Source organism: Marinitoga sp. 1135 (assembly GCF_013363245.1).
GTDB classification, from domain to species: Bacteria; Thermotogota; Thermotogae; order Petrotogales; family Petrotogaceae; genus Marinitoga; species Marinitoga piezophila.
Genome location: NZ_LBEZ01000003.1, coordinates 403,701 through 461,371 on the forward strand (window position 1 = coordinate 403,701; position 57,671 = coordinate 461,371).

48 protein-coding genes (2 of these 48 cut by a window edge) are annotated in these 57,671 nt (G+C 29.1%); 12 read left to right on the forward strand and 36 right to left on the reverse strand.

Going from position 1 to position 57,671, the window contains the following annotated elements; genetic code table 11:
- The 14 genes from XO10_RS03350 to aspS all read right to left on the reverse strand — a co-directional run.
- Nucleotides 1–1,368, reverse strand: the 5' portion of a protein-coding gene (locus XO10_RS03350) for a TrkH family potassium uptake protein (protein WP_014296165.1). 138 nt of this gene lie to the left of the window's left edge; the window shows 1,368 of its 1,506 coding nt (coding positions 1–1,368); the start codon lies at nucleotides 1,366–1,368; the stop codon falls past the left edge of the window.
- A gap of 6 nt (nucleotides 1,369–1,374) precedes the next feature.
- Complete coding sequence (locus XO10_RS03355) at nucleotides 1,375–2,058, reverse strand: TrkA family potassium uptake protein (RefSeq protein WP_014296166.1); 684 nt, start codon at nucleotides 2,056–2,058, stop codon at nucleotides 1,375–1,377.
- The gene (locus tag XO10_RS03360; RefSeq protein WP_014296167.1) at nucleotides 2,055–2,486 is read right to left on the reverse strand and encodes an NAD(P)-binding protein; all 432 of its coding nucleotides are present in this window, start codon (nucleotides 2,484–2,486) and stop codon (nucleotides 2,055–2,057) included. The genes XO10_RS03355 and XO10_RS03360 overlap by 4 nt, the downstream gene beginning before the upstream one ends.
- Nucleotides 2,476–3,162: a response regulator gene (locus XO10_RS03365; protein WP_014296168.1), complete on the reverse strand. Its 687-nt coding sequence runs from the start codon at nucleotides 3,160–3,162 to the stop codon at nucleotides 2,476–2,478. The genes XO10_RS03360 and XO10_RS03365 overlap by 11 nt, the downstream gene beginning before the upstream one ends.
- 26 nt (nucleotides 3,163–3,188) lie before the next feature.
- Nucleotides 3,189–4,583 (reverse strand): ATP-dependent protease ATPase subunit HslU, encoded by a 1,395-nt coding sequence (gene hslU / locus XO10_RS03370; RefSeq protein ID WP_014296169.1) that lies wholly within the window; start codon nucleotides 4,581–4,583, stop codon nucleotides 3,189–3,191.
- A 130-nt stretch (nucleotides 4,584–4,713) separates the two neighbouring features.
- Nucleotides 4,714–7,605 carry a polysaccharide biosynthesis/export family protein gene (locus tag XO10_RS03375; RefSeq protein ID WP_014296170.1) on the reverse strand — a complete coding sequence of 964 codons (2,892 nt, stop codon included), beginning with the start codon at nucleotides 7,603–7,605 and terminating at the stop codon, nucleotides 4,714–4,716.
- 20 nt (nucleotides 7,606–7,625) lie between these two features.
- Nucleotides 7,626–8,084 carry a lipopolysaccharide assembly protein LapB gene (locus tag XO10_RS03380; RefSeq protein WP_041638471.1) on the reverse strand — a complete coding sequence of 153 codons (459 nt, stop codon included), beginning with the start codon at nucleotides 8,082–8,084 and terminating at the stop codon, nucleotides 7,626–7,628.
- Nucleotides 8,074–9,828, reverse strand: coding sequence for a hypothetical protein (locus XO10_RS03385; RefSeq protein WP_014296172.1), 1,755 nt, complete (start codon nucleotides 9,826–9,828; stop codon nucleotides 8,074–8,076). The genes XO10_RS03380 and XO10_RS03385 overlap by 11 nt, the downstream gene beginning before the upstream one ends.
- Complete coding sequence (gene plsY / locus XO10_RS03390; RefSeq protein ID WP_175421119.1) at nucleotides 9,828–10,424, reverse strand: glycerol-3-phosphate 1-O-acyltransferase PlsY; 597 nt, start codon at nucleotides 10,422–10,424, stop codon at nucleotides 9,828–9,830. The genes XO10_RS03385 and plsY overlap by 1 nt, the downstream gene beginning before the upstream one ends.
- A gap of 13 nt (nucleotides 10,425–10,437) precedes the next feature.
- On the reverse strand, nucleotides 10,438–11,769 hold the full coding sequence (der, locus tag XO10_RS03395) for a ribosome biogenesis GTPase Der (protein WP_014296174.1): 1,332 nt from the start codon (nucleotides 11,767–11,769) through the stop codon (nucleotides 10,438–10,440).
- Between the two features lie 15 nt (nucleotides 11,770–11,784).
- On the reverse strand, nucleotides 11,785–13,344 hold the full coding sequence (locus XO10_RS03400) for a S1 RNA-binding domain-containing protein (protein ID WP_014296175.1): 1,560 nt from the start codon (nucleotides 13,342–13,344) through the stop codon (nucleotides 11,785–11,787).
- Nucleotides 13,337–14,188: a 4-hydroxy-3-methylbut-2-enyl diphosphate reductase gene (gene ispH, locus XO10_RS03405; RefSeq protein WP_014296176.1), complete on the reverse strand. Its 852-nt coding sequence runs from the start codon at nucleotides 14,186–14,188 to the stop codon at nucleotides 13,337–13,339. The genes XO10_RS03400 and ispH overlap by 8 nt, the downstream gene beginning before the upstream one ends.
- A 5-nt stretch (nucleotides 14,189–14,193) precedes the next feature.
- Nucleotides 14,194–14,862: a (d)CMP kinase gene (gene cmk, locus XO10_RS03410; protein WP_014296177.1), complete on the reverse strand. Its 669-nt coding sequence runs from the start codon at nucleotides 14,860–14,862 to the stop codon at nucleotides 14,194–14,196.
- 11 nt (nucleotides 14,863–14,873) lie between these two features.
- Nucleotides 14,874–16,634: an aspartate--tRNA ligase gene (aspS, locus tag XO10_RS03415; protein WP_014296178.1), complete on the reverse strand. Its 1,761-nt coding sequence runs from the start codon at nucleotides 16,632–16,634 to the stop codon at nucleotides 14,874–14,876.
- Between the two features lie 209 nt (nucleotides 16,635–16,843).
- Between aspS and XO10_RS03420 the strand changes: the two genes are divergently transcribed.
- The gene (locus XO10_RS03420) at nucleotides 16,844–18,025 is read left to right on the forward strand and encodes an S-layer homology domain-containing protein (protein ID WP_014296179.1); all 1,182 of its coding nucleotides are present in this window, start codon (nucleotides 16,844–16,846) and stop codon (nucleotides 18,023–18,025) included.
- Between the two features lie 23 nt (nucleotides 18,026–18,048).
- Here the strand turns inward: XO10_RS03420 and XO10_RS03425 are convergent, their stop codons facing one another.
- Nucleotides 18,049–19,794 carry an HD-GYP domain-containing protein gene (locus XO10_RS03425; protein ID WP_175421120.1) on the reverse strand — a complete coding sequence of 582 codons (1,746 nt, stop codon included), beginning with the start codon at nucleotides 19,792–19,794 and terminating at the stop codon, nucleotides 18,049–18,051.
- A gap of 60 nt (nucleotides 19,795–19,854) precedes the next feature.
- Here XO10_RS03425 and XO10_RS03430 point away from each other — a divergent pair, with 60 nt between their 5' ends.
- From XO10_RS03430 to glgB, 4 genes are all read left to right on the forward strand, one after another.
- On the forward strand, nucleotides 19,855–21,306 hold the full coding sequence (locus tag XO10_RS03430; protein WP_175421121.1) for an alpha-amylase family glycosyl hydrolase: 1,452 nt from the start codon (nucleotides 19,855–19,857) through the stop codon (nucleotides 21,304–21,306).
- A gap of 9 nt (nucleotides 21,307–21,315) precedes the next feature.
- Nucleotides 21,316–21,906 (forward strand): transglycosylase SLT domain-containing protein, encoded by a 591-nt coding sequence (locus XO10_RS03435; RefSeq protein ID WP_014296182.1) that lies wholly within the window; start codon nucleotides 21,316–21,318, stop codon nucleotides 21,904–21,906.
- A 68-nt stretch (nucleotides 21,907–21,974) separates the two neighbouring features.
- On the forward strand, nucleotides 21,975–23,225 hold the full coding sequence (locus XO10_RS03440; RefSeq protein WP_014296183.1) for a glycerate kinase: 1,251 nt from the start codon (nucleotides 21,975–21,977) through the stop codon (nucleotides 23,223–23,225).
- A 388-nt stretch (nucleotides 23,226–23,613) separates the two neighbouring features.
- Nucleotides 23,614–25,812 carry a 1,4-alpha-glucan branching protein GlgB gene (gene glgB / locus XO10_RS03445; protein WP_014296184.1) on the forward strand — a complete coding sequence of 733 codons (2,199 nt, stop codon included), beginning with the start codon at nucleotides 23,614–23,616 and terminating at the stop codon, nucleotides 25,810–25,812.
- A gap of 37 nt (nucleotides 25,813–25,849) precedes the next feature.
- On the opposite strand, the gene rbsK is transcribed toward glgB, so the two are convergent.
- The gene (gene rbsK / locus XO10_RS03450; RefSeq protein ID WP_014296185.1) at nucleotides 25,850–26,770 is read right to left on the reverse strand and encodes a ribokinase; all 921 of its coding nucleotides are present in this window, start codon (nucleotides 26,768–26,770) and stop codon (nucleotides 25,850–25,852) included.
- The gene (locus XO10_RS03455) at nucleotides 26,767–27,831 is read right to left on the reverse strand and encodes a hypothetical protein (protein ID WP_075780383.1); all 1,065 of its coding nucleotides are present in this window, start codon (nucleotides 27,829–27,831) and stop codon (nucleotides 26,767–26,769) included. Before XO10_RS03455 ends, rbsK begins: the two co-directional genes overlap by 4 nt.
- Before the next feature lie 242 nt (nucleotides 27,832–28,073).
- On the opposite strand from XO10_RS03455, the gene argF reads away from it, so the two are divergent.
- Entirely contained in the window at nucleotides 28,074–29,054 is a 981-nt protein-coding gene (argF, locus tag XO10_RS03460) for an ornithine carbamoyltransferase (protein ID WP_175418163.1), read from the forward strand.
- Nucleotides 29,055–29,078: 24 nt separating this feature from the next.
- Nucleotides 29,079–30,020, forward strand: coding sequence for a carbamate kinase (gene arcC, locus XO10_RS03465; RefSeq protein WP_014296188.1), 942 nt, complete (start codon nucleotides 29,079–29,081; stop codon nucleotides 30,018–30,020).
- Between the two features lie 115 nt (nucleotides 30,021–30,135).
- On the opposite strand, the gene XO10_RS03470 is transcribed toward arcC, so the two are convergent.
- The 7 genes from XO10_RS03470 to XO10_RS03500 form a co-directional block, all read right to left on the reverse strand.
- On the reverse strand, nucleotides 30,136–32,205 hold the full coding sequence (locus XO10_RS03470) for a metallophosphoesterase (RefSeq protein WP_014296189.1): 2,070 nt from the start codon (nucleotides 32,203–32,205) through the stop codon (nucleotides 30,136–30,138).
- 5 nt (nucleotides 32,206–32,210) lie between these two features.
- Nucleotides 32,211–33,413 carry an NAD(P)/FAD-dependent oxidoreductase gene (locus XO10_RS03475; protein WP_014296190.1) on the reverse strand — a complete coding sequence of 401 codons (1,203 nt, stop codon included), beginning with the start codon at nucleotides 33,411–33,413 and terminating at the stop codon, nucleotides 32,211–32,213.
- A gap of 54 nt (nucleotides 33,414–33,467) precedes the next feature.
- Entirely contained in the window at nucleotides 33,468–34,166 is a 699-nt protein-coding gene (locus XO10_RS03480) for a metal ABC transporter solute-binding protein, Zn/Mn family (RefSeq protein WP_014296191.1), read from the reverse strand.
- Between the two features lie 93 nt (nucleotides 34,167–34,259).
- The gene (locus tag XO10_RS03485; RefSeq protein WP_014296192.1) at nucleotides 34,260–34,592 is read right to left on the reverse strand and encodes a hypothetical protein; all 333 of its coding nucleotides are present in this window, start codon (nucleotides 34,590–34,592) and stop codon (nucleotides 34,260–34,262) included.
- Between the two features lie 56 nt (nucleotides 34,593–34,648).
- Nucleotides 34,649–36,862 (reverse strand): AAA family ATPase, encoded by a 2,214-nt coding sequence (locus XO10_RS03490; protein ID WP_014296193.1) that lies wholly within the window; start codon nucleotides 36,860–36,862, stop codon nucleotides 34,649–34,651.
- A 483-nt stretch (nucleotides 36,863–37,345) separates the two neighbouring features.
- Nucleotides 37,346–38,050, reverse strand: a complete 705-nt coding sequence (locus XO10_RS03495) for a hypothetical protein (RefSeq protein WP_175421122.1) — start codon at nucleotides 38,048–38,050, stop codon at nucleotides 37,346–37,348.
- A 153-nt stretch (nucleotides 38,051–38,203) separates the two neighbouring features.
- Nucleotides 38,204–39,397, reverse strand: coding sequence for an FprA family A-type flavoprotein (locus XO10_RS03500; protein ID WP_014296195.1), 1,194 nt, complete (start codon nucleotides 39,395–39,397; stop codon nucleotides 38,204–38,206).
- A gap of 230 nt (nucleotides 39,398–39,627) precedes the next feature.
- Between XO10_RS03500 and XO10_RS03505 the strand changes: the two genes are divergently transcribed.
- Nucleotides 39,628–40,275, forward strand: a complete 648-nt coding sequence (locus XO10_RS03505; protein WP_014296196.1) for a 4Fe-4S binding protein — start codon at nucleotides 39,628–39,630, stop codon at nucleotides 40,273–40,275.
- Nucleotides 40,276–40,309: 34 nt separating this feature from the next.
- Here XO10_RS03505 and XO10_RS03510 read toward each other — a convergent pair whose 3' ends face one another.
- The 7 genes from XO10_RS03510 to XO10_RS03540 form a co-directional block, all read right to left on the reverse strand.
- Nucleotides 40,310–41,212, reverse strand: a complete 903-nt coding sequence (locus tag XO10_RS03510; protein ID WP_075780388.1) for an MBL fold metallo-hydrolase — start codon at nucleotides 41,210–41,212, stop codon at nucleotides 40,310–40,312.
- Nucleotides 41,213–41,238: 26 nt separating this feature from the next.
- Nucleotides 41,239–42,129 carry a diguanylate cyclase gene (locus XO10_RS03515; protein ID WP_175421123.1) on the reverse strand — a complete coding sequence of 297 codons (891 nt, stop codon included), beginning with the start codon at nucleotides 42,127–42,129 and terminating at the stop codon, nucleotides 41,239–41,241.
- A gap of 22 nt (nucleotides 42,130–42,151) precedes the next feature.
- Nucleotides 42,152–42,781: an N-glycosylase/DNA lyase gene (locus XO10_RS03520; protein WP_041638477.1), complete on the reverse strand. Its 630-nt coding sequence runs from the start codon at nucleotides 42,779–42,781 to the stop codon at nucleotides 42,152–42,154.
- Nucleotides 42,782–42,791: 10 nt separating this feature from the next.
- The gene (locus tag XO10_RS03525) at nucleotides 42,792–43,460 is read right to left on the reverse strand and encodes a DUF554 domain-containing protein (RefSeq protein ID WP_014296200.1); all 669 of its coding nucleotides are present in this window, start codon (nucleotides 43,458–43,460) and stop codon (nucleotides 42,792–42,794) included.
- A 22-nt stretch (nucleotides 43,461–43,482) separates the two neighbouring features.
- A complete protein-coding gene (locus XO10_RS03530) occupies nucleotides 43,483–44,403 on the reverse strand; it encodes a diacylglycerol kinase family protein (RefSeq protein WP_014296201.1) in 921 nt (306 codons plus the stop codon).
- Nucleotides 44,404–44,471: 68 nt separating this feature from the next.
- A complete protein-coding gene (locus tag XO10_RS03535; RefSeq protein ID WP_075780390.1) occupies nucleotides 44,472–45,116 on the reverse strand; it encodes an anaerobic ribonucleoside-triphosphate reductase activating protein in 645 nt (214 codons plus the stop codon).
- A gap of 4 nt (nucleotides 45,117–45,120) precedes the next feature.
- On the reverse strand, nucleotides 45,121–46,992 hold the full coding sequence (locus XO10_RS03540; RefSeq protein ID WP_175421124.1) for a ribonucleoside triphosphate reductase: 1,872 nt from the start codon (nucleotides 46,990–46,992) through the stop codon (nucleotides 45,121–45,123).
- Nucleotides 46,993–47,214: 222 nt separating this feature from the next.
- On the opposite strand from XO10_RS03540, the gene XO10_RS03545 reads away from it, so the two are divergent.
- The gene (locus XO10_RS03545) at nucleotides 47,215–48,348 is read left to right on the forward strand and encodes an amidohydrolase (RefSeq protein ID WP_014296204.1); all 1,134 of its coding nucleotides are present in this window, start codon (nucleotides 47,215–47,217) and stop codon (nucleotides 48,346–48,348) included.
- A gap of 52 nt (nucleotides 48,349–48,400) precedes the next feature.
- Here the strand turns inward: XO10_RS03545 and XO10_RS03550 are convergent, their stop codons facing one another.
- The 5 genes from XO10_RS03550 to XO10_RS03570 form a co-directional block, all read right to left on the reverse strand.
- On the reverse strand, nucleotides 48,401–49,351 hold the full coding sequence (locus tag XO10_RS03550; RefSeq protein ID WP_014296205.1) for an ABC transporter permease: 951 nt from the start codon (nucleotides 49,349–49,351) through the stop codon (nucleotides 48,401–48,403).
- Complete coding sequence (locus tag XO10_RS03555; RefSeq protein ID WP_041638808.1) at nucleotides 49,348–50,382, reverse strand: ABC transporter permease; 1,035 nt, start codon at nucleotides 50,380–50,382, stop codon at nucleotides 49,348–49,350. Before XO10_RS03555 ends, XO10_RS03550 begins: the two co-directional genes overlap by 4 nt.
- A gap of 23 nt (nucleotides 50,383–50,405) precedes the next feature.
- Complete coding sequence (locus tag XO10_RS03560) at nucleotides 50,406–51,944, reverse strand: ABC transporter ATP-binding protein (RefSeq protein ID WP_050899175.1); 1,539 nt, start codon at nucleotides 51,942–51,944, stop codon at nucleotides 50,406–50,408.
- 190 nt (nucleotides 51,945–52,134) lie between these two features.
- Entirely contained in the window at nucleotides 52,135–53,226 is a 1,092-nt protein-coding gene (locus XO10_RS03565) for a BMP family protein (protein ID WP_014296208.1), read from the reverse strand.
- 5 nt (nucleotides 53,227–53,231) lie between these two features.
- Entirely contained in the window at nucleotides 53,232–55,169 is a 1,938-nt protein-coding gene (locus tag XO10_RS03570) for a hypothetical protein (RefSeq protein ID WP_175421125.1), read from the reverse strand.
- A 268-nt stretch (nucleotides 55,170–55,437) separates the two neighbouring features.
- Between XO10_RS03570 and surE the strand changes: the two genes are divergently transcribed.
- The 3 genes in view from surE to fmt are tightly spaced (each overlapping or abutting the next) and all read left to right on the forward strand, a layout consistent with a single transcriptional unit that may run on beyond the window.
- Nucleotides 55,438–56,199: a 5'/3'-nucleotidase SurE gene (gene surE, locus XO10_RS03575; protein WP_014296210.1), complete on the forward strand. Its 762-nt coding sequence runs from the start codon at nucleotides 55,438–55,440 to the stop codon at nucleotides 56,197–56,199.
- Nucleotides 56,199–56,729, forward strand: a complete 531-nt coding sequence (gene def, locus XO10_RS03580) for a peptide deformylase (RefSeq protein WP_014296211.1) — start codon at nucleotides 56,199–56,201, stop codon at nucleotides 56,727–56,729. The genes surE and def overlap by 1 nt, the downstream gene beginning before the upstream one ends.
- On the forward strand, nucleotides 56,726–57,671 hold the 5' portion of the coding sequence (gene fmt / locus XO10_RS03585; protein ID WP_014296212.1) for a methionyl-tRNA formyltransferase. Its footprint extends 2 nt past the window's final position; the window shows 946 of its 948 coding nt (coding positions 1–946); it begins with the start codon at nucleotides 56,726–56,728; the stop codon is cut by the window's right edge — 1 of its three bases falls inside, at nucleotide 57,671. The genes def and fmt overlap by 4 nt, the downstream gene beginning before the upstream one ends.

Below are 57,671 nucleotides of genomic sequence, written 5' to 3' on the forward strand. Positions count from 1 at the left end.
GATAACTCCAAGCGGAGAATCTGGAGTTGTTATTCCAATTGATAGTCCAACTGCTGATAATGCTGATGCATATTCAAAAAGAGAATCTTCCATTGAATAGCCGTATCCCAATAATACCATTACACCTATTGTATAAACAATAAAATACATAAATACAACCGCTATAACATCTTTTAATGTGTCATAGGAGATTCTTTTTTTGGATATTCCTTTGTAAACTTCTATATGAAATATGCTTCCTTCAGGTTTAAAGTATGTTTTAATTTGATGTACTATTATCTTCCATATAACAAATACCCTGAATAATTTCAATCCACCTGAAGTTGAATCCATCATACCACCAAGTATCATTAATATTGTCATAATCAATAATCCCATATTATTCCAGTTATTAAAGGTCACAGTTGAAAAACCTGTTCCCGTTAATGCCGAAATAGCCTGAAACGCAGAATGTCTTATACCATTTAAAGGGCCGTATAATTTATCTGTTGTAAAATAGGCTATCATGGGAATTGAAAATAATAAAATAAAAAACATTGTTTTAGGTTCCGGATTCTTTTTAAATAAATCTCCTCTTCTTAATGCTGCATAATGAACACCAAAGCCTGTTCCACCAGCTATCATTAATACCATTATTATTATTTCTGCAACAGGATTATTAAACTCTCCTACACTATCTATTTTTGTCGAAAATCCTCCTGTTGCTAAAGCTGTTAATGTATGATTAAATGCATCAAAGAAACTCATATGAGCTAAAATTGTTAATAATATTATTCCTATTCCAGCCCATGAAAGATAAATTCCAAAAATTATCTTTGCTGAATCTCGCAAATTCGGAACAACGTTATCCGTTCTTCCTTCCGCCTGGTATAAACCGACGCCAAGTGCTCCAGTTGCTATAACCATTATTAACGCAAAGCCAGCACCACCAAAATATTGCATTAAACTTCGCCAGATAAGAAATATTTTGGGAATTTTTGTCACATCTACAAGGGTTAAACCTGTTGTGGTCCATCCGCTCGTAGATTCAAATATTGCATGATGTATATTTAATATTCCAGAAAATACAAATGGCAATGCTGAAAAGAATATTGATAATGTCCACACAAGAAATATTATTACTATTGCATCCTGAATGTTTATTGGTGCGTTTTCTGTTCCCCAGCTAAGCAATATAAAGAATGCACCTGTAAAAACAGTTATTAACCCTGTTTCAAAAAAACTATAAAATGATGGAAGATCTTTATATAAGATTATCGCTAATGTTCCAAATAACATCAAGGCTATCCCAAAGTATATTAGCATAGTGCCTGTGTTTTTAAATATTAATTTATATCTATGTTTTAGATTTGAAAGGTATTTTGGCATTTACTTTCATCCCTTCAAGAGTTTTAATTTTACTTCTGGAACTTTGTGTTTTAATGAGAATATAACAAGCTTATCTCCAGGTAATATTTCTGTATTTCCCTGAGGAACGAATATTTCTTCATTTCTTATTAGCATACTTACAATTGAGTTCTCTGGCAAATGAACATCTTTTAATTTTTTATTGGCTATATAATCCTGCTTTTTTATTCTAACTTCTATTATTGCCAGTTTATCTGCATATGGATTGAAGAAGCTTAAATTTGTTTGATACTCAATTGATGCCTCTATTAATTTTTCAATCCAATTTGTAATACTTACCGTTTCAATATGATTATTTAAAAATAGTTTTTCATTTTCTGGATAATTTACAAGAGATATTACTCTGATATCTTCATATAGGTTTTTTATTACCCACGAAACAACAAAATTAAGCGCATCATCATCAGATAAGGATATTACGCCTCCAACCCTATTTGGCGCCATATCAAGGCTTTCCAGAAAGCTAACTTCTGTTGGATCGTGCAAAATACCTTCAAGATTGGCATAATAGGCTTTTAAAGATAATATTCTATTAACATTTTGAGGTTTTGAGGATATATAATAAACGTTATGTCCCTGATATAAAAGATTTCTAACAATAGAATAGGCTATCGTATTTCCTTCAATTATATAAAAGATTTTGTTTTTCATAATGCAACACCTTCATTTCCTATTAATTCATCAACAGCATGTTCTATAGGACAGAATATATTGAGTCCTGCTTTTTCAAAAAGATTTTTTTTCTGCGGATCATTAACCCTTGCTATTATTTGAAGATTTGCATTTTTTGATTTGTATAATGTATTACATGCATTGGCAAGCATAAAGTTTAAATTATCATCAGGAGTTACTATATATATCAAATCTGCTTTTTCTGCTTTTACCTGTTCTAAAATAACTATATCAGAACTATCTACAACCATTGAAAATCCTGTAAAGTTGTATTTTTTTAATCTTTCCAATGCTTCTGGATCTTTGTCAACAACTATTACATTGTGTTCTTTAGAAAACTTTCTCGCTAATTCGGATCCCAATCTTCCACAGCCTATTATTATTATATATTTCATTTTATTTTTCATTTTCAAAATCCTCCAAAACACTTTCTATAGTATTTTGCAAATCTTTATCCTTAATAACCCCATCTGATAATGCCAATGCTGCTTTATAATGTTTTCTTAAAAGAGTTATGTTTTTCAATTTCTTCCAGTACAAAAAACCCAATAACATATGACTTTCATATCTATTGGGATTATCTCCCATTAATTTACTTATTTTATCTTCAAGGATAAAAAATTCAAGATTGCTGTTTTCTGGAGAAAACTTCATTATTTCTCCTCTTAATTTTCTGTATTTCGATTCAAATGTTTCTCCTTGAAAGATAGATTCTGCCAGCATTATTGAAAATTCCTCAGGTACTATAGGCTTTTCTATCCAATCAACAACCCCTATTTTAAATGCCGATTTAATATAATTAAGATTCATTTTATTACTTACAACATATAATGGCGTTTTAGGTTGATATGCCCTTAATATTTCAAGGGAATTGACAATATTTTCACCGTGTAATTCTATTTCGCTAATTATAAGTGAAAATCTTTCTTTGAAATTTTCTTCTTCATTAATAAATTTGTTTAATTCTTCTGTGGTGTAAATTATCGTATTAATATATTCATCATCGCTTAAGAAGCTATGTATCATTTTTTCATACAACATAACAATTTCTGGCGAGTCGTCAATAATAAGAATTTTATGCATAATATTCCTCCTCTGGAATCATAAAACTATAAAACAAATTCGCTTAAATCCTTGTTATCTGCTAATTCTCCTATTCTCTGCCTTACATATTCTTTGGTTATCTGAATTTCAACTTCTGTTTCAAGTGGAGCTTCAAATGATACTTCTTCAAGCACTTTTTCAACTACTGTATATAGTCTTCTCGCGCCAATATTTTCAATTCTTTCGTTTAAATCAAAGGCAATTTTTGCAATTTCTTCAATTCCTTCTTCTGTAAATACAAGGTTCACTCCATCTGTTTCAAGCAATGCTTTGTACTGTTTTGTAATTGCATTTTCCGGTTCTACTAATATTCTTATAAAGTCTTTTTCTGTTAAAGCTTCAAGTTCTACTCTTATTGGAAATCTTCCCTGTATTTCCGGTATTAAATCAGATGGTTTTGCAACATGGAAAGCACCTGCTGCTATAAATAACATATAATCTGTTTTTATTGGGCCATGTTTTGTAATAACTGTAGTACCTTCTACTATAGGCAATAAATCTCTTTGAACACCTTCTCTTGAAACATCGGGTCCTGATCCACCTGATCTTGCCGCTATTTTATCCATTTCATCAATAAATATTATACCTCTATTTTGAGCTCTATCTATTGCTTCCTGAATCATTTTTTCTTTATCTATTAATTTTTCTGCTTCAAGAGGTAATAATAATTTTCTTGCGTCTCTTATTTTTACTTTTTTTCTTTTGATTTTTTTAGGCATCATATTTGAGAACATTTCGCCAATTTGAATTCCCATATCTTCAAATTCAGGCCCCAATCCAGCAAACATAGGAGCTGGAGCTTCTTCAACCTCTATTTCTATTTCTATATCTTCTAATTCACCATTTCTTAATTTTTGTCTTAATGCTTCCCTTCTTTCAAAATTATCTACTGGTTCTTCTGGCTCTTCTCTTCTTGGCTGATTTTGACCAAACATATTAAGTAAGTCCATAAAATTACCTGCATTCATATTTTTCTTCTTTTTTACACCCATAATAGAGTCAAGAATAATTTCTTCAACCATTTTTTCTGCTTTATCCTGAACATTTTCCATCATTTCATTTCTGACCATATTTATTGAAACATCAACAAGTTCCCTTATCATTGATTCAACATTTTTTCCTACATATCCAACTTCTGTAAATCTTGTGGCTTCAACTTTTATAAATGGCGCATTTGCTATTTGAGCTAATCTTCTGGCTATTTCTGTTTTACCAACACCTGTTGGACCTATCATAAGTATATTTTTAGGCATAATTTCTTTTCTCATATTTTCTTCTAATTTTAATCTTCTATATCTGTTTCTTAAAGCAATAGCTACTGATTTTTTCGCTTCATTTTGCCCTATAATATATTTATCTAATTCTTTTACAATTTGTTTTGGGGTTAATTCAACTGCCATTTAATCCACCTCTTTCCTTAAATTAAAATTAATCAAGATAATTATACCATAAATATATTGTATTAATGGTAAAGAAAATATGAAAGTGGATGAAAAAAATGCCCGCAAAACGCGGGCATTAAAATCATTTTTACTTTCCTTGGATTATATTATTGATATTTGAATATGTTGCATAACCATTATTAAAGAAGCTCATAAAGTTGTTTACTATACTCATTACACCTAAAACATTTGTCATTGCATTTTTTGGAACAAAGATGATGTCTCCTGGTTCTAATAATTTATTCATTTCTTCTGGAACGTTTGATCCATTATAAAAATCTTTAAGATTTAATACAATCGGTGGTTGATCTGGACCATCTGTAAATAAATATACATTTGAAAGTTCTGCTGTTTGTTTATTAACCCCAGCTTTAAATAAAGCTTCTATAACATTTAATCCTTTTGTATATGGTATCATTCCAGGTTTTAGAACCTCACCAAAGATATATACTACCTGATTGTGTGTACTTGGAATATATACTACTGTTCCTGGTTCCACTAATATTTTATTTAAATTTTCTACGGAATCTAAATTAATTTCTTTAACTTCTCCAGATTTCAAATACAATTTAATGACTTCTTGACTTCTCCAATCAATAGAAATTTGACCCAATAATTCTGTTAAAGGTATTGAGACCTCTGTTTTTATACTTCTTGGTGATGTATTACCAAGAATAGTTATATAATTTAGATTAACATCTGTTTCAACAGTTACATATGTTCCCATTGGAATTTTTGCCATTGGATTGTTAATTACGTCAGAATTTGTATATTCAGCTATTTTTTCATTGTTTTGATATATTGTTATAGTACCAGTTCTTGAAGGTGAGAACCCATCTACAGCACTATATAAATTAATTAGCGTTACATAATCTTGATTCTTAGGGGTTAATGTTTTTATCATACCATTTTTATATACAATTATGTTATCGTTTTGTGTTTTTACCACGTTTATATAAATAGGTTTAATAACAGGAATTATACTTAACTTTTCTTGAGCTTCTGCTCCATTTAATTTGTATACACCATTTTCATCCTTTATCACAATTTCATATTTTTTAGATGGAATAAATCCTGATTTTAACAAGATATCCCATATTGATTCACTGTATTTTGCAACATATGTTCCTGGAACTACACCTTCACCTAATATATATACATTTCTCTTAGAAGTTTCAGCTAATAAGGTCATTCCAGAATCTATAATATCGTTATATACTTTATTTTCTTCAATATAATATGTTTTAGAATAATTATCTCCCAATACTATTATTCTTCCGCTAAAATCGCTTCTAAAACCCCTTGCCCTTGCTATAATAGCTGATAAAGTCATTGGCTCTGAAAGGTTGAAATCCAATTTTCCATTATAATTAAATGCACCAAATAAATATACATAATTCTTTTTTATTTTTATTTTTATAATTGCTCCTGCTTTTAATTCTCCATTTTCAACTTCAAATGTTTTTACGTTATCCTCTAAAATACCAAGTTTTGCTAAGATTGTTTGTTTATCTATTTTTTCGTTTTTTGAAAATCTCATTGTTCTTGCAATATCACCTGTTATATATACAACTTTATCTATTGTTGTTACATCCACAAACATTCCTGGTTTAAAATCTATATTTTTTGTAGCTTCAATAGTTTCTTTTGTTTCAGGGTCAAATATTTTTATTATAGCTGAATCTTTATCTATTCCATATTTACCTATTAATGTATCTAAATCAAATTTTTCATTTTTTCTAAATACTATTTTTCCTCTTCCAGTCATATAAATATATTTTTCCTGAGAAATAAATTCTATGGACATATTATTTTTTAAATTTATATTTGTTGTAGCTTCAAAGGTTTCTTTTGTTTCTGGATCGTATATTTTAACCTTTGTTGTATCTTTATCAATACCTAATTTTCCAATTAATGTATTTAAATCAAATGATTCATTTGGTTCAAATATTATTTTTCCTCTTCCATTTACAAAAACATAATTTTCAATAGGAGTAAATTCTACAAATTGTCCAGGTGCAAATTCATAATTTTCTGTAACTTCTATTGGTTTTCCGGTTTTTTTATCATAAACTTTATATAAAACCTTTTTTGGATCTATTCCTAATTTTGCCATTAATGTTTTCAAATCAAAACTTTCATCTTTTTCAAATAATACTTTTCCACCTTTTTCATCAATTCCAAAAACATATACATATTTATCAAGCTTTTTTATAACAACTGTATCGCCTTTTTCAAGCATTATTTTTTTCGTTTTTAGCTCATCAAATGTTATGTTTAAGATATTATTTCCTCTTAAAATCATTATATTATTATCAAGCATTTGTAAATTTACTTCTGTTACAGATATTGCTTCAGAAATAATATCATTTAAAGTTATTCCATCATAAAATTGCAATGTTTTTATTCCAAAATCTGTATAAACAGTTATATCGTTATTATATTCAAAAGGAACAAGAATTGTAGAATTCTCTGGAATCATTGGATCGTCCTCAAGTAATAAACCTTTGAATAAATTTGTTATATCATATTTTTCTATCTTTCCATCAGGATATTTTACAATAACTTTAGAACTTTTCCATTCTACAGCAAATCCACCAGCTAACGCCAATACCTTTGAAAGACTTAACTGAGGTAAAGGCATTTCAACAATTCCCTGTTCTTTTACATTACCAATTATTTGAACTCTAAATGGAGCGTAATTGGTAATACCCAAAGTTATATTAGGTGATTTTATATAAATGGCCATTTTTTCTTTAATTTCATTTTCGAGCTGTGATATATCTTTACCTTCTGCTTTCATTCTTCCTATTGGTGGAACTGTTATCATGCCATCAGGACCAACAAGTATTTGTTGATTGGAATATTCTGGATATCCAAAAACCCATATTCCAAGAACATCTCCTTTTCTGATAGTATATTCTGAAAATGCAACTATAACCAATAATACAGTCAATAAAAGAACGAGTTTCTTCTTCATAAAAAAACCTCCCGCTATATTTATTTTTTTATTTTAATTATTTGCTCTATAAGATTTAATTCCTGATTGGAAAAACCATTTAATTTTAACAAATTCAATATTTCACTGGCTTTAGAAAATTCCTTTAATTTTAAATATGATCTTAATAATAACATGTTCATTTCCATAAAATACATTTCATTAACCTTTATTTTAATGCATTCTTCATATTTTCCAGATTCAAATAATGCTTTCATTAAATAAAAATTTGTCTCTTCAGAGTTAAAACCATTATTTATAGCTTTTCTAAAAAAATCGGCCGCTTTGGAATATTCATTTTTCATTAAATAACATACACCCAGATTATGCAAGGCTATTATATTATTCGGTTCATCTTTTAACACCATTTCATAATTTTCAATGGCAAAATCCACATTACTTTCTTTTAATGCCATATTGGCTATACTGATATAATAATTGATTTCTTTTTTATTCTGCAATTCCAACACCTTCCGAATAATAATACATAGTATCTGTTATCACTTTATTCCCAATATGTAAAAAGATTCTTACCGGTCTAATACCCGGTGCAATTGGAGGGAATATTTTATAATTTATTTTTTGAATAATCTTTTTTGAGTCTTTTATGTATTTTTCAAATAAACCAAAATCTTCTTTAGGAATAATTGCTCCACCTGTTAATTTTACCAAATTTTGAGTTTGTTCTGTTATATATTGATTTTTTACTATATATAACGATGTATTTGTAAATATAAACGGTATTATACTTGTTATATTAACATATTTATTTATGTCTGAATTTTCTTCATCATTTAAAATTACCACAGAATCATTTTTTATTTTTGGTAACATTTCAAGAAATAGATGTTCTGTATTATCAAAATAATAAAAATTCGGTTTCTCTAAACTTTTATTGTAATTAAACGCATACCTTCCCTCTGAATCGGTAATATAAATCTTTTTACTTATAAATTCTATAAAGTTATTTCCTGGATAAACAGTATTAATTTTTAAGTCTATTTTCATTTTTTCTGTATTAAATGCTATGCTATATATAAATATGTAAAACGGTAATGTTTCACTTTCAAAATCCACCATATCAAGCGAAGCCTGAAATTTGGTATAGTCAAACTTGGTTATTACACCATTTTTATATTTTAATAGATATGGAAATTTATAGAATTCTTTTAATTTTCCATCTTCAAATAAATATGTCTTATCATTCATAAAAGATATCAAAGTTATATTAAACGGCAAAGAGGCTATGCTATATGGAAGGTGCTTGTTTTTTAAAATATATTGTTTTACAATCTTTTTTTCAAAAATAGAAAAATATAGCAATTTTTTGTTTTTTATATCTAAAAGCTTAATCTCACCATCAAATAATGAACCTGAAGTAATAAATTCATCATGAGACATTTTGAACTCTTCAATAACTTTTCCAGTATAATCTAACTCTAAAACACTATTTTTCTCATTTGAAAATACCCAGAACCTTCCCACTTTATCAATTCCAAACAATAATAGATTCTTTAAGGAACTAATTTTTGTAAACACATATTTATTCGATTTGGAAAAATTCTTCATTAAATATAATCCTGTATTTCCTGAAATATAAAAATAATCTGTTCTGTCATCATAATATATATTTATCGCTTCAAAATCATCGGAAATTATTTCATTTAATTTTATCCAGCCTTCAACTGTATTATTAGCATTTGTATAATATATCAATTTATTTTGAACATCAAGAAGATATATATACTCATTTATTATTTCAAAATCGTTTATAATATAAAACTTTTCGTTCGAATTAATTATATTTTTTACCTTAAATAATTCTTTTACTTTTAATTCAGGATGCTCTGCTACGCCAAATGTTTTAAGAGACGATATAAATTTGTTAAGCGATATTGTTTCGCTATTGGAGGGAGCAAAAAACAAAATATTGTTTAAATCTTCCTGTGCTTTATCAATCTGTCCAAGCAATAAATCTAATTTTGCTGCGTAATACCAGAAATATGGAACATCATTTAAATAAATTTCATTGGTCATTGCTTCAGATAACTTTAATCTTGCTTCATATCTATTACCAGAAAAAAAAGCCTGAAGGCTCTCCGAAAATAATTTTCGAGCCATTTTTTCGCTTTCTGTTAAATTTTGAGAATATGCAAAAATAGTTAGTACAATAAGAAATACCAGAACAATAAACTTATTTTTCATTATCTTACCGATTTCTTAATTATCTCTATGATATCTGTTTTTCTTTCATTTCCATTAATTAATCTCTGAATATTAGCTTTATGCATATATACACTTAACCCTGCAAGGGTAAGATTTAATATTCCCAATTCTTTTGAAAAAAGGAAACTAACAAATCCAAGTATTGTTAATGTAACTATAGAGGCCAGCGATACATATTTTGTAATTAACGTTATAGGAAGCCATATCATAAAAAACAACCATCCAATTGTAGGATTTAATGCAAAATACGTACCAACAGTGGAAGCCACTCCTTTACCACCTTTAAATCTTAACCATATCGGAAACAAATGCCCTAATACAGCAGCTAATGCCACTAAATAAGCTATACTTCCAGAAAATTTAAAGGCTAAAAATGTTGGACAAAATGCCTTAGTTGCATCAAGAACCATGCTTAATATTCCAGGCAAAGCCCCTGCACTTCTTAAAACATTTGTTCCTCCAACATTTCCACTTCCAACTTTGGTGATATCTATACCTTTTATTTTTGCCATAATATAACTAAAAGGTATAGAACCACATAAATATCCAAAAATTATCCATAATATCAAAGACAATTTAATCACCTCATTATTTCTTACGGTTTTTAAATTTTATAAATACAGGGGATCCAATAAATGGATCTATATATCTACGTATCATATTTTGAATAGCTCTTTGATATGATTTTGGTATTTCATGAGGCATATTGCTGAAAAATGTAAATACCGGTGGTTTTACATCAACCTGAGTTCCATAATATATCTTTATTCTTTTTCCTTTTCTAACTGGTGGTGGAGAAACCATCATAAATCTTTCCAATGCCGCATTTAAAGCGCTTGTTGGTATTCTTCTTGTATATGATTCATATGCGGTGTTAATTGCATCCATAAGTTTTTCTATTCCCCAATGTTTTACTGTGGAAGTAAATACAACAGGACTATAATTTACAAAATATAATTCTTTTTCAAACATTTTTAAATATTCTTCCACTCTTTTATCGTGATACTTTACTAAATCCCATTTATTAAATGCTATAACTGTAGCCTTACCTCTATTTTCAGCAGTTCCTATTACTTTTTTATCCTGTTGAGTAATTCCCTCTGTTGCATCAATTAAAAGAACCACCACATCTGAGTTTTCAATTGCACGTATAGTCCTAACAGTACTATACATTTCCACACTGCCGTATTTGGTTTTTGATTTTCTCTTTAATCCTGCTGTGTCAACAAAAAGATATTTCTGTCCATTTATTTCCACTAATTCATCTATTGTATCCCTTGTTGTCCCCGGAACATTTGAAACTATTGCTCTTTCAATACCTGTAATTGCATTAAATAATGAGGATTTACCGGCATTTGCTCTCCCAATTAGAGCAACCTTTATAATATCTTCATCATTTTCTTCTAACTCTTCCATATGCTCTGGAATTTTTTCAAATAATTTTTCTATTAATTCATCCAGATTTTTATTATGTTCAGCAGATATTGGAATTGGCTCTCCAAATCCTAATTTATAAATTTCTGGCAATACGTTTAATTCAAACTTTTCATATGATTCAACCTTATTTGCAACAAGAATTACTTTATCCTTTATTTTTCTAAGTGTGTTTGCAAGATAATAGTCTTCTGCGGTTAATCCATTTCTTCCATCAATTACAAATATTATTGAATCCGCTTCTTCAAGCGAATTCATAACTTTTTCTTTTGCAATAGCTTCTAATTCATTGGTAGGCTCTTCAAAAATACCACATGTATCAACTAAGGTGAAGGCACGCCCATCGTAGCGTGCCTCACTAAATATTTGATCTCTTGTTACACCTGGCATATCCATTACTATTGCTTTTTTTTCTTTTATCAACCTGTTAAATAAAGTTGATTTGCCTACATTTGGTTTCCCAATGATTAGTACAACTGGTTTCATTTATTTAATCACCTCTTATTCTTCTAATAAGCTAACAACCATACTTCCTTTTTGATCTTCAGCTTCAAATTCTATTTTAATTATTTTACCATTTACTGTACTTCCAATTTCCAATACATCTTTTATATCCTGATTTTCTTCAAGATTTATCTTTGATTTTGGAATAAATGCTTCTACTTCATATTCATCAACGATAATTACAGCACCTTTTCCAACATATTTTACCACTTTACCTGAAATTTCATCACCATTTTTTAATTCATTTGATACCTTTTTCCATGGATTTTCTTTTGCCTGTTTTACACTTAATTTTATTTTCCTATTTTCTTTATCTACATGTAAAACCTTTACTTTTACTTTATCTCCTTCTTTAAATAAATCTTCAACATTATCTACAAAATTCCAGGATAATTCTGAAACATGGGAAAATCCTGTTAATTCATTATCGAGTTTTATTATCAAACCATTTGGTAATATTTTTTCTACCACTCCATCTACAATATCGCCTTCATGCAATTTTTCATCAATATCTTTCCATGGATCTCCTAAAACCTGTTTATAGCTTAATGTGATTTTCTTTTTGTCTTTATCAATTGAGAGAACTTTTACTTTCACTTTATCTCCAACTGATACAACATCCTCAATTTTCCTTTTACCTGACCAGAAAATTTCTGATTCATGTACCAATCCTTCAATACCTTCACCTAATTTTACAGCAAATCCAAATGGGAATATTTCTATAACTTCCCCTTCTACAATTGAATCAACTGGATAATCTTTTTCTACTGTTTCCCATGGATCGTCTTTTAATCTTTTTACTGATACAGAAATTTTTCTATTTTCTTTATCAAGTTTTATAATTATACCTTTTACTTTGTCTCCTATTTTATACATTTCATTTATATCAACTTTTTTATCCCAGGAAATTTCGCTTTTTGGAACCAATGCTGTAATGTATGGATTTAAACTTATAAATAATCCAAATTCTTTTATTCCCGTAACTACACCTTCAACAAGTGTATTTAAATTATGTGTATTGAAAAATTCCTCGATATATTTATCTACCAATCCTTTTCTTGAAACTACAATATTTAATCTTCTTCTTCTCTCTTCTCTTTTAATTACAAGAAAATCCATTTCTTCTCTTGGAAATGGTTCATTTGGATTTAACATTGCAAGAGAACCTGGCAAAAATGCTCTTACAACATTTTCAAGTTCTACTATATATCCTTTTTCAACTCTTTCTTTGATTTTTCCCTTTACTACTTTACCTTCTACAATTTCATCAATTATTTCGTCTTTCTTTGCAGCTTTTTCAGAACCAAAAGCCTGTCCTTCTGCATCATTAATTTTTAAAAGCTTTACCTTTATTTTTTCACCTTTTTTATATTCATCAATATTTTTTAATAAATAATCCTTTCCCACATAAACATCAAATGCTTTCCCTGGCGCAGAAACGTATACTCCATCAGAACTAATGGAAATAATCTCACCAGTTAATGTTTCCCCCTTTTTTATATGAAATTCACTTACTTCATCAAGCATCTTCTCAAACTCGTTTTTGTCTTCAACCATCAAAACCCCTCCTTAGATATTCAATGACTTCTTCTAATGATTTATTTGGTGTGGAAGTCCCTGTAAGAATTCCCACCCTATTATATTGTTTTGTAATCTGCATTTCTTTTAACTCATTAACCGAATCAATATGAACCGTATTTTCATTATATTTTTTTGAAATTTCATATAACTTTCGCGTATTGGAACTATGCTTTCCGCCTATTATTATAACAAATTCTGCCCAAATTGCAATATCTTTTGCTTCATTTTCTCTGATTTTCGTTTCATAACAAATTGTATCTTTAATTAAAATCTCATTATAATCGCATAATTTTACCATTTCTGAGGAAAAATTTTTGAAATTATTATAATCCATGGTTGTTTGAGTAATTATACATATTTTATCGCTTTTAACATATGTAGGTTCTCTTAAAATAATAACTTTTTCTTCATCTATGTTTCCTTTTAATCCTATCATTTCAGCATGTTCTTTTTTGCCATATGCAACTATAAAATATCCTTTTTTCTGCATTTCATATGCATATTTAAAAACATTTTCAACAATAGGGCAGGTTAAATCAACTATTTTTTTAAAATTCTTTTCTAAATATTCTTTATCTTTTTTGGGAACACCATGAGCCCTGATAATACAAATTGCTTCTCCGGAATCTTCCGGTAAAACATCCAAAGATTCAAAAGATAAAATTCCCCTATTTAACAAATCTTTTTTTACTTCATTATTATGAACAAGATCTCCATATAAATATACCTTTTCACCACTTTTTGAAAGCTCTACTGCTTTTTCGTATGCTCTTTGAACACCATAACAAAAACCTATTTTTGAGGCTAATTTTATTTCCACAAAATTCACTCCTGATTTATTTTTTTATTTATTATTTTACTAATTTCATCAACTACTGTTTTAATATCTTTCCCAGTAGTATCAACGGTTATTGCATCTTCAGCAGGTTTTAATGGAGCTATATCTCTTGTGGAATCAGCAATATCTCTTTTTTCTATTTCTTTATAAATTTCCTCATAATTTACATTTTTCCCTTTTTCAAGTAATTCTTTATATCTTCTTCTGGCTCTTTCTTCAATTGATGCTGTAAGAAAGATTTTCACGTCAGCATCAGGTAATACCACTGTTCCAATATCTCTTCCATCAATAACAACATTATGTATTTTCGAAAGTGATTTTAATATTTCATTAACCTTATTTCTTACTTTTTCATTTTTAGCTACTATAGAAGCTGCTTTTCCAATTTCAGGCGTTCGAATCTGCATTCCAAGCTTTTCGTCACCAAGATAATATTCACCATCAATTATTTTTATATCAAAGTCTTTCAATGCTTTTATTATATCATCTTCATTAAATAAATCAAAATTCATTTTTTTTACGAAATACCCAAAAGCTCTATATAATGCACCGCTATCAAGATAATATAAATTAAATATCTTTGCTATTTCCTTTGCTATAGTACTTTTTCCTGAACCCGCTGGTCCATCAATTGCCACTTTGAATGTTTTGCTCATTCCATGTCACCTCATAAATCTAATTTTATCTTTAATTCGTTTAATTGTTTTTCAGAAACTTCCGATGGAGCTTCTGTCATAGGATCTGAACCACTTGCTGTTTTCGGGAAGGCTATAACCTCTTTTATTGAATCCTCTCCTGCCATTACAGCAATTAATCTATCAAATCCTATTGCGGCTCCTCCATGTGGTGGAGGACCATATTTAAATGCTTCAATCAAGAATCCGAATTTTTCATTTATTTCTTCATCACTTAAACCTATCATTTCAAAGATTTTATTCTGAAGATCTTTTCTGTGAATTCTTATACTACCACTTGCCATTTCATACCCATTTATAACAAGATCATAACATTGAGCTCTTATTTTCAATGGATCTGAATCTGCATATTTTTCAAAATCATCAAGTTTTGGCATTGTGAAAGGATGATGCTCCGCAACAAGTCTGTTTTCTTCTTCATCCCATGCAAACATTGGAAAGTCTACAACCCATAATACATCAAATCCATCTTTCTTTTCCATCTCTTCTTTTATTAATTTAACCCTTATATGACCTAAAATCTTATTCACTTCTTCATTTTCTCCAACAATTAAGAAAGCTATATCGTTATCTTTTATAAGACCTTTATCAAATATATTTTTGATTTCATTTTCAGCTATTTTCTTAATTGAAGATTTTACTTCTCCTTTTTCATTTTTTATCCAGATAAGTCCACCTGCACCAACTGATTTTGCAAATTCTGTATATTCATCTATTCTTTTTCTTGAGAATTTATCTGCTTTTTCAGATAAAACTATTCCTTTGATTTTTCCACCATTTTCTATCACTTTTCTTATGAAATCTGCTTTTGTTTCTTTAAAGTCTTCGCTAAAATCATTAATTTCAAGGCCATATCTTGTGTCTGGTTTATCACTGCCATATTTATTCATCACTTCATCGTATGTAAATCTTCTTAAAGGTGTTTCAAGATCATAATCTAATAATTCTTTAAATAATTTTTTTAATAACCCTTCTGTAAGTGTTAAAATATCATCCATTTCAACAAATGACATTTCAAAGTCTATTTGTGAAAATTCAGGCTGTCTATCTGCTCTAAAGTCTTCATCTCTAAAACATCGTGCAATCTGGAAGTATCTATCAAATCCAGAAACCATTAACAATTGTTTAAACAATTGTGGTGACTGAGGTAATGCATAGAAATTACCTGGTTTTAATCTTGATGGCACTAAAAAGTCTCTTGCACCTTCAGGGGTACTTTTAGTTAAATATGGTGTTTCTATTTCCAAAAAGTCATTTTCAGAAAGGTATTGCCTTACAATTTGTAAAGCCTTATGCCTCATTACAAGATTTTTTTTCATTCTATCCTTTCTTAAATCAAGATATCTATATTTTAATCTTAGATTTTCTGAAATTTCCTCATCTTTATTTACATAAATAGGCGGAGTTTCTGATTCTGATAATACTTCCATATCATTTACGTCAATTTCAATTTCACCAGTTGGCATATTTTTATTAATCGCATCGTCAGGTCTTTTTCTTACAACACCTTTTATAGCTATTACATATTCATTTCCTATTGTTTTTGCAATTTCATAAATTTCTTTATTTTCAGGATCTATAACAAATTGAACCTTTCCAGAAATATCTCTCAACAATCCAAATTTAATTCCTCCAAGATCCCTTATTCTTTCAACCCAACCATTCAGGATAACTTCCTGACCTATATTTGATGAATTTAAATTCCCACACTTATGTGTTCTTTTTAATTTCATTTAAACACCTCCAGATAGATTTTTATATAATAAATTTAGGATTTTTCTTATATTTACAGGGAAAATAACAGTGAAGAAATTTTTCTTTATAAGTATATCATAAAAATATGTCTAAAAATACCAATTTATTTTACCATTTTTTTTGATTTTTGTGGTAAAATAAGATATGAGACTTAAGAAAATAATAAAATTTTTTGGAGGTGTATAGGATGAAAAAACTATTAATCATTCTTATGGCGTTAGCATTGGCAGTAGCATCATTTGCTGCAACAACATATAAAGATGTCCCTGTAAATCACTGGGCATACGATTCAATTGAAAGGTTATCTTCACTTGGAATTATAGAAGGCTTTCCAGATGGAACATATCAGGGATTATCTCAGGTAAACAGATATCAGTTAACTGTTGCTTTAGATAGAGCATTAAAGTATGTTGAACAACAGTTATTTGCAACTCTTGCTGAAAAGGTTGTTGAATTAGATAAAAAGGTTAACGAATTATCAAAACAACAGGGATTATCAAAAGATGAAATCAATGCAATGATAAAAGCTCAATTGTTAAATATGGATACAAAAGAATTCAACTCAAAAATTACACAACTCGAAAATTCCGTAAATGAATTAAAAAGTGCGTATGACGTATTAAGCTTTTTAAGTTCAAAAACAGATGCTGTAGAAAAAGAAGTTTCAACTTACGATGCAAGAATTAAATCTTTAGAATCACAGGTTGCAGAATTAAAAGCTCTTTATTCTTCAGTTGAAAGCGTTAAAAAAGATTTATCAGCAAATAAGTCAGCAATGGAAACTTTAGGAGTTCTCGCTAATAAAGTTGCTGCTTTAGAAGAAAAATATAATAATGAAATAATGAATTTAAATGACAAATTTGCAACGAAAGATGATGTTGAAGCAACAGTAAAAGAATATCTTTCCGATTACGCAAAAATTTCTGATTTAGAAACCAGATTTGTAAAATCAGAAGATTTCAAAGCTTTAGAAATGGAATTATCTTCTTTAAAATCAAAAGTTGATGAAAATGCTAATTCAATAAATGCATTTAATACAAAATTGGATAATTATGTTACTAAAGATACATTGAAAGATTATGCTATGCTTTCTGATCTTAAAAAATATGCAACTTTAGGAGACTTAAAAGATTATGCATTAAAAACAGATTTAACAAGATATCTTGAAGTTTCTGCTTTAGATACAAAATTATCAAATTATGTAACTGCAAAAACATTTAACGAAAAAATCGAAGAATTAAAAGCAGATATTTCAGATAGCACAAGCAATAATGATCAATTAAAGAAAGACGCTGGATTTGCCAAGACATTAGGAATTATCTCTGTATTAATTTCAATTGGAGCTGTTGTTATCGCTTTTACATTGTAATAAAAAAATAAAAAAGCCGTGTTTCACAACACGGCTTTTTTATTTTTTATTTCCTGGATTATATTTATTATTTCTTCTTTTGATTCAAGAAACACATCAACCAATTCCGGATCAAATTTCTTTCCTTTTTCATACTCTATTATTTTAAATGCTTCAGAATATGTATATGCTTTTCTATACGGTTTTTCTGTAATTAACGCAACAAATGTATCTATTATACTCACTATTCTACTTTCTATTGGAATACTCTCTCCTTCTATTCCATATGGATATCCCTTTCCATCCCATCTTTCATGATGAGAAATAATAATCATTGCAGCTGTTGAAAAAGGCTTTAAAGAAATTTCTTTTATCAATAAAAATCCTATTTTAGGATGTTTTTTTATTATTTCCCATTCTTCATCTGTTAGTTTTTCTTTTTTTAATAAAATGCTATCTGGAATATAGCTTTTTCCAAGATCATGTATTTTTGCACCTAAATACAGATTTTTTAATTGTGGCTCTTTCATTTTTATTTTTTTTCCTATTAAAATAGAAATTTCTCCCATTAATTCCACATGCTTATAATTATATTCTTTTATTTCAGCCAAAACACCAAGAACGCTAAACAAAATTTCCAGTTGTTCAAAATAATTTCTTTTTAAATTTTCATTTTCAATTGTTTTTATACTTAAATCATTAAAAAGAAAATTTAATGATTCTTTTAAAGGTTCAGATTCAAATGTCATATCTTCAATTATCTTTTTTACTTCAAATTTAAAATTTTGATATGTAATCTTTCCATATGAAAATTTTTTAAATGCCGATAAAAAGTTTATTATCCCTGCATTTTCTTTATATAATTTTTCATTTTCATTTCTTAAATACTTATTCTCTTTTAAAAGATTTTCAATAGGTTTCTCAAGCAAATAAATCTTCTCGTTAAATAAATTAAATATTTCATCAAATTCTTTTACTTTTGATGGTTCAAATTCATTTTTTAAAATTTTACCCGTATTATAATTTATATGTATCTCACTTATTTTTTTTACATTATCCTTAAAAACTCCTGTAATATATTTATAAATAATATAATGAAACACAAGTGCAAATAAAAATGCCAGAATAAAAGTATACAAAATAGTTTGTGCATAATCTCTTATAAACCCAAAAATATTCGGTTTATAAAACGTATAAATCTTTAATAAATTTTCATTTTTTAAATTAAAAAATTCAAAATCACTCAAATAAGTTCCATCTCTTCTACAAATTTTTTTTACACAAATTTCTTTTTTATTTTTTTCATATAAATCTCTGTTTCCATATATAAAATTTCCATAATTATCAACTATATAATAATCAAAAAACAGATTTATATTGAGAAATCTGTTATCAAATAACGTTTCAAAATTTAAACTAATATACTTATATGTATTTTTATATATTAAAAGAAATATAGGTTTAGGGTTTTCAGAAACTATATAATATAAATTAACATCATATATATTTTTAAGGAATTTTGTTTTTTCTATTCTTTCTGGTTTTTCCACTTCTTCAATAATATTTGTATTCTCTTGTGAATAAACAAAATCAATTATTTCATTTTCAAAATCATTTATAATTATGGAATCTACCACTTCTATTGTTAATTTGATATTTTCATAAAATTTATCTATTTGCTCCTTTTGTTTCAAAAAAGATGATATGATAAGGAAAGAGGAGAAAATTAAAATTAATAATGCGAGAATATATATAATCGTTATTTTATACATGGTCAATTTTTGTTTCATATTATCACCTCATAATAGTCTCAATATGTATTATATCATAAATTATGAAAGGGGATTTAAATGATTTTCTATGAATTATTTGTTCGTTCATTTTTTGATTCAAATGATGACGGAATTGGAGATTTAAATGGTATAACTCAAAAATTGGATTATTTACAAACACTGGGAATAGATGGAATATGGTTATTACCAATTATGAAATCAGCTTCTTTTCATGGCTATACTATTATTGACTTCTATTCGATAAATCCTTTATACGGTAATTTTGATGATTTAAAAAAATTAATAAAAATAGCACATGAAAAAAATATAAAAATTATTTTAGATATCCCAATTAATCACACTTCTGTAAAATGCCAGTGGTTTCAAAAAGCTATTAATGGAGATAAAAAATATGTCGACTATTATGTATGGCAAAATGAAAAAACAGATATAAACGAAAAGAGACATTGGGACAACAGTCCAATATGGTTTAAATACAAAGATAAATATTTCTATGGTTTATTTGGCTCTTCCTCGCCAGATTTAAATTTCGAAAATCCTGAGTTATGGGAAGAAATGAGAGGTATTTTTAAATTCTGGTTAGATCTTGGAATTGATGGATTCAGACTGGATGCAGCAAAACATATCTTTGATTACAATATAGAAAAAGGAAAATTTGAATATCAACATGAAAAAACCATTAAATTCTGGAAGGAAATGGTGGATTATATAAAATCTATAAATGAAAATTCCATTATTGTTAGTGAAATCTGGGATTCACCAGAGGTGGTTAAAAAATATCATGGACTATTTGATATCGAATTTAATTTTCCATTATCCTATGAAATAAAAGATGCTGTAAAGTTTCAAGATCCCCATTTATTGGTAAAAGGCATTAAAAATACATTATCCCATTATATAAAGGGGAATGTTGAATCTGTTTCGGGCAACTTTTTAACAAATCATGATATGAATCGCCTTGTTTCAGAATTAAATAACGACATCAATAAAGTTAAATTAGCTTATTCAATATTATTCACGCTTCCAGGATATCAATTTATATACTATGGCGAAGAGCTAGGAATGAAAGGATTAAACTTAGATGTAAACTTTACAGAAGATTCTCAAGAACCATTTCAATGGTATGAAAACGGATTTGGACCCGGTCAAACGGAATGGAAAGGTTGTAAATATAACCCGCCATATTCAAATATTTCATACGAATCAGAAAGAAATGATATAGACAGTCTTCTCAATTATATAAAAACATTAATTAAATTTAGAAAAGACAATATCTGGCTTTCTAATGCCAGAATAGATAATATAAGAAACAACAGATACTTTATTTCGTATTCATTAATAGGTAAAAACAACAAATTTGATGTTTATCATAATTTTAAAAATCAACCTATAAATATAAACATCAAAAATACCGAAATACAGCTATTAAATGGTTCTTTTGTAAAAAACAAAAACATTATAAAACTCAATGGACATTCTACAATAATTATAAAAAATATAAAAAATTAAACGGAGGTGATGTTTATAAAAAAACATCTTATTATCATCTTAATACTTGTAGTAAGTATTCTCAATTTTGGAAATGATAAGAATTATAACCTTACAAACGAAACAAATTTAAAAATCTTTTTAATGGACTTTATGAACCGAGAATACAAACTTACTACAGGAAAAGAATTAAAACCAGAAAGAAAAGTAGCATTAGCAGAAGGCATTTTATTAGCATCAAAGGAATTTAACATTTCACCAATTCTCATAGCCTCTATTATCGATATTGAAACGAGTTTTAGAAACGTTATAGGAAAATATGGAGAGATTGGATACATGCAAATTCGTGCTGAAACAGCTAAATATATTATTGAAATGTATTATGACAGATTTGAAAAATACGGCTACAAATCCACAGATTTAAAATGGATAAAGGATAGATTATTATTTGATCCTAAATATAATATTCTTGTAGGAACTGCTTATTTATCTTATTTACAGGAAATACACGGTGATATAACCCATGCTGTAGGATGGTATAATGGCGGAGGTAATTCCTATTACTTAGAAAAGGTAGTATTTAAAATTGCACAAATTACAATAGAATATCCAATTATTTAAACAAAACCCTGCAAAAATGCAGGGTTTTTTATTATTATGTTATAATAAAGATGAAAGGGGGAATTGCTATGGCCGAGAAAGAACTAAGAGAAATTATTTCCCATACCATTAATTCTGTATTACCCGAAAATGCCGTAAAAAAACATATAAGTAAATTTTCAGAAATTCAAAACAATAATAAAATATTCTTATTATCAATTGGAAAGGCTGCATGGAGAATGGCTAATGCTGCTAAAGAAATATTAAAAGATAAAATAAAAGATGGTATAGTTATTACAAAATATAAGCATAGCCTGGGAAAAATCGATTCACTTGAAATCTTTGAAGCAGGACACCCAATACCAGATGAAAACAGTTTAAATGCCACAAAAATCGCAATTGAAAGAATTAAAAAGTTACCAGATGATTATATTATTTTATTTTTAATATCCGGTGGTGGTTCAGCGTTATTTGAAATGCCAGAAGATAATATTACATTACATGACATACAGAATATTACCGATCAACTTTTAAAATCTGGTGCTGAAATTAATGAAATAAACATGATAAGAAAAAGACTTTCCAGGGTAAAAGGTGGAAAATTTGCTAATTTAATTTATCCAAAAAATATATATGCTCTTGTATTGTCCGATGTACTTGGCGATAATCTTGAAAGTATTGCTTCCGGTCCAGCCTATCCTGATAAATATACATACAATGACGTGTTAAATGTAATAAAAAAATATGAGTTAAATATTAATGATAAAATACTTTCACTCCTGAAAAAAGAAACACCAAAAAATATTCAAAATGCCAAACATATAATAATTGGAAGTGTAAGACTCGCCTGTGAAGAAGCTATAAAAAAAGCTAAAGAATTGGGATATAATACATTATTGCTTACTTCCATATTAAATGCCGAAGCAAAGGAAGCTGGAAAAATCTTTGCTGGAATTGCCAAGGAAATAATTACAACGGGAAATCCCTTAAAACCTCCTGCTGCAATAATCGCTGGAGGAGAAACCATAGTTTATGTTAAAGGAACTGGTTATGGCGGAAGAAATCAGGAATTATCATATTCTTTTGCTATTGATATAGAAGGTTTTGAAAATGTTTATTTTTCTTCCTTTGGAACAGATGGAACAGATGGTCCTACAGATGCAGCAGGAGGAATTGTAAACGGAAAAACAATAACTAAAATTCGAAAAAAAGGGCTTGATCCTGAAATTTATTTAGAGAATAACGATACCTATAATGGGTTAAGTGAAGGTGAGGCTCTTTTAAAAACCGGTCCAACAGGAACCAATGTCAATGATATAATGATATTACTTGTTGATTGAAATATAAAATCCTCTGAAGAATATATTATTTTTACAGTGTCCAATAATTTAAAAAAGCGAAAACTCGCAGATTGCCTGAAAAAATAGCGAATGGAACCGGTCAAAATCACATGGATGTGATTTTGAGTGAAGACGAACATGGACGTGAGTCTGCAACGACCGGTGGGAATGAGCTATTTTTGAAGATTTGCAATCAAGGTTTGAGCGTTTTTAATTATTGGACACTCAAATATTATTTTCAGAGGATTTTATATTTTTTTTAATATTTTTTATACTTTCTATTGACAGCGCAAAAAAATGTGTTATAATTAAAGAAAGACAAGTAAAAGGAAAAATCTTCTTTTTTCTTTGATTTTCTCAAAAGCTAACCGTGTAAGGGGGTATTAATATGGGAAGCATGCTTAATGATGAAATGTTAAAAATAGTAAAAGCTGAGCATCATGACCCGTTTTCAGTTTTAGGAATTCATAAATTAAATGAAAAGGAAATTGTTATAAGAACATTTCACCCTTTTGCTGAAAAAATAGAAATAATCAATTTAGATACAAAAACAAAAAGAAAATACAAAATGGAAAAAATACATCCAGATGGATTATTTGAAAAAGTTTTAAAAAGAAAAACATTCTTTAAATATGAATTTTTATACACTGATTCAATTGGAAATAGCTGGAAGTCACGGGATCCATACAGTTTTCTACCTGTTCTTACAGACTATGATCTGTATCTTTTTAATGAAGGAAATAATCATAAGATTTATGAAAAGCTTGGTGCTCATCCAATGGAAATAGATGGTGCAAAAGGAACATATTTTGCAGTATGGGCACCAAATGCTAAGAGAGTAAGCGTAGTTGGTAATTTTAATAATTGGGATGGCAGAGTTCATCAAATGAGAGTTCTCGGAAGTTCTGGAGTCTGGGAAATTTTTATTCCATTGGTTCAAGAAGGAGATATTTATAAATTTGAAATAAAAACACAAACCGGGGAATTATTATTAAAGGCCGATCCATATGCAACATATACTGAATTGCGTCCTAAAAATGCTTCCATTGTTTATGATTTAAATAATAAACACAGATGGAATGACAAAAAATGGATGGATAAAAGAAGAGAAACAAATTGGTTTGAAAAACCTATTTCTATTTACGAAGTTCATCTTGGTTCATGGAAGAAAAAAAATAATGATGAATTCTTAAATTATAGAGAACTGGCACATCAGTTGGTTGAATACGTAAAAAAACATGGATACACTCATATTGAAATTATGCCAGTTTTAGAACACCCTCTTGATGAATCGTGGGGATATCAGGTAACAGGTTACTTTTCACCAACAAGTCGTTATGGAACACCTGAAGATTTTATGTACTTTGTTGATTATATGCATCAACATAATATTGGAGTTATACTTGATTGGGTTCCAGGGCATTTTCCAAAAGACGCACATGGCTTAGGAAAATTTGATGGAACAGCCTTATATGAACATATGGATCCTCGATTAGGAGAACATCCAGATTGGGGAACATATATATTCAATTATGGAAGAAATGAAGTTAAGAATTTCCTTATATCCAATGCACTTTATTGGCTCGATAAATTTCATATAGATGGCTTAAGAGTTGACGCTGTGGCTTCTATGTTATATCTTGATTTTAGTAGAAAAGAAGGAGAATGGATACCAAATATTTATGGCGGTAGAGAAAACCTTGAAGCTATAGAATTTTTAAAATACTTTAATTCAATTACTCATAAATACTTCCCTGGAATATTGACTATCGCTGAAGAATCAACTGCATGGCCAGGAGTATCTAAACCTGTAGATCTTGGCGGTCTCGGTTTTTCCATGAAATGGAATATGGGATGGATGAATGATTCATTGAGATATATGGCCAGAGATCCATTATTTAGAAAACATCATCAAAATGAATTGACTTTTTCACTGGTATATGCATTTTCGGAAAATTATATACTCGTTTTATCTCATGATGAAGTTGTTCACGGAAAAGGTTCTATGATAAATAAAATGCCCGGGGATTACTGGCAAAAATTTGCTAATTTAAGGTTATTCTATTCTTATATGTTCGCACATCCAGGAAAAAAATTATTGTTTATGGGCAATGATATAGCTCAATTTAATGAATGGAATTGTAAAAAAGCACTTGATTGGAATTTGTTAGAATTTGATTCTCATAAAAAGATGTTAAAATTAATCGATGATCTTAATAGGTTGTATAAAGAAAACCCCGAATTATATGAAGTTGATTATTCGCCTGAAGGATTTGAATGGATAGATTATAATGATGCTGAAAATAGTGTTATTTCATTTATTAGAAAGGGTAAAAATCCTGATGAATTTATTGTTGCAGTATTTAATTTCACACCTGTTGTAAGATATGATTATAGAATAGGTGTTCCAAAACCCGGATTTTATAAAGAAATATTAAATACAGATTCTGAAATATATTGGGGAAGTAATGTAGGAAACCAGGGCGGAATATATGCAGAGCATATTCCATTCCACGGAAGAGAATACTCAATTAATATTACCTTACCTCCTCTTGCAGGAATATATTTTAAATGGAAGAAACAATAATTTTAAAAGCCAGAGTTTTTAAAAACTCTGGCTTTTTTTATCTATCTATTGTTTCCAGAAATTCATCAACCTCTTTACGAGCAGGTATTGATGATTGAGCACCCTTTCTTGTAACAGACAATCCTGCTGCTGCACATGCAAAAACTATTGCCTCTTTAATATTTTTACCCTCTTCTAATGCAGTAGCCAATGCCCCATTAAAAACATCTCCAGCCGCTGTGGTATCAATTACATTTTCAAACTTAAATGCAGGAATTTTCAATATATAATTTCTATTATATAATATTACGTCTTCTGGCCCGCGTTTTAATATAATATTTTTTATTCCGAGATTAAAGAACTTTCTTAATATCTCTTTTAAATTTTTTTCTGGATCAAGGTTAAAAAATTTATTTGAAAGATACTTAAATTCTTCCTCATTTGGTGTAAAATAATCAACATACTTAAAAATTTCATCTGTTATGTTGGGAGCTGGTGCCGGATCAAATATAACTATCTTCTTTTTAGATTTTAATATTTTTGCTACATGCAATGTTGTTTCAAAAGGTATTTCATTTTGCAACAAAAAATATTTATATTCCTGCAAAATCCCTATCTTTTTTTCAACAATTTCAGGCGTAATAAAACCATTTGCTCCTTCAAATATAACTATTCTATTTTCTCCTTTTTTTGTTACTTCGATATATGCTCTTCCTGTTGGCAAATCTGTATAAACATATCCTTTTATATTTAATTCGTCAAAATTCCTGGCAAGCTTTTTCCCAAATTCATCATTTCCAAGCGCTGTAAAAAAGTATACTTCTTTATTTGAAAGTTTTGCTGCAGCAACAGCCTGATTTGCTCCTTTTCCTCCTGGAAAGTATTCCAATTCTTTTGCTTTTTGAGTTTCCCCGGGATTGGTGAAATGTTCTACAGTTAAAACAATATCCATATTTGAACTACCTATAACTCCTATCATTTTATAGCCTCCTTCACATCTACTATAAATTTTTGATAAAGCGAGTCTAAAAATATTAATTCATATAATATCGACCCACGAATTGTAATTAAATCCCAATCTGAAAAATATGTTTCTTCATTTAAATTATTGCCAAGATAATAACTTGAAATTTGATTAAATTTATATTGTTTTATTATTCCATCACCAATATCATCATTAGATGAAGCGATATATAAAAAGTCTGCGTCTATTAATATATGGCTTAATCCAAATGAAATGGCATATATTTTATTATCCCTAATTTCTGCCCTAAATGTTCCTGGAAAGAATTTTGACTCCTGATATATTATTGCAAGAGCCAATTCAACAGGTATATGGTTTAGATATACTTTTGGAGGGTCATAAGATGTTTTGTTTTCCAGAATTATATTTGAATGCGTATATGTATATGCAACATCAACAATATATTCTGCATATTTTCGTATTTCTTCGTTGGTTAATTCTTCACTAAAATATTTATCATACCATGTTCTGAATAAATATTTATCATTATAATCTCTTGAAATAAGATTATAGACTCTTTCAACAAGAAAATCTCTTTTCTCATAACTGGATAATAATTCTGGATTTAAATTGGAAAAATCCCTATCTGTTTTTTGAGGATTTACAGGAATCTTTTCATCAAATGCATCTATAAGTTTAACAGAATTACTGTTATTTATATAATTATTCATAATATTTCCAACATAAATTTCTATCCTTTTATCTTCTGAATCTATATCTTTTAAGGTTAAATTCTTCGTTGGCATAATATTGCTTAATCCAGTGAAATATTTATAATTGCCCCATATATTTTCATCATAAGTATATGAAGTACTATAAACATAATTATTTAAAATATCTTTAAAATCCCTATTTTCCCCAGCATTATATGCTGCAGCCATTACTCTTATCAGGATTTCTTTTTGATTATCAGACAAATCAGAAAAATTGGTGTCAACAATCGGTTCAGCTTTTTTTATACAAGATGAAAAAAATAATACAAAAATCAGTAATATTATGATATAATTTTTCCACATAGCTTTACACCTCACTTTTTCTATTTTATTATATCATATATTTTTTCGAAATTAAGCATACTCACGCATACTCACGCATACTCAATCATACTTACGCATACTCAAAATAATAAATTATAATCATGAAATTTTCTTCATACTGGTTAAATTTAAAAAGATTTTTCGTTTTGAGAAAATCTCTTCAAGATGTATAATACATCTGAAAGGTTAAATACTTTTAAACATAAAGGAGGAGATTTAAAATGCCAGTAAATTTAAAAGGAAGAAGTTTATTATCATTAAAGGATTATACACCAGAAGAAATAAAATATTTATTAGATTTAGCTTTTGATTTAAAATCAAAGAAAAGAGCAGGTATTAGAACAGAAACATTAAAAGGAAAAAACATTGTTTTAATTTTTGATAAAACATCAACAAGAACAAGAACAGCTTTTGAAGTAGCTGCATTAGACGAAGGAGCACACGTTACATTCCTTACAAACAGTCAAATGGGTAAAAAAGAATCTATCGAAGACACTGCAAAGGTTTTAGGAAGAATGTATGATGGTATTGAATACAGAGGATTTGAACAAAAGGTTGTTGAAGATTTAGCTAAATATTCAGGTGTTCCTGTATGGAATGGTTTAACTGATGAAGCACATCCAACACAGGGATTGGCAGATGTTATGACAATGATGGAATTCATCCACAAACCATTAAATGAAATGAAAGTTGTATTTATTGGAGATACAAGAAATAATGTTGCAAATACATTAATGAGAATTTCTGCAAAAATGGGAATGCATTATGTAGCAGTAGGACCTGAAGCTTTAAAACCATCTGATGAAATGATGAATGAAGCTTTAGAAACAGCAAAAGAAACAGGAGCTGTTATTGAATATACTTCAGATCTTGATGGAGTAAAAGGAGCAGATGTAATTTACACAGATGTTTGGGTATCAATGGGTGAAGAAGATAAAATGCCTGAAAGAGTTGAATTATTAACTCCATATAGAGTTGACATGGACTTAATTAAGAGAACAGAAAATCCAAATGTAATTTTCTTACACTGTCTCCCTTCATTCCACGATTTTGAAACAAAGGTTGCAAGAGAAGCTAAAGAAAGAGGTCTTGATATTAGAGAAGTTACAGATGAAGTATTTAGAAGCAGACATTCAAAGGTATTCGATCAGGCAGAAAACAGAATGCACACAATAAAGGCTATTATGGTAGCTACATTATAAAACACCGCAAAAGGGGGAATTTACATGAAAAGACTCGCAGTTGTAGCCATAGGAGGTAATGCAGTTAACAGACCTGGTGAAAAGCCAACAGCAGAAAACATGTTTAAAAACATCAGAACAACTGCATCCTATCTGGCAGACATGATTGAAATGGGTTATGACCTGGTAATTACACATGGAAATGGTCCACAGGTTGGAAATTTGTTATTACAACAGGATATTGCTAAAGATACTATCCCACCATTTCCTATGGATGTATTGGGGGCTATGACACAGGGATATCTCGGTTATATGATTGTACAGGAATTGAAAAACATATTAAAGGAAAGAAACGTTGAAAGAGATGTTGCAGCAGTTGTTACTCAAATTGTTGTAGATAAAAATGATCCTGGATTCCAGAATCCTTCAAAACCAGTTGGTCCATTCTATAGTGAAGAAGAAGCTAAAAAAATGATGGAAGAAAAAGGCTGGATCTTTAAAGAAGATGCAGGAAGAGGATGGAGAAGAGTTGTTCCATCACCAATTCCTCTTGACGCTGTTGAAAAGAACACGATAAAAGAATTAATAGAAAAAGATGTTATTGTTGTAGCTGGTGGCGGTGGAGGAATTCCTGTAATTTATGATGAAAATGGTGAATTAAAAGGTGTTGAAGCTGTTATTGATAAAGATAGAGCATCTGCATTATTGGCAAAGGAATTAGGAGCTGATGAATTTATTATCTTAACAGCTGTTGAAAAGGTATATATTAACTTCAACAAACCTGATCAAAAAGCATTAGACACATTAACAATTGCAGAAGCTGAAAAATATATTGAAGAAGGGCACTTTGCTAAAGGAAGCATGTTACCAAAAGTAGAATCATGTATTTCCTTTGTAAAGGACACAGGAAAACCTGCATTAATTACAGATATGGAAAAATTAAAAGAAGCTCTTGAAGGAAAAACAGGAACAAAAATTGTACCATAATAAAAAAGCGAGAGATATAAACTAAAACCATTGTCTGGATTGTGAATCTCTCCCTCTCCCCACAATCCAGGCCCTTTTAAAACAATATCCGGCAAGCTCAAAGCTTGCCGGTTTTTTATTTTATTTTTATTTCAAAAGTATCGATAATTTTATGGTGTTTTGTAATTTTTTCAGTATTAAGTTTATCGACAATATGGCCAACACCAATAACTTTAAATATAATTTTATCCTTTTCCACTTTTGCAATTATATAATGATATTCTCCATAATCAAGTTTTACCGTTGTTGGCTCTATATCTTTTTTATGTTCAACCTCCAAAGGAGCTCCCCCACCACCGGTAATAACATATATTATTCCATTCTTTTCATGTCTTTCATAACTGTGAACATGACCGTTAAATACAGCTTTAACATCATATTTTTCAAACAACGTTCTCCATATTTCTTCTAAATGTCTTTCTGAAGTGCTATAATAATCTACTGCATTATTCCAGAATGGATGATGGAAAAACACCAACTTTGTCGTATTTTTATTCTTTTCAAAAAGTTCTTTTAACCATTTTAATTGGGCGTCTTCCAGTTGCTTTGTACCAATTGCATTTGAATCAAGAAATACAAATAATAATTTTCCATATTTAAAAGAATACCATCTTTTATCATAATCTCCACTGCCTTGTGGAAGATAAAATGCTTCATAATAATATGTTGAATTTCTCTCATGATTTCCCAATAGTGGATAATATACTGATTTTTCAGCCAGATTAGATATTTCATTAAAGAAATGATCCCAATCAGGTAAGTAATCTCCTTTTTCAACAAGATCTCCAACATTTATTACAAATTCTGGATTTTCTTTAGCTATTTCATCACACACCATTTTATGTAGTTCATGATATGTTCTGGTATCTCCATAAACTGCAAAGATTAAATTATCTTCATTTAATGATTTTGTTTTAAATTCACCAACGGTTTTTATATTTGCAGGTACAAAATAATTATTAATATTCACCTCATAAACATATTTTTCCCCTGGAACTAATCCTGTTATTGGAACATGTTGTATTGTCATTGGATTTTTCACATAAATGGTTTTTATTAATTCACCACGATTATAAACTTTAATATCTGCCGTTGCTGCAATCATAGTTTTCCAGTTTAGAATTACAGAATTTTCTGTGTGATTTGTCAAATAAACTGGCCATATATATATGTTTTTATTATAAATTGGGGACGTTTTCAATTCAAGAAATTTTTCAGGATTTTCTATTTTGATCTTTTTATTTGAAAAACCGGAATTTTGAATGGAAATATAATATCCTGACTCTACATTGCTAAATGAAAATTCGCCTTTGGAATTTGTATAAGTCAATGAAATCATATTTTCATCTGAGTCATATAATACAACTGGCAAATTTGCTAATGTACTTATCTTCTCAAATGGAATGATTTTTCCTTTAAATGTTTCCTCAGCATTTAAAATTTCTTTTCTTGTATCTTCTATATTTTTACTGATATATAATCTTCTTGAAAATACCTTTTCTTCATCTGGATTTATATATACTGGCTTATATATAACTGCTCCGAAATTTTTAGTAAATAATGTTCTAAATATTTTCGTATTTTCCGAAGATATACTATAAGATATAAAATTTTCCTGAATTTCCAATACCTTTTTTCCACTTTCATTTGTTTTAATTATTATTGGGAATAATTCTTTAAAAGAGACTATGTCCTTTAACATTATTTTTATTTTCTTAGAAGATTTATTGTATATATAATTTTTTATCTCTATATACTTTTTATTATCTCCAAGGTAGTATTCCTGAATATTTCCATCATTCATTTCAAATTCTATTTTTGCATATTTGTTTGTTTTATATAATTTTATTTTTAATGGAGAGGATATTTTATTTTGAATAAATATCTTATATTCATCTATTAATGTTCTTTTTGTTTCATTGTCATAAGCTTCTATAATCTTTCCAGCCAATCCATCATCTCTATCCTTTGAACCAATTACAACAGATATATAATCATTTGCTATTATATAATCACCTGTTTTTGCTTTTGAGAAAAACGGTAAATCATAGATATTAATATCTGAAATCACATAAATATTAACTCTGGCAAATATACTTACCGAAATAATTAACAATAACATAATTAAAAACTTTAATTTTCTCAATTTTTTCAGCCTCCCTTTTCAATAATATTCTTAGCTGCAATATATGCTGATGAAAATGCCCATTGCAGGTTATATCCTCCTGTGTAGCCATCAACATCAACAACCTCTCCTATAAAATATAAATTTTCTACCAATTTTGATTCCATACTTTTTGAATTAATCTCTCTGGTGTCAATTCCCCCTTTAGTTACCATTGCAATGTTAAAATCACCTATTTTTTTCACTTTAAATTCATGATTAACAAGATATTGTATCACATTATTCCTTTCATGTCTAGAGAGATTATTTAATCTTTTATTTTTATCGATATTTAATATTCTAAACATCACAGCAATAAATCTTCTGGGAAAACGAAACTCTTTTTTCAAAAAATCGTATAATAACATATTTTTATTTTGATTGGATTTTTCAACAAAATATTTACGAAACTTTTCTTCATTATCAAAATCAACAAAGGAAATCTGAATTTTATCTCCATCATTTAAATATCTGGAAAAATTCAATACTACCGGACCTGAAAAACCTTTATGAGTAAATAATAAACTGCCATACATCTTATTTTTTGCTTTTTTTATCCATACATTAATAGAAATTCCCGCAAGATCTACAAATGGATAATTCTCTATCTCAATCGGGGTTAACGCTGGTCTGGGAGAAATTATTGTATGCCCAAAACTCTTTGCAATTTTATATCCATCTCCCGTACTTCCAGTCATTGGGAAGGATTTTCCACCTGTGGCTACTATTAAATTTTTTGCATTGAATATCCCGGATTCTGTATATACCTTAAAATATTCATCAGATTTAATAACCTTTTCAACCTTTGAGTTATATATAATTTCATGTTTTTTATCTTCAAGATATTCATCTAAAAGATAATTTAAAATTTCTTTTGCTCTCATTGATTCTGGAAATACCTTTCCAGAATCGTCAATATAAAAATTTATTTCAAAAAAATTAATTAAATCATCATTTGAAAAGGCATATATGGCTTTTTTTACAAAATTCTTTTTCTCACCGTAATGTGTAATAAATTCTGTAATTTTACCTGTATTTGTTATATTACATTTTCCTCCACCTGAAATTAATAATTTTCTTCCAGGTTTATCCTTTTTTTCTAATATAAGTACTTTTTTATTTTTTAAATTTATTCCTGCAAATAATCCAGCGGGTCCTGCTCCAATAATGATTACATCATATATTTCCATTTATAATTACCTCCATATTTTTAAAAATTGGACAGTCATTTGACTGTCCAATTTTTATTTTTCAAATTCTTTAAATATTGATTCATAAAAATCAATTAATGTGGAGTAATTCGTTGCAAATACATCTATTTTTATCTTTAAATTAGGCAATGCTTTTAAATTTAAATTATGGTAATCAACATTTGTCACCAGTGTATCTGAAGCGGTTATTATATAATCTTCCTTAGGAGTTTCATATTGAATTTTATATCTCTTGTAGAAATGTATCAACAATCCGTTAAGATCTATAACCTTCAATTGTTTTTTATCGACTATTTTGGCAAAATTATCTGACATCGATATTAATTTCTGTGTCATTTCAAGAAGGTTATTTCTATAATTCATCGCATTTTCCGGATCTATTTTTTCTAATTTCTTTTCTATCTTATACGCAATTACAACAGAATATAATGGATCTGTCCATAAAAAAGGGTTTTCATTATATGGATAAAATAATACACCTTCTGATAATACCACTTTTTGAATATTTTCAGGCGTTTTTATTTCATCATTTAAAAGTATTACGAGATCAACATTATCTGTTATACTATATTTTTTAGAAAAATCAGAATTGGTTTTAAATAAACTGGTAATAGTTGAATCAGGAGCCAGTTCTTTTGTAATTAATTCGAGTGGTTTTATCGATGTAACTATGTTTAATCCATAAATTATAATGTTTACTGAAACAATAAATAAAAACAGAATTTTCTTCATATACAAACCTCCATAAATTTTCTATCCACAGAATTTTATTATATCATAAAACCTCAAAATAAAGAAACTAAATAATCCCTCTTTATAGAGGGATTATTCAGACTTATGATTATTAATTTTTCTTATTTTCGCTATTCTATCTGGATTAAGATAATTTAAACAGCAACCAGAACCAAACATTCTAACCTCTGCATTTATACTTTCTTCGTATTTTACAATTTCATCATATTTACTACATTTATTATCTTCTGTTAAAAATTTGCATTGTTGTTTTTCTTCATCCCACTCTCCATAAAAACATGGTGTGTGTTTACAACAGTATCCACATTGTACACAGGGGGGACATACTTCTGTATGCTGCATTTTGTCAAATACTTCCTCAAAATCATCAAAATCATCAAAAATTTCAAAATCATCAAAAAACATAAAATCACTCCACTTATTTTTTTTAATTATAATAGAATTTAAATACTTTTCCATTGCTAAACATTTACAAAAAACTTTTCAACGTTGCATTTTCTTTCAAATAGTGCTTTTTTTGCAAGTTTATCAGCAATTTCATTATAGTTGTTCCCGCTATGTGCTTTAACCTTCCTAAATATAACTTTTAAAGTATAATCATTTATATATTTATCAAATAATTCCTTATATCTTTTTGTTAAATAATTATTTGTCTTCCAATATCCCAAAGCCCAATTTTCAATCCCGGAATAATCATAATATATTTCCATACATTCAACATGATTTTGTTTAGCATATTCCAGAGCTATTAATGTTGCTATAATCTCTCCGGAAATATTTCTATATTTTAATAATTCTTCATTTTCACCATAACAATAATATTCACCTATGTTATTATCGTCTATAATCACAATTCCTGAACCATATCTTTTAATTTTATTATCATAACTTCCATCAACATATGCTTTAATACATTTATTGTTACTTTTAATTTCGTTATTTATCTCTTTTATTTGTATTTCACCTTTATTGAACAAATTAAGAAATTCATTTGCAACATTTTCATTGGTGCTTTCAATTATTTTCAAAGTGGTTGCTTCATATTTTTTGTTGTAATATAATTGAACAATTAAAAAGTCATTTTCCTTTTTTAAATAATAGACTTCCTGATATTGAAAATGTTTTACCCCAATTATCTGAAATCCCTCATTTGATATCATATTTCTAAATTCTTCGTATATATGCTTTGTTCCTTCGTCTTTAAAATATAAAGTATATTCAATTTTTATATTTTTCGAAATTTTATAATCCGTTAAAACCTTTATTTTATTCCAGTATCCACTTCTAAATGCAGGGATATTCTTTAAATATACCTTCTTTTTTGAACGCGTTATTGAAGTATATAACCATCTAAAGTATTCTTCAGTTTTATAATTATTATAATAGCGGCAATCTACATATACTGTATCCCATTCTCCTCCCTGAGCTTTATGAACTGTAACAGCATATCCATACTTCATATGCAGGGCATTAAAGTAAGGATTGCTTTTCAATTTTTCAATGATATCAAAATTAATATTCTTTACATCATCACCCAATATATATTTATATAATGCATAATACGTTAAATTATCAACGCTTAATTCTTTTGCTTTTAATGCATTTCCTAAAATCCAGACATCATATGTTTTTTCTTTTGAGTTTATTTTTTTTAGAGAAAGCTTATACAATTCAATTGGTATCACAAATTTATTCTTTATCTCCACATTCTCAGAAATATAATCATATATCTTAACAACTTCAAAAAACTCGCCATTAAAAACCTTGCCAAAAAATTTTGAATTCTTTGTATTTAATAGAATATCACCAATTTCAATATCTCTGAAATATCCCAATTTTTTTCTAATTATTTTATTATATTCAAGCGCTATTTTATTAGTTGAACATAAGATAATTTTATCCTTTAAATTTCCATTATTTTCCATATAATTTTCTATTATATTATCTTCTCTAAGAAAGTCATTTTCAAATACAAAATCTAAAAAATAATAGTTTTTTCTTTTTATTTTTTCCTTTAATATATTTGAATTCTTTAAAATTCCACTCTCTTTTTCCTGCCTAACAACATCTTCAAGGAATACCTTATTTCCTTTCAAATTAAATTGTTTTTCTAAATATACTCTATTTAAAGCTGGAGAAAATGATGAATTGACTGGAGGTAGTTGATTTTCATCACCTAAAAAAATAATTTTGTTATTTGAACCGTAATTAAACACATAAGATATTAAGTCTGTTAATAATTTTCCGCTTCCAAAAACTAAATGCCCATCATCTATTCCTTTTGAATCAGAAATCATAGAACTTTCATCTACTATAAAAATCATATCTTCTTTCCAATCTTCCTTTAAATTAAAAAACACCTGAAATATATCTTCTTCAAAATTAATTCTTTCATGACTAAAATCATATATAACACTATGAATAGTATATGATTGAAAGCCTGATTTATTCGATAATATATCAGCAGCCCTTCCAGTTGGCGCCAAAAAAACAAAATCTTTATTCTTTCTTTTTAAATATCGTGCAAATTGAGAGATTAAAAATGTCTTACCTGTTCCGGCACTTCCCTGAACAATAAGAAAATCCTTTTGATTATATAAAAATTTATCCAATTCTTCTGCAACAAAACTCTGGTCTTTTGTTAAGTCAAAATCATATAAAAAATCTATAAACATTATTATCACCTGTTTTTATATTTTTTTAGTATATCTATTAGGTTGTCCAATAATTAAAAACGCTCAAACCTTGATTGCAAATCTTCAAAAATAGCTCATTCTCACCGGTCGCTGCAGACTCACGTCCATGTTCGTCATTTTCGTTGTAGATTGAAAAAAATAAAAGTTCATTCATACGACTTGAGCACTAATCCTCAAAAACTGCTCATATACGCTGGGGCGCTCAGATTCCCCATCCCTGGGGAAGCTTCGCTCAAAAAAACATCCTGTTTTTTTGTCCCACTTCATTCGCAGTTTTTTTCGGGTGCTCTGCGAGTATTCATTCACTTTTATTTTTTTCAATCGTTTGTAATTTTGCCTCATGCAATCTGCGAGTTTTCGCTTTTTTTAATTATTGGACATCATATATATCTATTTTTATAATCGTAAAATCCAACTATCTTAATTATAACATAAAAAAGTCCCGGTTTCCCGGGACTTCCTTCACCATCTTGGAGCTCTTGGTCCATAATAGTTCCAATCATCGTGAGGGTATTTTGGTGTATATCCTGGTATTTCATTGTAATATCCTGAACCTGGATAATTATAATTCATCATGGGTCTTTCCCATGCACCCATAGGTGTTCTTCCATAATAATTCATAGGTATTCTGCTACCAGGTCTTCTAAAATTATTATTATATGGTCTTCTTATCGGTTTATTTGGCATTGTATTATATCCAAATGGTTTTCCTGCATATGGTCTAACATTTGGTCTTACAGCAGTTCTTCTGAAAAACTGATTTCTATTATATACTTCTTCTCCATTTACCTTTGCTTCAACAGGTCTGAATATTTTTTCATCTTTAAATTCTGTAATCCAACCTTTTAATTCTACACTGTCACCTTCTTTTAGATCTACAGCATATCTTGCATTTACATGTACTATGTAGCTATTTCCATCTTCTGTTTTTACAGTTACAAACAATATTCCTGGAAAATCTTCTTCTGTTGAAATACTTTCAACTGTTCCTTTTACTTCAATAAGATTTTCATCATTAAGCCAATATCCACCTTTCACCTGCTGGTAACGTTGATAAACTGGAGCATTTAGTGGTTGATATGCTCCTGGCAATGCTGCACCTCCAAATGCAAAGATTGAACCTGCCATCAATCCGCCAATCAATAATGTTGTTAAAAACTTTTTCATAGTAATTCACCTCCATAATTTTGGTTCTTTATTTTATTTATTTTCGACACCATTATAATACCTTATAAACCTTAAAGAAAACTTAGAACTTACTTAGAAAAAACTTAAAAAAAATCCTCTGCAAAAAATGCAGAGGATTTAAATTCAACTTATTCAATTTTCTTTTATTCTTTTTGCCATTGCTTTAGCCAATTCTCTTAATTTTTCATAACTTTCTTCTTTAGCTGAAAATTGGACTTCAACTGGATCTGCAACCATTTCCCATTTGTTTTTATTAATATATTCTACAATACCTTTTACTCCACCGCCACTCCATCCATATGTTCCAAATACTCCAAATACCCTGTTTTTAATACCTTTATGGGCTAAATTTATAATTACCTTTTCCATTGGTGGAAAGATATCATTATTATATGTATTTGTTCCTAAGATTACACCTTTAAATCTCCATATTTCATTTATAATATATGATTCATGAGTATTTGACGAATTCATAACTCTGATATTTTTAATTCCTTCATCAGCAAGGCAACGTGCAATATAGTCTGCCATTTTTTCTGTATTTCCATACATAGTTCCATATACTATTACAACACCTTCTTCTGTTTCATATTTACTCCATTTGTCGTATAATTCCAATATTCGGCCAGGGTTACTTCTCCATACAGGACCATGTGTTGGCGCAACTATTTCAATATCAAGTCCTCCAACCTTTTTCATTGCTCTTTGAACCATTGGACCAAATTTTCCAACTATATTAGAATAATATCTTCTTATTTCATTTTCATAATATTCAATATCAACTTCATCATCAAATACCCCACCATCAAGTGAACCAAAACCTCCAAATGCGTCACCTGTAAATATTATTTTATCTGTTATTTCATATGTCATCATTGTTTCTGGCCAGTGTACCATAGGAGTTAAAAAGAATTTCAATTTATGTTTTCCTAAATCTATTTCATCTCCATCTTTAATTTCATATAGATTATCTTCAATATCATATAATGCCTTTAAAAATTCAAATGTTTTTTTGTTACCAACTATTTTCATTTCAGGAAATTCATGCATTATTGTTTCAATTGCTCCTGAATGGTCAGGCTCCATATGATTAATAACAAGATAATCAAGTTTTCCACCATCAAGAATATCATAAATCTTTTCAATAAATGCATTTACCTTTGAAATTTTTACAGTATCAATTAATACATTTTTTTCATCTTTTATTATATATGAGTTATAAGTTACACCTTTTGGCAATGGCCACATATTTTCAAATAAATGTGTGTCTCTATCATTTACACCTACATAATAAATTCCATCTGTTATTTTTAGAATTGTATCCATAATAACCCCTCCTAATTGAATTGATTTTAAATTTAAACATATTCTATAGAAATTATATCATATATTTAAGATAGTTGTGTATAAGTAATCGTTAATTTTATGTTTTAATTTAGACAAAAAATATCTGATTATATTCATTCTAACCGTGATTTTAATCACACATTTATATATATGTGAACATATATAATATATATAGGAAAATTTATAATATGCAGAAAGGAGCGTTTTTTATGAAAAAAAAGCTTAGTTTAACAATTATTTTGATGTATATTTCACAAATTGCGTTTTTTATATTATTTTTTATGCTTTTAAAGAATCATAAGCTTGTAAAATGGATGTTTGTATTTGTAGCTGGTTTATTAATTTCTCCATTTTTTGGCCGCTTTTATTGTGGGTGGGTATGTCCTATAAATACTGTATTTAAACCTATAGATTTTATATTTAAAAAACTTAAAATTAAACGTTTTAAAGCTCCTGCATTTTTAAAATCAAAGATTGTAAGGTATTTTATGTTAGCATTGTTTATAGGCGCTTTTGCGGTTACAAAAATGCTTAAAATCAAAGTAAATATTTTATTGTATATTATAGGGACAGCTACATTAATTACTTTATTCTTTGAAGAAGAATTATGGCATAAACACCTCTGTCCTTATGGAACAATGCTTAGCTTCTTATCCCAAAAATCCTTCACAAAATTGAAAATCGATGAAGAAAAATGTATTGGCTGTGGATTGTGTCAGCAGGTTTGTCCAACAAATACAATTATAACCCTTGATAGTAAAAAAAGGAAAATAGAAGCAAGAGAATGTTTAATGTGTTTTCAATGTCAATCTGTTTGTCCTGTTAATGCTATTTCTCTTAAAAGTTTTAAACAATAATGCAATAAATAAAATAGCTACGGTTTAACCGTAGCTATTTTATTTTCCAGTAAACTGTATTATTTTTTACTATTAAGTCTATTTTTTTATTATCTCTTAAATGTCCAAGATACCCCATTATTGTAGTATTATATAAATAATATAATGTTGCATTTGTTATATTTAAATCATAACTATATAATAAGTAAGATACTATTTTTTCTGTGCTCTTTTCTGTATCCACAAATTCAAGGATTTTATTTTCTATTTCTTTTATTCTTTCATAATTTTTCTCTGCTAATGATTTTATATCTTCTATTAAAGTTCCATGAGCCGGAAGATAATATTTATAATTTGTTTCTTTCAGTTTTAATAATGTTTTTTTTGCATTTTCTATATTTACATTAACGGGTATTTTATGTTTTTCCAATAATTCTTCTGAAATTAATGCATCTCCACAGAATAATACATCTTCATAAACTATTCCCTTTTGAAATTCCGTATGACCATCAAGACGAATTATTCCTATTTCAGCATCTTCTACTTTCACAGTATTATCATCCATTCCAATAATATCCGTTATTTTAGATGGTTTTGCCAATAAGAATTTATTTCTTAAATCTCTTACAGGATATGCTCCCGAATAGAGAAAATAAGGCAAAAATATTGGATTTTCTATTATGCTCATTTCAGCTCTTGTTGAAATTATTCTTACTTCTGGATTGTGCTTTTGTATAAAGTGATTACCACCTATGTGATCCGCGTGCATATGTGTATTAATAATGTATTTTACCTGAAAACCATTTTCCTTTAATATTTTTACTATTCGTCTTCCTTTTGAATCATCACTACCACTATCTACAATTAACACATCATTATTATCGTTTATCCTTATTACACCAATATTTGTTGTATCGCTAATGTAATATACATTTTCCGTTATTTTATGAAATTCCATAATTCCCACCTTTCTTATATATAGAATTATTTATATATAATTCTATTTCTTCCTTCTTTTTTAGCTTCATATAAATTATCATCTGCAATTGCAAGAATCTGATCTATGTTATATTGACCATTATTTCTGGTTGCTCCTATACTTACAGTAACTTTTATTGATTGTCCTTCAAAGTTAAAATCATACATATATATTATATTTCTAATTTTTTCCAATATTTCAAGAGCCTGTGATTCTAAAATATTTCCTTTAAAAAATATTAAAAACTCTTCTCCACCAAATCTTCCAAATTCTCCAAAATCACCTACAATCTCTTTTACAATTTTCGCAAATTCACTTAATACATAATTACCGGCTAAATGTCCATATGTATCATTTATTTTTTTAAAAAAATCGAGATCAAGAATTGCAATAATTGGATTATTTGATAATTCGTTTTTCAATCTGGAATAAATCTCTTTTCTATTATAGATTTTTGTTAAATCATCATGAGTAGATTCATATTCAAGTTTTTTATTTAATTCCAATATTTTTTTATACATTGATACTATTCTCTCACCAACAGAAATACGTACTCTTAATTCATTTTCATCAAAAGGTTTAATTACATAATCATCTGCACCTATTTCCAGTCCTTTTATTATATCTTCTTTATCGGTTCTTCCTGTTAGCATGATTATATATGTATAATGATCTGAATTATTTTCTTTTTTCCTTATTTCTTCACACACTTCAAACCCGCTAATGCCTGGCATAATTAAATCCAGCACCATTAAATCGATATTCTGGTTATTATGTATTTCCAGTGCCTCGTATCCGTCTGATGCCACCAACACATTATAATTAAATTTATTAAAGAAGAAATCCTTTAAATAAAGTCTTTCAAGCTTTGAATCTTCTACAACGAGAATATTCATGGTTAATCCCCCTACCTCTCGTTTATTTATCTACATCCTTTTTTACAAGATACCATAAATATAGATCTAATTTCCCTATTGGTTCGTTAAAATATTCTTCTAAAACCTTTAAGCGTTTTTCGTATTCCAGATATCTTTTCTTAGTCCATCCACCTTTTGGAATTTCATCAATTAATTGATTTTCAAGCATTAATCTCATAATATGCTTATCTAAAATAGCAACATCTCCATACCCAATATTTCTTAAAAAATGACTTGCTTCCTTCCAACCTATTCCTTTTATATTATTAACTATAAATTCTCTAAAATGATAATAAGGAAGGAAAAACAAAGGTTTTATCTTTCCAATAATCCATCTATTAGAAACAATATATTGGGCCCTCGCTCTTGGAAATCTATGTCCAACCTTTCTTAAAGCTAATTCCAATTCATCAAGAGGAAGTTCTATAAAACCATTTATTCCTATTTCTTTTTGAGCTTTTATACCTCCTTTGGCGCTCCAATTGGCTGTAAGAATACAAAAACATAATTCAGAAAATAATTCTTCTTCACTTCCATTTTTCCCAAGTTCAACAAATTCACTCCATCGTTTTTCCACAAGTGGTTTTGCTTCATCATATATATTTTTAATATCCTCAACTAATTTCATTATTACACCTCACTCATTTAAATAAGGTTACAATCCACACAAGAATTGGCGAAACAATTAATGCCGGTAAAAAATTACCTATTCTGGCATCTTTTATTTCCAATATTTTAAATCCAAGCCCTAATACCATTAATCCACCAACTGCTACAAGATCATTTAAATATATTTCATTTGTTAAAAAAGATAAAGTAGAGGCTAATAACACTATACTTCCCTGAACTACTAAAACAGAGCCGGCAGAAATCATAACCCCTAAACCATAAATTGATGCCAATACCATTGACGAGATTCCGTCTAATAAAGATTTGGTATAGATTAACGTTCCATCTCCAGTTAAGCCTGCTGTTATAGAACCTATAATTGTTAAAGGTCCAACTAAAAATAATATAGAGGACATTACAAATCCAGTTGAAAAATCTCCTTCATGCATGGAATCTCCTATTCTTTTCAACCAACCTTCTATATCTAAAATTTCGCCTATTAACCCTCCTATTGCCATTGAACCCAACACTATAAGAAAATTATTTACTTCCATTGTCATTTTAATACCAATTCCAAGAGTAGTCAAACCAACACCATAAAAGAGAATAGTCTTTAATCTATCAGGAATATTCTTTTTTGCGAATAATCCAATTAAGCTTCCTATAACAACGGCTATAGCATTTACCAATGTTGGTATCATAACATTTCCACCCCTATCTTTTTTATTTTACCAAAACATTTAATGCTTTCTTTATAATACCAAATTCAAATGGCGAATGCCCCAGACTTTCGCCATCAACTTCAAGATATATTTTTTCCTGAGAATTTATTGATAATTTTTCCGTTCTAAAATAATCCACCCATGGTTCCTTTATAAAACTTCCATCAAATAATTTTTTAATTTTTTGAACGACTACCCATTTTGGTAAATCATTTACTATTGTTACATCTAACTTACCGTCATCCGGAATTGCTTCTGGAACCATTTTCATTCCCCCGCCACTATATTTACATATACCAACCGCCATTGAAAAAATCTTTTTATTTAAACTTTTATTTTCATATGAAATAATTGCATTTTGCGATGTATATTTAAATAAAGAAGATAATAAATTTAAAAGATATGAAAAGGAAGAACTTTTATTTTTATCCTTAGAATTATTGGTTCTTCTGGTAACTTCAGCATCAAAAAACATGCCGGCAATATTCACAAAAAATCTTTTTTCTTCCTTTTCATCATTATAATATTTTACAAACCCAACATCCTGCGTATATACCTTTTCATGTTTTAAAACATCTATTGCTTCATATATATCCACTGGAATTCCTACTGTTTTCCCCCAATCATTTCCAGTTCCCGTTGGAATTAAACCTATTAATAAATTTTCTGTTTTTTCAAATTCTTGAGAAAAAAAACCGTTAACAACTTCATTTACCGTCCCATCTCCACCTACTATTAAAAAGCGTTTATATCCATCTTTTATTGCTTCAATTGTTAAAGAATATGCATGCATTCTTCTACTGGTAAAAACTTTCTCAAAATCTATCTTTAATTCTTTTAATTTTTTTTCAATTACTTTCCATTTTTCTTTTGCTTTTCCGCCAGAAGAATGTGGATTTACTATTATATAATATTTCTTCATATTTTCCTCCTACGAAATTTTATTCACATTATATTATATCATAAAAAAATAAGGTAACCCACAACGGATTACCTTAAAATTAATTTTTTTACATTAAGATCTATTCCTTTTTTATTTATTTCAAATATCTCTGTTGAATTGGCTATTGTTATATATCCTTTTTCATCTGGTAATAAAAATTCTTCAAAAAATTCAACATCTTCTTCCTTCGATAAACCAGGAACATATGTCATCCTGAATTCATAATTTATATTTAAATTTCTTAAAATATCTATACTTTCTTTTATTTCTTTTTCAAATGAATAATTCCTGCTAATTAACTTTGTATAATTCTTAAAATCTGCTTTTATATCCATTGCCACATAATCAATTAAATTACTTTCTACAAGTTCTCTTAACATTTCTGGATTGGTCCCATTAGTATCCAATTTAACACTATATCCAAGATTTTTTATTTTACGTATTAAATCTGGCAAATCCTTATGTATTGTAGGCTCACCACCTGTAATACATATTGCGTTTAATCTTTTTCTCAAACCCTTTAATTTATTTAATACTTCTTCCCCGTTTAATTTTTTATAATCATCGGCATATGCTATTTTCCAATTATGGCACCATGAACATCTGAAATTGCAACCACCTGTATATAAAACAGCTGAAATCTTTCCCGGATAATCCACAAAACTAAACGTTCTAATACCGGCAATAATCATTTTATCATCCCCTGATAATCTCTTTATTCAATCTGAACTGTATTCTTTCCATATATTCCTGTTGTTTACCGTCATTCCAATTTTGCACTGGTCTATAATATCCCACTACACGTGAATATACCTCTGTTTTCTTTCCACAATATGGACATTCAAAATGTTCTCCTGCAATATATCCGTGATCAGGACATATTGAAAATGTTGGCGTAATACTCATATATGGCAATGAATGGTTTTCAAAAGCTATCCTTATAAATTCCTTCAATGCTTCGCCATCTGTAATTTTTTCCCCAACAAATATATGTATTACCGTCCCGCCAGTCCACTTGTTTTGCAACCCTTCCTGATGTTCAAGTAAGTCAAATGGATCTTCAAAATAATTCACAGGAGGATGCACAGAATTTGTATAATATGGATTTTCTTCAGTTCCGGCATGTTTTATATCCTTAAATTCATTTAAATCTATTTTTGCAAGTCTATATGTTGTTCCTTCAGCTGGTGAAGCTTCAAGATTATACAAATTACCTGTCTCTTTATTAAATTCATTTAATCTATCAAGCATGTAATTCATTATCTCTTCAGCAAATTTCTTTCCTTCTGGATTTACTATGCCATCTTCTATTCCAAAATTAAGCAATCCTTCATGCATACCAACAAACCCTATTGTGGAAAAGTGATTTGCCCAATATTGACCTGTCAATTGATATACATTATCAAGATAAACCTTTGTATATGGATACAATCCCTGTTTCGTCCATTCTTCAACATATTGCCTCTTTATTTCCAGACTTTCCTTTGCTATATTCATTACATCATCAAGTAATGAATAAAATTTTTCTTTATTTCCGTTAGACAAATACATCAACCTTGGCATGTTTACAGTAACAACACCTATAGAACCTGTTAATGGATTAGAACCAAATAATCCTCCTCTTCTTTTAACCTCTGTTTCTTCTTTTTCATCTTTATCGGCATTAACAAATCCAAAAGACAATTCTTTCATATGGTTAATTACCTGTCTATTATCAAGTTTTAACCTACAGCACATTGAACGTGCATCTTCTGGATTCATGTCGGAATTAATATAATTGGCGAAATATGGCGTTCCATATTTCATTGTCATTGTCATTATCATTGTTGCAACTTCACTATCCCAATTAAAATCCTTTGTGATATTATATGTTGGAATAGGAAATGAAAATGGTCTTCCATCATAATCTCCCTCAAGCATTACCTCTATAAAAGCTTTATTTATCATATCCATTTCAATCTGGAACTCGCTATATGTTTCTTCTCTTTCCTTTCCACCAATAATTACATGTTTATCCTTATGAGTAGAAGGAACTGTTAAATCCATTGTTATATTGCTAAATGGAGATTGAAATCCAACCCTTGTAGGCACATTCATGTTAAATATAAATTCCTGCATTGCCTGTTTTACCTGTTCATATGAAAGATTATCGTATTTTATAAATGGTGCCAATAAGGTATCAAAATTCGAGAAGGCGACTGCTCCAGCAGCTTCACCCTGCATTGTATATAAAAAATTAACTATCTGTCCCAATGCTGTTCTAAAATGTCTTGCTGGCCCTGATGCAACTTTGCCAGGAACCCCATTAAATCCTCGCCTCAATAAGTCTTCCAAATCCCATCCAACACAATATGCGGATAAAGCACCTAAATCATGTATATGCATAAATCCCCTTTTATGATACTCACTAATTTTTTTGTTGTATTTATCATATACTTCATTAAGCCAGAATTCCTTTGTTATTTCCTGATGTATATGATTATTCAATCCTTGAAGCGAATACTGCATATTGGAATTTTCCCTAACCTTCCAATCCCTGTTTTCAAGATAATCATAAATCAAATTCATTTCCCCACCTCCATTTTTCTCTATAGCACGATATATTGTATCATATTATATGTTAAAATACAATATGTATGCATTTCCGATAATTCGGGTAGAAAAAATTCAAAATCAATATAGATATATATTAGGTGTGAATGTTAATTTTTTGTAAGAAATTAATTTGCTTTACGAATTAAAATATGATATAATCAATATAAATATCTTATTCAAACAGGAGGGATTTTTATGAAGATTTTATTTAAAGGTGCAACTATCTATCCTATTACTTCAAAACCACTTAAAGGTGATTTACTTGTTGAAAATGGAAAAATCAAAAAAATTGCAGAAAAAATAGATGAAAAAGCAGATGAAATTGTAGATGTTTCTGGAAAATTTTTGTTTCCAGGATTTGTAGATGCTCATTCACATATTGGTGTATTCGAGGAAGGTGTGGGAATGTCATATCAGGACGGAAATGAAATGACAGATCCAAACACCGCACAGGTAAGGGTAATTGACGCTTTCTATCCAGAAGATGCTGCTATTAAAAGGGCTTTAGAAGGCGGTGTAACTACAGTAATGGTTTTACCTGGAAGTGCAAATCCAATCGGAGGACAGGGAGCAATTTTAAAGTTTAGATCAAATATAGTAGATGAAATGATAGTAAAAGAACCTGCAGGATTAAAAATGGCAATGGGGGAAAATCCTAAAAGAGTTTATGGAAATCAAAACAAAATGCCAGCAACAAGACTTGGAAGCGTTGCTGTAATAAGGGAATTCTTTTTAAAAGTTAAAAACTATATGAAAAAGAAAGAAAAAGAAGATTTTAATGAATATGATTTAAAGATGGAAATTGGTGAAAAAGTGTTAAAAAGAGAAATTCCTGCAAGAATTCACGCTCATAGGGCTGATGATATATTAACAGCTATTAGATTATCTGAAGAATTTGGATTTGACGTGGTAATTGAACATGCAACTGAAGCATATAAGATAGCAGATTATATAAAAGAAAAGAATATTCCTCTTGTTGTAGGACCATTATTTGGCTTTAGAACAAAATTAGAATTAAAAGATATGTCTTTCGACTTATTAAGAATAGTAAATGAAAAAGGTATTTTAGCAGGTTTAATGTGTGATCATCCTGTATTGCATTTAGAACATGCGAATGTTCAGGCTGCTCTCGGGATGAGATACGGAGCTAAAGAAGAGGATTTATTAAAAATGCTTACCATAAATGGTGCAAAAATTTTAAAAATCGATGATAGAGTTGGTTCATTAGAACCTGGAAAAGATGCCGATATTGCAATCTGGAATTATCATCCATTTGATATTAGAGCTAAAGCTGAAAGTGTTTATATTGAAGGAAAAAAAGTATTATAACCAATAATAAAAGCGGAATCCAAATCTGGATTCCGCTTTTATTATATTAAAATTATTCCTTTTCGTATGGGATACCATCTGCTGCTGGTGGTCTTGTCTTTCCAACAAATCCGCTAACAACAATTATTGTTACCAAGAATGGTAATAAATTAAGTAAAGCTTTCATTTCTGGTGGTATATCAAGAATAGATTGCAATTGAATATTTAAAGCATCAGAAGCTCCGAAAAGCAACGCTGCCCACATTGCACCAACAGGATTCCAGTTACCAAGAATCATAGCTGCTAATGCAATAAACCCTTTACCACTTGGCATATTTTCCTGGAATTGTCCTAATTCACCTATACTTAAATATGCTCCACCAAATGCAGCTAACAATCCACTCATTAAAACACCAAAATATCTAATTCCAAATACATTTACACCCAATGTATCTGCTGCTTTTGGATTTTCACCAACTGCTCTCATTCTTAATCCCAAAGGTGTTTTATAAATTAAGAACCAGCTTAAAGCAACTGCTATAAATGCGAGATATACAAAAATACTCATTTCATCGAATATTTCACCGATAAAAGGTACATTTTGTATAGCTTCAAATTTTACTTTTGGAATCTTTGCAACAAAGTCTGTTTGTCCTGAATGTCCAAATATTGGTTCCATTAAAAATGCTGTTAAACCTGTAGCAATAAGGATTAAAGCTGTAGCACTAACAATCTGATCTGCACTCCATCTAATTGAAACATATGCATGAAGCCATGAAAATAGAACTCCAGCAATTAAAGCTCCTGCTAATCCTATCCATGGGTTACCTGTGTAAAATGTAAAAACAACAGCTGTAAATGCTCCTAATTTCATAATACCTTCAAGAGCAATATTTGTAACACCGGTAACTTCACTAAAAACACCACCTAAAGCTGCAAATATTAAAGGAGTTGCACTCATTAACATCAATTTATAAAATACCGGACTTGTTAAACTTGCAATTATAGCTTCAAATACATTCATTTAGATTCACCACCTTTTGGGGATGAAAATTTCAAAATCCATGTTCTAACAATTCTATCTGCTGCAACAAAGAATATAATAATACCTTGAATTATTGTAACTATATCATCTGGAACCCTTGCAAATTGCATGGCATTTGAACCTGTTCTTAATGAAGATATAAGGAATGCTGCAAAGATGATTCCAATTGGATTATTCTGACCAATCAATGCAATTGATATACCATCAAAACCTTTACCACCGCTGAAATCAGCAAAAATCCTATGATGAATAGCCATTACTTCCAAAGCACCTGCTAATCCTGCTAAAGCACCACTAATAGCCATTGTTAACACTATATTTTTCTTTAAAGAAATTGCTCCTGCTTCTGCTGCATAAAGATTATAACCTACCGCTTTTACTTCATAACCTGTTGTTGTTTTTTCAAGTAATATATAAACCAGAAATGCCATTACTATTGAAATAATTATACCTGATGGTAATGTATTCGCCTGAACTGTCATTAAAGGTGGAAGTTGAGCACTTTGAGCAATTTCAGGTGACTTTGGAACTCCCTGACCAACAGCTAAAGGACCAACAACAAAGTAATTTGTTAAATACACAGCTATCCAGTTAAGCATTATTGTTGTAATAACTTCATGTGCACCTGTTGCTGCCTTTAAGTAACCCGCTATTGATGCCCAGAATGCGCCACCTAAAATTCCTGCAAGCATTGTTATCGGAATAGCAAATACAGGTGAAACATTACCTAAATTTATTCCAACAAAAGTAGCCGTTATAGCTCCCATCATCATTTGTCCTTCAGCACCTATATTAAATATACCTGCTTTAAAACCAAATCCTACAGCAAGACCTGTTAATACAAGCGACATCATTTTTGAGATATTTGCTGCCCATGCTGCCTTATCTCCAAATGCCCCTTTCAACATAACCCAATATGCACTTATAGGATTTTTACCTATTAATAAAATAACAATTGCTGCTATAAATAACGCAATTATAACAGATACTACTGGAACGAGAATACTCATTGCATTTTTAGAGATTTTATTTTTCAATTTGAATCCCCTCCATGTGACAGCTTTTCTTCAAGCTTTATATCTTCTAATTTATGACCAGCCATCATTAACCCTATTTCTTCTATTGTTACCTCATCTGGTTTAACTTCACCCATTATTTCTCCTTCATACATAACAATTATTCTATCAGAAAGAGATAATACTTCTTCAAGTTCCATTGAAACAAGTAATACAGCAACATCTTTTTCTCTGAGATTCAAGATTTCTTTATGAACATATTCAATAGCTCCAACATCAAGACCTCTTGTAGGTTGAGCAATAACTATAAATTCCGGATTAAAGCTAACCTCTCTTGCAATAACAACCTTTTGCTGATTACCTCCTGAAAGATTTCCTGTTGGTATTGTTCTATCTGGTGGCCTTACGTCAAATCTTTTTACAAGAATATCTGCATTCTTATAAATTACATCATGGTTTAAAAATCCATTCTTTGCAAATGGTTCTTTATAATGCTTCCCAAGAATCATATTGTAATAATTTGGAAATTCCTTAACCATAGCATATTTAAATCTATCTTCTGGAATATGACCAATATTTCTTTCTCTTAATTCTCTAACGGTTTTCTTTGAAACCTCCTCACCTTTATATAAGTATTTTCCATTTTCTATTTTTCTAAGCCCTGTTAAAGCTTCTACAAGCTCTGTTTGACCATTACCTGCAACACCAGCAACTCCAAGAACTTCACCTTTTCTTATTTTAAATGATACACCTCTAACTGCATCTAAACCTCTATTATCCTTTATCCATAAATCTTCAACTTCAACAATGGTGTCTCCAGGTTCCTTTTCAGATTTTTCTACTCTTAAAACAACTTCTCTACCAACCATCATATTAGCAAGTTCTCTTGCATTTGTATCTTTAGCTGCAACATGCCCTGTAACTTTACCCAATCTCATAACAGTAATATTATCACTAATTTCCATAACTTCGTGTAATTTATGAGAAATAAAAATAATTGTTTTTCCATCTTCACGAAGTTTATTGATAATTTCAAATAATTCTTTTGTTTCCTGTGGAGTCAAAACTGCTGTAGGTTCATCAAGAATTAAGATTTCAGCACCTCTATAAATGGTTTTTAAAATCTCAACTCTCTGTTGCATACCTACTGGTATATCCTCGATTTTTGCATCAACATCTACAAACAAACCGTATTTTTCTGAAAGTTCTTTAACTTCCTTTCTGGCCTTTTTTAAATCAAATGTCATTCCTCTTTTTGGTTCAGAACCAAGAACTATATTTTCTGCAACTGTTAATGTATCCACAAGCATAAAATGCTGGTGAACCATACCAATACCAGCTTTTATGGCATCACCTGGACCTTTAAACACCTTTTTTTCACCAAAAATATAAATATCTCCGGATGTTGGTGTATAAAGTCCATAAAGCTGGTTCATCAATGTTGATTTTCCTGCACCGTTTTCACCGATTATAGAATGAACCTCTCCCTTTTTCACTAAAAAATTAACATGATCGTTTGCGAGAACTTTAGGGAAACGCTTAACAATATCTTTCATTATTACAGCGTATTCCTTTTTATTAATAGAAGAAAGATCTATACTCAACTTTTACACCTCCTGAACAAGCTGCTATTAGTTATTGTTAATACTTTATGAATATCTCACAATATTCATAAAGTATTAACAATTAAATTTATAAATGAGGCGGGAATAACCCGCCCCCTGTATTACTATCAATAAAATTCAATTAAAATGGAAATTCGATATCTGTTGTGAAGTTGTTTAAATCATTTTCATTATCAGGAACTACTAACATACCTGTTTTAATTGCATAATTTAAGTATTCAACTTCTGCTAAGATTCTTGAAGGAACCATACCTTTTGTGTATTTCATTGGTGATAATCCAACACCATCTTCCTGTGCACCTAATACTTCTAATCCACCTTTAAATCTGTTTCTGTATGCATCTCTTACACCATAATATGATGCATTGTCAACTCTCTTTAAAGCACTTGCTAAAACATAACCTGGTGCCATGTAATCCTGGTCTGAGTCAACACCAATTGCAAAGTATCCTTCGCCTTTTTCATAGTAAGCATCAACAATTTTTGCTAAATCAGCATTTGCATCTAAACCGTATACTTTTAATGATTTTTCTTTTGCAGCATCAATAACACCATTTCCACAAGCACCTGCTGCTGCGAAGATGATATCTGCACCCTGGTCAAATTGTGCTAATGCCATTGATTTACCTTTTGCAGCATCTGTAAATGAATCTGTATAACCAACAATAACTTCTACATTTTCTCCATAAATATCGTTGTATGCTTTAACACCTGCTACATAACCATATCTAAATCTTTCAACTGGTGGAATAGCGATACCACCAATAAATCCTACTTTTCCTGTTTTTGTCATAGCAGCTGCTAAGTAACCTACAAAGAATGCTGATTCCTGTTCTTTAAATAAGTATAATTGAATGTTCTTTGGAACATTTCCTCCTTCTGGTGGAGCAATATCAATACCTATGAACTTTGTTGCTGGGTATTGTGGAGCAACGTCAAATAATGCATTACTCATCATAAATCCTACAGCAATAACAACATCTGCTTCTTTTGCAGCGTTTGAAAGGTTATCTACATAGTCACTCTGTTCCTTTGACTGAATTACCTGAACATCAATTCCGTATTTATCTCTTGCTCTTAAAACTCCTGCCCAAGCACCATCATTAAATGACTTGTCACCTAATCCCCCAACGTCTGTTACCATAATAACCTTAAATGCAAATGAAGAAACTACAAATGCCAATACCAATAAGAAAAGAACTGCTTTCTTCATATACCTTACCTCCCTTTATGAAAATTTAGGATTAATAATCCGCTAAGTGCGGTGAATAATAACATTAATATACCAAATGTAGTATTAACACTAAACATTGTGGCATTTAAAACTGGATATTTAAATTCTGATAATACTTCAATTGTACCAGGTTTTATAAATGCAAAAATTGAAGCAACTGTCATAATACCCAATCCTACTAACTTAAACATTATCTTTTCATTTACAAAGAAGTATATAAAACCAAGTATCAACAATAACATTACCTTTGTTCCCCAGTCTGAAATCAAAGCTTTTAAATCAATTGGAATTGCCTTTTCTTCCGAAAATACATTTAACAGGTTAGCTTTATAGTCCTTTAAAACATTGGTTTTTATCATTTTACTTTCAATGTTTGATTTTAAAGTATTGGCAAAAACATCATCAGAATAAATCAAAATATTTTTCATATGTGCATTATACTCTTTTAATCTTGAATCTATATCTTTTTGTCGAATTTTTGAATTTCTCTCAAATTCTTCTAATGCTTTTTTATAATTACTGAATATTTCATTATATACATCTTTATTATCATAATACAATCCCTGTTTTAAAATATCAATAGAAGCCTTTCCATCTTCAAAATTAACATAATCTAAAATCTTCTTTTTTCCTGAATCCACTAAAAATTTCTTTAAAGATATTGTATATATATTTCTTGCTTCAGAATACTCTGCGGACAATTGTGAGCCAATAAATGCTATATCTTTATTAACAAAAGCATGAGGGAATAATAAAACATCATTTAATAAAGCCTTCTGCATAATAGAATTATGAAAATCTGGGTTTTCATCCATTCTTACCTCTTTTACATCTTTTACAAGAGGAACATTAACAATAAGCAATATTAACACAAGTAAAGATACATTTATAACTCTCCTTAACCAGTGCATATTTCTTCCAAAAGCCTGGAAGAACATTGTAATTAAAATCATGGCAAAGAATACCACGAAGAATGAACCATAAATAAATGCAGTTGTTATATCTTTTGTAAAATCAAAATATTTTATTATATATACACTTTCAACAAGAACTATACCGAGGAATAACCACTGGAAAAGATCCTTCTTTTTAAGCAATAAAATTAATATAATTAACCCAGCATAAACAGCAAACCTTATCCAATCATTGCTTCTTTCAATCTTTGCATTATCGAGGAATATATCTATAACAGCTTTTGTATCATTTTTTATTGTTTCTGGAACAAAAGATAAAACCTTTGAGGCAAGATCATCTATTTCTATTTCAAGATCTTCTCCTGTTAATCTTGTTTTGGATATCTCTAAAATTCCTTCATTTAGTACATCTTTATTTTCTTCAATAATTTTATCAAAAAATGCATCAGGTTTTCCTTCATATGTATAATATTCAGGAAATTCTAATTCTGCATTTCTATTTTTCATTCTTCTTTTAGTCAACGTTTTATTTGGCGAATCTTTTACAAGCCCTAATGAATATGCAATTGTATTCTTTATATACAAAAATCCTGTATCCTGTAAATATGAAGAATATTCTTCCATTGCAAGATAAAATGCAGGTAATGATCTAATACTTTCTTCAGACATATCCTTTCCTGCAAGAACATTTTGAACATAACTTAAAAATCCTGAAAATGCTATTTCCTGCTCTAAAGAATCAAATTTGTGCTGACTTGCAATTGAAGAAAGATGTTTTGAAATATATGAAGGTCTATCTGTATACTCAGCACTTCCTACCATCTGGGATTTATAGAATTTATAAAGCCCCATATTTTTCATTTCAGTAAAAAACCAGTTTAAATCCTCAGAATGGCTGTTATACTTATCTATATATTCCACATAATAGGTCTTTATCTCATTTAAATTCAACGAGAAAACGTTAACAACAAGTATTGAAAAAATAATTAGCCAGATATATTTTTTCACAAAAGCACCTCCTCAAGAATTTTCATTTTCAACATAATTATATCACAATCCTTAGAAAATTGCACATGCATATTATCATATTTTTCTTTTTATTTCAAGAACTATACTAAAGCGTTTTTATTAAATATATTATTTTAATTTAACCTGAACAGACTTCTTTAAAGTTTAAAGCAACTAATCCATTTTTTTTAAAGTACACATGGTATAATCATTATTACAGTAGTTTGTGAATGAAGTTTTATAAAAATTGTAATTTTGAGGTGATATAATGAATATTCTTGTAACAAATGATGATGGTATAATGGCACCGGGAATATATATATTAAAAAAACATCTTGAAAAAAAACATAACGTATATGTTGTTGCACCTGACGTTGAAAGAAGTGCCACAGGACACGCTATCACTATAAGAAACCCTCTATGGGCAAAAAAAATATATTCCAATGATGAATTCTTAGGATATGCTGTAAACGGAACACCAGCAGATTGTGTAAAATTAGGTTTAGATGCTATATTTAAAGATGTAAAAATTGATATGGTAATTAGTGGTATAAATAAAGGACCTAATCTTGGAACTGATTTACTCTATTCAGGAACAGTCTCAGGTGCTTTAGAAGGAGCTATGAATGAAATTCCTTCTATTGCAATTTCCACATCAGACTATCAAAATCCAAATTATGAAACAGCAGCTAAATTTATCCTTGACTTTCTTGACAAATGTTCTCTTGATATTCCCGAATTCACAGCACTTAACATTAATGTTCCAAGCGTAGAATATTCAGAATTAAAGGGTTTTAAAATAACGCGACAGAGTAGAAGAAGATATAAAGACTATTTTGAAGCACGAAAAGATCCTTTTGGAAATACATATTACTGGATGCTTGGAGAAATAATTGAAGATGACAATGAACCCGATTCTGATTATTATGTTTTAAAAGAAAATTATGTGTCAATCACACCTATAAAATCTTTCTTAACAGATTTTGAATTTTTAAATTCTTTAAAAGAAAAATTTGAAGGAGGAGAATAATGGATTTCAAGGTTAGATTAATTGGAGACCCTGTTTTAAGAAAAAAAGCAAAACCAGTGGAGAAAATAGATGATAAATTTAGAGAATTTCTTGAAGAAATGGCAGAAATGATGTACAGAGAAGATGGTGTTGGCCTTGCAGCACCACAAATAGGTATTAGTAGAAGATTTTTCGTGATGGATGATGGAAATAAATTAAGAAAAGTTATTAATCCTGAAATAATAAAATTTCTTGGTGAAGAAGTTTCATTTGAAGAAGGCTGTTTAAGTATTCCAAAAATATTTTTAAATGTAAAAAGACCAGAAGGTATTATTGTAAAATATACAAATGAAAATGGCGAAATAGTTGAAGAAGAATTGCATGAATATACAGCAAGAATTTTCCAGCATGAATATGATCATCTTGAAGGGAAACTGTTTATCGACAGAGTTGGGTTAGCTGCAAAAGCAAAAGTTAAGTCAAAAATAAACGAATTAATGAAAGAAGGAAGAAAAATTGCTAAAGAATTAGGGGAAGTTGATCTGCCATGAGAATAGTATTTATGGGAACACCTGATTTTGCAGCATCACATTTAGAAGGATTAATAAAAAACAATTTTAATGTTGTTGGAGTTTTTTCACAACCGGATAAACCAAAAGGACGTGGCAAAAAACTTCAGCCAACACCTGTAAAAAAAGTCGCAGAAAAATATAATATTCCTATCTTTCAACCAAAAAGTGTTAATAAAGGCAAGGGATTTGAAGCATTAAAATCATTAAAACCTGATATAATTATTACAGTTGCATTTGGCAAAATATTAAAAAGCAATGTAATTGAATTGCCAGAATATGGTTGCTGGAACGTTCATGCTTCTTTATTACCAAAATATAGAGGTGCGGCACCTATTCAAAGAGCTATAGAAAACGGAGAAACAAAAACAGGCATTACAATATTCAAAATTGTAGAAGCTTTAGATGCTGGACCAATTGCTCTAATGAGAGAAATACCTATATTACTTGAAGATAATCTTGAAAGTGTTTATGAAAAATTGGAAAAGCTTGGTATTGATGCTTTAATTGATTTTTTAAATAATTTCGAAAATTATACACAAAACCTTACACCTCAAAACGATGCAGAAGCAACATATGCACATAAAATCACCAATGAAGATACATATATAAATTGGTATGAAAATAATATGATTGTTTTCAACAAAATAAGAGCGTATGATCCCATTCCAGGAGCAAAAACTTTATTTAATGATGAAATAATAAAATTATTTAATGTATTACCACATAATAACAACAAAAATGATTTACCCGGAAAAATTCTTAACATCGACAAAAACGGTGCTGAAATTGCTACCGGTTCAGGAACAATTTATGTAAAAAAAATTCAATTTCCCGGAAAAAAACCCATAAATTTCTATGATGCATATAATGGAAGAAAAATAAATATAGGGGATACACTAAAAAATATAACAAAAGGAGAGT

Excerpts from the sequence above, each read along its gene's own strand:
- XO10_RS03400 (WP_014296175.1), bottom strand. The coding sequence starts at position 13,344 with ATGGTTGAAGACAAAAACGAGTTTGAGAAGATGCTTGATGAAGTAAGT.
- XO10_RS03490 (WP_014296193.1), bottom strand. The coding sequence starts at position 36,862 with ATGTTTATAGATTTTTTATATGATTTTGACTTAACAAAAGACCAGAGT.
- XO10_RS03365 (WP_014296168.1), bottom strand. The coding sequence starts at position 3,162 with ATGCATAAAATTCTTATTATTGACGACTCGCCAGAAATTGTTATGTTG.
- XO10_RS03535 (WP_075780390.1), bottom strand. The coding sequence starts at position 45,116 with ATGATTATTGCCGGTATTAGAACGTTTAGTTTTGTGGATTATCCGGGA.
- XO10_RS03435 (WP_014296182.1), top strand. The coding sequence starts at position 21,316 with ATGTTTATAAAAAAACATCTTATTATCATCTTAATACTTGTAGTAAGT.
- rbsK (WP_014296185.1), bottom strand. The coding sequence starts at position 26,770 with ATGATAGGAGTTATAGGTAGTTCAAATATGGATATTGTTTTAACTGTA.
- argF (WP_175418163.1), top strand. The coding sequence starts at position 28,074 with ATGCCAGTAAATTTAAAAGGAAGAAGTTTATTATCATTAAAGGATTAT.
- XO10_RS03455 (WP_075780383.1), bottom strand. The coding sequence starts at position 27,831 with ATGTGGAAAAATTATATCATAATATTACTGATTTTTGTATTATTTTTT.
- der (WP_014296174.1), bottom strand. The coding sequence starts at position 11,769 with ATGAAACCAGTTGTACTAATCATTGGGAAACCAAATGTAGGCAAATCA.
- XO10_RS03475 (WP_014296190.1), bottom strand. The coding sequence starts at position 33,413 with ATGGAAATATATGATGTAATCATTATTGGAGCAGGACCCGCTGGATTA.
- XO10_RS03480 (WP_014296191.1), bottom strand. The coding sequence starts at position 34,166 with ATGAAGAAAATTCTGTTTTTATTTATTGTTTCAGTAAACATTATAATT.
- XO10_RS03430 (WP_175421121.1), top strand. The coding sequence starts at position 19,855 with ATGATTTTCTATGAATTATTTGTTCGTTCATTTTTTGATTCAAATGAT.
- XO10_RS03565 (WP_014296208.1), bottom strand. The coding sequence starts at position 53,226 with ATGAAGAAAGCAGTTCTTTTCTTATTGGTATTGGCATTTGTAGTTTCT.
- cmk (WP_014296177.1), bottom strand. The coding sequence starts at position 14,862 with ATGAGCAAAACATTCAAAGTGGCAATTGATGGACCAGCGGGTTCAGGA.
- def (WP_014296211.1), top strand. The coding sequence starts at position 56,199 with ATGGATTTCAAGGTTAGATTAATTGGAGACCCTGTTTTAAGAAAAAAA.
- XO10_RS03420 (WP_014296179.1), top strand. The coding sequence starts at position 16,844 with ATGAAAAAACTATTAATCATTCTTATGGCGTTAGCATTGGCAGTAGCA.
- XO10_RS03360 (WP_014296167.1), bottom strand. The coding sequence starts at position 2,486 with ATGAAAAATAAAATGAAATATATAATAATAATAGGCTGTGGAAGATTG.
- XO10_RS03385 (WP_014296172.1), bottom strand. The coding sequence starts at position 9,828 with ATGAAAAATAAGTTTATTGTTCTGGTATTTCTTATTGTACTAACTATT.
- hslU (WP_014296169.1), bottom strand. The coding sequence starts at position 4,583 with ATGGCAGTTGAATTAACCCCAAAACAAATTGTAAAAGAATTAGATAAA.
- XO10_RS03515 (WP_175421123.1), bottom strand. The coding sequence starts at position 42,129 with ATGAATATTCTCGTTGTAGAAGATTCAAAGCTTGAAAGACTTTATTTA.
- XO10_RS03440 (WP_014296183.1), top strand. The coding sequence starts at position 21,975 with ATGGCCGAGAAAGAACTAAGAGAAATTATTTCCCATACCATTAATTCT.
- XO10_RS03530 (WP_014296201.1), bottom strand. The coding sequence starts at position 44,403 with ATGAAGAAATATTATATAATAGTAAATCCACATTCTTCTGGCGGAAAA.
- surE (WP_014296210.1), top strand. The coding sequence starts at position 55,438 with ATGAATATTCTTGTAACAAATGATGATGGTATAATGGCACCGGGAATA.
- XO10_RS03560 (WP_050899175.1), bottom strand. The coding sequence starts at position 51,944 with ATGAAAGATATTGTTAAGCGTTTCCCTAAAGTTCTCGCAAACGATCAT.
- XO10_RS03425 (WP_175421120.1), bottom strand. The coding sequence starts at position 19,794 with ATGAAACAAAAATTGACCATGTATAAAATAACGATTATATATATTCTC.
- arcC (WP_014296188.1), top strand. The coding sequence starts at position 29,079 with ATGAAAAGACTCGCAGTTGTAGCCATAGGAGGTAATGCAGTTAACAGA.
- XO10_RS03545 (WP_014296204.1), top strand. The coding sequence starts at position 47,215 with ATGAAGATTTTATTTAAAGGTGCAACTATCTATCCTATTACTTCAAAA.
- XO10_RS03485 (WP_014296192.1), bottom strand. The coding sequence starts at position 34,592 with ATGTTTTTTGATGATTTTGAAATTTTTGATGATTTTGATGATTTTGAG.
- XO10_RS03550 (WP_014296205.1), bottom strand. The coding sequence starts at position 49,351 with ATGAATGTATTTGAAGCTATAATTGCAAGTTTAACAAGTCCGGTATTT.
- XO10_RS03355 (WP_014296166.1), bottom strand. The coding sequence starts at position 2,058 with ATGAAAAACAAAATCTTTTATATAATTGAAGGAAATACGATAGCCTAT.
- XO10_RS03495 (WP_175421122.1), bottom strand. The coding sequence starts at position 38,050 with ATGAAAAAGTTTTTAACAACATTATTGATTGGCGGATTGATGGCAGGT.
- XO10_RS03555 (WP_041638808.1), bottom strand. The coding sequence starts at position 50,382 with ATGAGTATTCTCGTTCCAGTAGTATCTGTTATAATTGCGTTATTTATA.
- XO10_RS03540 (WP_175421124.1), bottom strand. The coding sequence starts at position 46,992 with ATGAATTTGATTTATGATTATCTTGAAAACAGGGATTGGAAGGTTAGG.
- glgB (WP_014296184.1), top strand. The coding sequence starts at position 23,614 with ATGGGAAGCATGCTTAATGATGAAATGTTAAAAATAGTAAAAGCTGAG.
- XO10_RS03510 (WP_075780388.1), bottom strand. The coding sequence starts at position 41,212 with ATGGAATTTCATAAAATAACGGAAAATGTATATTACATTAGCGATACA.
- aspS (WP_014296178.1), bottom strand. The coding sequence starts at position 16,634 with ATGAAATTAAAAAGAACACATAAGTGTGGGAATTTAAATTCATCAAAT.
- XO10_RS03375 (WP_014296170.1), bottom strand. The coding sequence starts at position 7,605 with ATGAAGAAGAAACTCGTTCTTTTATTGACTGTATTATTGGTTATAGTT.
- XO10_RS03525 (WP_014296200.1), bottom strand. The coding sequence starts at position 43,460 with ATGATACCAACATTGGTAAATGCTATAGCCGTTGTTATAGGAAGCTTA.
- XO10_RS03500 (WP_014296195.1), bottom strand. The coding sequence starts at position 39,397 with ATGGATACAATTCTAAAAATAACAGATGGAATTTATTATGTAGGTGTA.
- XO10_RS03505 (WP_014296196.1), top strand. The coding sequence starts at position 39,628 with ATGAAAAAAAAGCTTAGTTTAACAATTATTTTGATGTATATTTCACAA.